Below are 57,671 nucleotides of genomic sequence, written 5' to 3'. Positions count from 1 at the left end.
TTCCTACACTACCAAGCCAATGGGCCAATGTAAGATTGTACAGCCAGTCCAGGGCTTGCAGTTTATGAATGAGTTTAGGGCCATCGGGAAGGGTAACTCCGGTAACGATCCCCGTTTTACCCACCAGATACCGACCCATTTCTGAAACCCAGGTAGTTGGCACCTGCGTATCGGCATCGGTAAAAAAAAGATATTGACCTCTAGCTTGATTCGCTAGTTGCGCCAGCGCATTCGTCTTGCCCTGTAAACCGGAATCAGATTCAGTGATCGGTATAAGCTGAAAGGAAGGGTGCTTTCGGACGAAATCAGCCACGACGGCATCGGTTCGATCGGTCGACTGGTCATTCCCAATAAGTACTTCAACAACACTGTCCGGTGTGTCCAGTTCAGCAATTGCCTTCAGACAGTTTAAAATGGAGAATTCTTCATTGCGAGCAGCAATCAGAATACTCACCGATGGACGTACAGGGCTGAGCTGGTTAGTATCCAGCATAAATAGGTTGCGGAACGGCCCGGAATGTATAGCCGCGTTCGGAAAAATGAGCTAATACCTGAGGCAGCACATACCGCATCGTTGGCCAGGCTTTCAGGCTGTCGTGAAACACAACAATCGAACCGGGTTTTGTGTACTGAATGGTTTTCCGCAAACATACATCAGCGGGCAACTTCCGATCAAAATCGCCCGTCAGGACATCCCACATGACGATCGAATAATCCTCCATTACCTCTGCCGCCTGGCTCTTTTTAATACGGCCATAAGGTGGACGAAACAGGGACGTTTCAACACCCAGTTCAATCTGGCATTTTTGGATATTTTCCAGATAGGTTACATCATCCGTACGCCAGCCATTGAGGTGATTAAACGTATGATTGCCAACCATATGGCCTGCTTCCAGAACTTTGTAGAGCATATCCCGATGCTTGCGCACATTATCCCCAATACAGAAAAAGGTAGCTTGTGCCGAAAATTTATCGAGTTGCTCCAGAACAAACTCGGTCACGTCTGGTATTGGACCGTCGTCGAACGTCAGGTATATAGTCGGTTCTGTTTCATCCTCAATCCGCCACCAGCATTCAGGATAAACCGTTCGGAACAGAAAATTTGATCTATGCAGAAAAAGCATAAGAAAATAAGTAGCAAACTGATTACAAGTCAGTTATAGCGAGTAACTAACCGATTATTGAACTAGTTCATAAATACTCCGCCCCGTTGATCCAAAATCTGATGCAATTATATACCATTACGTTAAGATTTTTGTTTTGTTGCATTGTAGAATGAGATTCTACCAATCGCGTTTTACATTCTTTTTACCCAAATCGCCAGCAAAGTTTATTGCCAACCGCTTGTTAATTAGCGTCTTTCCGTATCAACGCCTGATATTCCTGATGTAGTAGTGTTTTTCGATCTCCAAATTGTTTGATCAACAAATCGATGGCGCGCTGACAGCGATTGTATTCTGGTTTATCAGGCTCCCACAGGTAATCATCAAACAACATTAGCCCTCCGATCTTGAGCAACTCCCAGCTATACATGCCATCGGCAAGGACGTTGATCGCATCGTGCGCTCCGTCGATGTAAATAATATCGAAACTGGCAGGCTGTAATGTAGTAAGGGCGATTTCCGAACGTTCCTGAATAAGGGTTACCTGTTGGGCTTTTCCAGTAAGTTGAATATTGTGCATGAACCGGGGTCGGGGTGGATTGACCGGCCACGGCATCGGATCAACACAAACGAGCTGGGCACTGGGGTGGGTTAAAACATGTTGCAGAAACCATACGGCTGAACGACCTTCAAAACTGCCGATTTCCAAAATTCGCAGGTTTGGCTGATCGCGATACGGGGCAAACCAGGTTTCCCAACGACTGTAGTTATGGCTGGTCCAGTCGGAGGTGAAACTAAAATCCGTTGCTTGCCTAAGTTTCCGTTCAAATTGTTTCTCCCGAATAGTACGTAGATAGGTCAGGGATAAGTCACTTGCCCTGCTCAGGCGATGAAAAAAGGCAACCAGAGTACGATGCATGACACCTAATTAATGACTAGCTAAATGGCAACCTGCCATAAATCAGCGCTAAAGGTACAATACATGACCTTACTTGTTAATAGCCCCCGGCTTTGCATCAGTTAAGTTTACGCCCTTTCCAGACATATCCTTTCGACTGGGCAACCAGCCCGAAAAACAAGACATAGAACGGATAGACTAACTGCGTCAGTGGAATTGCGCTTACGGACGTTCTTTTTTGCAGAAAAACAAGCACTTGCCGTAAAAATAAGAACTCGGGTATGGCTTTTAATCCGATAATGATCAGCGCAGTATCACCCGCCCAGTATTCGCCCAACCAACCCAGTACTGCACTAACTGGAGCGGCATTGCTGAGGAAAATAAACACCGCCAGCACCGACGGCCAATAGGTCTGATAAGCCCGCCATTTGCTCGCCCACCGTTTGCGCTGGTTATAAAATGCCCGAATCGAACCGTGTGGCTTAGTCCGAACTATCGCTTCAGCGTTTTTCAAGAATTGAACACCATCGGGATACCGGGACGCAATCTTATGCATCAGAAACTCGTCGTCGCCCGACGCCAGATGATCAACACCTGAAAAACCACCCACTTCTGTAAATACGTCTTTTCTATAACACAGATTTGCTCCGTTGCACATTGTGGGTCTATGAAGTGCCATCGTACAGGCACCCGATCCAATCAAACTGGCAAATTCAACGGTCTGCAACGCATCAAACAGGGAAGAATCTGACGTAAACGTAACGGGACCGGATATGAGCCGGGCGTTGGTTTGGCGGTAAAAAGTGGCGATGGATGTCAGCCAATTTTCACCCACCCGGCAGTCACCATCGGTTGTTACGATCAGTTCGCCTTTGGCTTGTGCGATGCTTTGGGATATGGCCCGCTTTTTGGGCGAAGCCGTACGCTCATCCTTCAGGCAGAGGGGACGTAAAACATAAGAAGCTCTTTGTGCATACGCTTCAACAATCGCCCATGTATTGTCGGTCGATGCATCGTCGGCTACAATCACTTCAAATTGCTTATAGGTTTGTCGACTCAAATCATCTAACAACTGAGTTATGTTTTCAGCTTCGTTACGAACAGGCACCATAACGGAAATAAACGGCCCATCGACGGTATGATCTACGGTTGTTCGATCAGGCATTCGTAGCCAGACAACCCAGAGTGTCAGCGTAAATAAGGCGTATAAGCCACTAATAATCAATAAAAAAACAATCATTCGTTGATAGCGTTAGCCGATAATCAATAGTCGCTGGAATGGTCCGGTTTTGACTATTATCGACTAATTATCAGTTTCCAGACCCAAATTAAACCAACGAGAACCGGTATTAGAATATTGGCGAGCCAAAGGAGCAGTGTTGCGGTGAGTAGTACGGAAGCCGGAACACCAAACGGAGCAAACACCCATAGCGCAGCGGCCTCCCGAACACCCAAATCACTCAACAGGTTGAAAGCGGGAGTAAGCGTTTTTACCAGAAAAACGAGCCCTATCCCCGACGCTGATATGCCCAATGGCAATTGTATACCTACTGCCTGCATAGCCAGCCAGAATTGTACTGAAAACAGTAAATACCGCAAAGCCGCTACCGCAAGGGCCAGGTTAATCTCGCGATCGGAATAAAGACCAGCCACATTCCAATAATCGGCCCATCGCTTTAGTGCTGGTTGGGTAGACAGCCACAAAACCAACCTCTGTCGTACCAATCCGAATACTACCCCTCCTATTGACAAACTCATTAGGATACCAAGTAGCCACTGTCCAGCGTGTGTATTCCGGTCAGCCACGGCATTCAGATGATAGGCCCAGGCAACAGTACCGGCAACCAGTGCCACATAGAACTGCATACCACCCGATACGAGTGACGCCCCAATGGCCACACTCCGCCGGGTGGAATGTAATGTCAATATGCGCCCGGCGGTATCACCCAGTTGAGCAGGCAAGGCAAAACCGAGTGACACTCCTGCCAATACTCCCTGAAAAGCCGCCCAGAATGACGTCCGTTCGATTCGCTGAAGCAGGATATGCCACTTCAGGGCCTCCAGCCCCCAGTTGATGGGCATCAACAACACCAAAGCCGCCAGCCATCGTTCTGGATGAGCAACCGTTTTGACCTGCACCCAAACGGCTTGCCAATTGAAAGGTTGCTGTCGTACTACATAGCCGATGTACGCAAGGAGGCCCACTAAAACCGTAATTTTAGCGAAAAAGATGATTTTTTTATCGGGTTTCAGCGACAAAACAGTGGAGAACACGTTACTTTGCAAGAGAGCCTACGCCCAACTATGATTAATACCGTCAATTCCGCTGTCCAGTCAAAAAAAAGTACGTTGGATAGCCCTCCGGCCGAAAAAATAATCCTGGGTGTGGACCCTGGCACGCAGGTGGCCGGGTATGGCATTATTTCGGTGGCGGGTGGAACCATGACGATGATTCAGTATGGCGTGGTTCAACTGAGCAAATATAGTACCTACCAACTGAAGCTCCAGAAACTCTACGAAACCATTCTGCGGCTGATCGATGAATACCATCCCGACGAGATGGCCATTGAAGATCCGTTTTTTGGCAAGAACGTACAGGCGATGCTCAAACTGGGTCGGGCGCAGGGCGTTGTGATGGCGGCCGCTCTCTCCCGCAATATCCCGATTGTTGAGTACGCTCCCCGACGTATCAAGCAGTCCGTGACCGGCAATGGAAATGCCTCAAAAGATCAGGTTGCCCATATGGTGGGACATCTGTTAAATCAACATCTGGACCCACAGTTCTTCGATGCGACCGACGCATTAGCCATTGCGGTTTGCCATCATTTCCACGCCAATGCACTGCCCGTGGTATCGAACAAGAAAACCAAAAAGGGTGCCTGGGGAGCCTTCGTCAGTGAGAATGCCGATCGGATCAAGTAGGTAGATAGACTTTTCACCGACACATTTGGCGCATTCGTCCCAAATTCTATTCGGCTTCCGTGCTGTTTGCCCATTCCAATGTACTTTTCGTGCATGAATACGCGGATTTCGATCGTCATACTACATATTCTTGGCTGCCTTATTTTTCTGGCCCTCCCCTATCTGTTTGCGGAAGATGGGTTTGCAAAACTGGCCGATCTCCCCTACGATTCGCACGAACGGCGGAACCTACTTTCCTATCTGCTCACCATCGTCTTTTTTTACACGAACTATTATCTTCTGATTCCCCGGTTTTTCTTTCGAAAACAGTATGTTTTGTACGGGCTGACGGCATTAGGTTACTTTTTACTTATTGAAAGTGTGCTGGTGGTTGTGAACCGACAAGGATTTAACCCAGACCCATCTAGTCAGTATAGTTCACCCCGTAATTATCCACTCCCTCATCCAATGAATAGTCAGCCCCCTTTATCCAATGACAATCGGCATTACCCACCACCAGGCCCTCCATTTCCTACACAAACCCCCAGACGCCCAGGCCCTTCGGAGCTAACTCAAACTTTTTTCTTGACCCTGGCTGGGTTTCTGATGGCGATTGTGATCCGGGTCAATAATCGCTGGCAGAAAACCGAACGAGAAAAGATTCAGACTGAACTCTCTTATCTGAAAGCGCAGATCAATCCGCATTTTCTGTTCAACACCCTTAATAGCATTTATTCGCTGGCCATCATTGAATCACCGGCAACCGCCGACGCCATCGTAAAACTTTCTTCTTTCCTGCGTTATGTGATTCAGGAATCAAAGAAAGAGCTGGTTTCGCTGCAAAATGAACTGGCCTATATTGATCAGTATATCGCCTTACAGAAATTACGACTGGGTGATACAGCCCTTATTGACTACACTGTGGAAGGGAAAGCCAATGGGATACAGATCGTTCCTCTTTTACTGATTTCGTTTATCGAAAATGCGTTTAAATATGGTGTTAGCCCTGAAGAACCGTCGACTATAACTATTACGATTTCTATACATGAGGGCGAACTAACCTGCCATGTTTTCAATAAAAAAGTCCGGGTTTACCAGCCTACGGCCGTGGCCAGTGGCATTGGTCTGTCGAATACAAAAGCCCGGCTACAGTTGCTTTATCCGGGTCGTCATCAACTGGTCATCAACGATACCCCTACTACCTTTACCGTCGATTTATCAATTTCGCTAGCATGATTCGCGCCATAGCCTTAGACGATGAACCGCCTGCATTGCGGGTGCTTACTCATTTCTGCCAGCAGGTCGATTTCATTGATTTGCAGAAGACGTTTACACGTACCGACGAAGCCTTGCGTCATCTGAGGCAGTTTCCGACAGACCTGCTGTTTCTGGACATTAACATGCCGTCGATGTCAGGCATCGATTTTTATAAAGAAATTAGTGCCCCTTCGGATTCCTCGCAGCCCCTTATGGTCATTTTCACGACGGCCTACGCCGAGTACGCTGTTGAAGGGTTTACGCTGAATGCCGTTGATTATCTGCTTAAACCGTTTACGTTTGAGCGGTTTGTACAAGCCGCCAACAAAGCGGCCGATTTTTACCGTTGGCAACAGCGTGATGATAAAGCCACCGACGCCTATTTATATGTTCGGGCCGATTATACGCTCCACAAACTAGCGCTGACCGATATTCTGTTTATCGAAGGACTGGACGATTACCTAAAAATTCATCTCGACCCCAACAGCCCAAACGGCCCTCACCCACTTGTGGCCCGGATGACTATGAAGGCAGTGCTGGATCGTCTGTCCGGCTCCAATTTCATTCGTGTACATCGCTCTTATATTGTGCCGTTGACCCGAATTGAGGCCGTTCGGAATAAAACTATCTTCATTGCCGGTCATGACATACCGATCGGAGCCAGTTACGAAGCCGATTTCCAGAACCGATTCGGCAAGTGATACCCTCCTAACCGACTACGATTCATTGTAGCGAGTGCCTGTAGCTATCTATTGAAACTGTTTAAACTTTTCAAATTTCATTAAAACTGGGTAGTTTTTTTGTCATGCTGACCGGGACGCGTAGTCGAAGAAAGCATCTTCGATAGCAGCATTATTTTATTGTAGCTACCAAAGATGCTTCCTTCGACTACGCGTCCCGGTCAGCATGACAAAACTCGCACCTTTGATTTTCTATGGAAGTTAAAAACAGGTTTATTGTAAAGCGGATTCACCGGCAAGTTTTAGCATTCACCGACACAATTTGTTTGTTTACCTACAAGTAGGCTCTCCGTGCAACGAAATACGGTTGTTCAGCGATAATAGATTAGAAAGCAACTGACATCTAATCTTAGTTCGAAAAACAACAAAATTATGTTTGGTTTAGACACATCTGAGATCATCCTGACCCTGTGTACGATTCTACTCTTTTTCGGTTCCAAAAAACTTCCTGAGCTAGCACGTGGCTTAGGGAAAGGCATCCGGGAATTCAAAGACGCGACCCGCGACGTTGCTGACTCCATCAATCAGGCATCCATTGATTAAGGTCCGATCAGTCAGAACACCCTTACCACTAGTACCCCTTCTTATTTCTCACTCAGACGCTTAGTTTAACCAATGGAACGTAAAGAATTTTTGAAAAGAGGTTTTGGAAGCCTGTTCGGCATGGCCGCTATTACCCCCCTGGTTGGTGGGTGCTCTAAAACCGAAGTTGACCCAACCACCAGCTCAATAACGGGCACCAGCACCTCAACGGGCTCGACCAATGGCAGTTCGGCCAGCAACTGTTCGGTAACGCCATCTGAAACAGAAGGCCCATTTCCCACCAAAAGCCCAGCCAATTTTGTTCGTAAAGACATTCGCGACGACCGTACAGGTGTAGCGTTTACCGTGAACATTACCATCAAAAACGCCAGTAGTAGCTGTGCCGCTCTAGCGGGAGCCCTGGTCGACATCTGGCACTGCGACAAAGATGGCTACTACTCCGAATACGGCGGTACAGGTATGCAAAGTGTGAATTTTACCACAGTCAATTTTCTTCGTGGTCGTCAAACTACGGATGCCAATGGGCTGGTGTCGTTCACTTCAATTTTTCCTGGCTGGTACTCGGGTCGGGCACCGCATATTCACGTACATATTTACAATTCGTCCGGTAAGTCCTTGTTAGTGACCCAAATCGCCTTCCCTTACGACATTGCCAATCTGGTCTATACCACCGGGCAGTCATACGGCTATACCAAAGGTGCTCAGGATACTAAAAATGAAAACGACAACGTGTTTAGCGACGGTTTCACAACCGAATTAGCCACCGTATCCGGCAGCCTTTCGGGTGGGTATACATTAACGCATACCATCGTTGTAAACGCGTAGTACAGTATTCGTTTTCGGTATACGGTGGGCTGCTGGCGCTTCGGTTGCTCTTGTGCCAACTCACCGTATACCGTAAATCATAAACCGAATAAGGGTCATGGCAAAGGGCATTATCCGTTTGTGTTATCGAAAAATCATTGATGCCTCGTCGCAAAAACCCTGGGACAAATTTGTGTTTGACGATACGTATCAGGAGTTTTTCATGCAGGCACAATACGTTAATCAGGAAGGTAAGTACAGTACGTTTCAGGAATTGCTCGACAATGTACCAAACGCCGACCGCTTGCATCATCTGACGAGTGCTGCTGCTGTGGGGTACATTCGGCAGTTGAATCAACTCATCCCCGACGTAGCGAATCAAGCCGGAAAACTCTGTCTGCCATTTTCGCAATTCAGGTTTGAAATCATTCAGTCGCACGTTCAGAACAAGGATGCTCATCGGGTTGCTATCTACTTTTATAGTGAGCCATTGACCTGGATTGATACCGTCGATAATCTACTGCTCATCGCCTACGGTGATCAGCAGGAAGCTCTACAGGATGGGAAAGAGATCGAAACCGATATGATCAGGCTGCAGCCGTATCTGAGTATTTCATCGTTTCAACCTGTAAGGCCCAGCCCAATTCAATAGTCGTAACCTGCATTGTACGCTATTTTGCTTCTCAGTATGGATACACAAACCCAAGCCCAAATCTATCTATCCGACCAGCGGGGCTGTTCGCAACTGGACTTTTTCAGGAGTTACCACAGCTTCAACTTTGGCACTTATGCGGAGGAGAGCCGACAACCGTTTGGCGCTTTACAGGTTCTGAACGATGATGTGTTAAAGGCCGGGCATAGCGTATGTATGCAGGTAGCCCAACATACTGAGGTCGTTATTTTACCCCTAGTTGGCGGGCTCGAATACCGGAGCGATGTTGGTCGTGGTTTTCTGGAAGCGGGGCAGGTACTCATTCTGTCACTGGTACCAGGTATGGAATACGAAATCAGTAATCCATACAAAGTCGAAACCATTAATTACTTAGCTCTTTGGCTTACCAACTCGTCGGACGGCTTTTGTTCGGGTAGTCAGCAATTTTCGTTCGATTTCCGAACCAAAAACGCCCTGCTTCCCCTTTTTGACGTTACGGCAGATACGTACAAACGATCAGCTTTTCGTGGTTTTATTGGCCGATACGGAGGTCGACAGGAAGGGATTTACCCGGTTCAGTCATCTACAAATGGAGAGCAGGCAACGGGGGTGTATGTATTTGTGTTAAGTGGCGCTTTTGAAGTTCAGAACCGGCTCCTGCACGAACGCGACGGACTAGCTCTCCTGGACATTCAACACGGAGAAGTTGATTTTGAAGCCTTATCGAACGACGCGATGCTCCTGTTGCTGGAAGTTCCGCTGATCTGACTGGCAATACTACAACTGATAGGACACATAGCATCGAATCATCCCGGAGAAGCGGAATACCGACATGGTACAGGTCGAAGCTGTGGCAACTCCATCATTGATCGCCGGTTTCCAGTTCATTTTGTCGGGTGTCCACTCAGGCATATTCCGAATTACCTGCTGTACATAACTCCCAACCGCCTGTACCTGCTGTTCTGCATAGGGCGATGTACTCACAGCTACCGACACCCGAATCACCTGCCCTATTTCATTGATCGATAGTGTAGCCGTTACACGACGTATTCGATCTCCATCGACCACCGATTCCAGCTTTTGGGTCAAATAAGTTTGTAGATCTTTGGGGTTGCCTAAAAATTTGGCCGGTTGATAAAAGGGGTCACAGCGTTGTTCAGTTCCCTCGGCGGTATAACATTGACTTTTCGATAAGCGCCCGTAGCGATAATACTCACGCCGTTTGACGGACCCATCCTCATAAAACGCCATAAATGGGCCGTGTAGTGCTCCGTCTTTATACTCACAGCTTACATACACCTTTCCCGAAGGATACATAATTTTGGTTGTCCCATGATGAATGATTCGGCTCAGGCTGTCCAGTTGAAATCCGTTAGACAACGTTTTAGGCAATAAATTGTATGTATCCAGACGGAACAACTCCCCGTTTTTTCGGAAAACCTTTACGGTAAAATACTGATTATGCTTCCCGAAATACACAATTTCTTCATCGTAATCAGCATGCGAACGCCGAATGCCGGACGCAGACGTACTTCGAACCGAGTCGGCCTGTGCCTGAACCTGCGCTGGCAGAATGGTCAGCGCTACGAACATCACTAAATAAAAGGTATTCATCCCCCATGTCATTTACTTCAGCTATAACCTTCAAGTATTCTTTTGGCCGAATTTAATGATTGCTGATAACCGATGGATGCGAATGTTCGTTAATTTTCCATGTCTGCTCACTAAAGTCTATTGCCTCATGCCGGTATTTCAACACACCATTCACCTCCCCGCTTTCTCACGAGGTTTTCATCTGATAACACGAATCATTGAACGGGAATTTACGGCCATGACCCAGATACGAATGGGCATTCTGCACGTGTTTATTCAGCATACGTCGGCCAGCCTGACCATCAACGAAAATGCCGACCCTACCGTACGTGGCGACTTCGAGCGATTCTTCAATAAAGCAGTTCCTGAAAATGAGCCTTATTACCAACACGATTATGAAGGCTCCGATGATATGCCCGCCCATCTGAAAACGGCTATGCTAGGCCATTCCGTCACGATTCCAATTACCAATGGGCGACTAAATCTGGGAACCTGGCAGGGAGTTTATTTGGGTGAACATCGCAATAATGGCGGCCGCCGGACGCTGGTATTGACCGCCTGGGGTGAGTGAATTCTTAGGCTTCCTCTCGTTTAATTGCTTCAATAATTTCGGCAATCCGCTCAGGTGTATAACCCGTTAGCGTGGCTAAAAAATTAACGTCTACTTTTTCTCTCGACGCATTCCGAACCATATCTATCACCGCTTCTTCACGCCCTTGTTGTAAGCCTTGTTGTAAACCCTGCTCTAAGCCTTGCTGCAACCCCTGTTGCAAACCTTTTTGCATACCCTGCTGTAAGCCTTGTTGAAGACCCTGTTTCATTCCTTTTTCAATCCCCGTTTCGATCCAATAATCCAGTACTGTCATTGCCTTGTTTGCTATAGGAGTATTGAGAAATAACTGTTCAATTAATGTGTGTTTGCTAATATCTGTAACACCCGCCAGATAAACGAGGGTTGTTCTCAAAATTCTCTCCCTCTTCGGTTTCAATATAATCCTCCAGCCAGTAAAATAACTGAGCCCCGCTATTCAGTAAATACGACTCATCCTGACGGTGTTTCAATAATAACAGTACCGTTTCCAGAAACCGGCTTTTAAATTGAGCAATCTGATTGTCCGATAATACAGACAAATCAAGCAGATGATACTGAAAATCCGGTATGTATTGTGGAAGTGGCTGGTTAAGCCTTGGGAAATAATCAACCATCGACTGGTACGTCCAGCGACTGACCCCATGATAAATAACTATCGGTATGCGCACCATGGGCAGACGTTTTTGTTTCCGATCATCCTCCCAGCCGTTCAGTAGGTAGCGCAACAACTGCCAGTGGGGGTATTTTTCCCGATAACTTTTGTGCTCCAACAACAAAGCAACCTGCAGATTTGTGTTTTCCCGATAGGGACAGGAAAATAACAGATCAGCAAAATGCTCCTGTAATGTTTCGTCTACGTACGATCCATTGATCAGTTCAAGAGCCGATAAATCTAATTGTGCCACCAACTCCGAAGGCAAAATCTGCTGAAGTAAGGCCGCTGTTATGTCTTTTCTGGAAAAACTTTCCTTGAAGAACTTATCGTGTATATTATCGATTGGCATAGATTAGGTTACAGACAGAACCGGCGGCAAGATACACGATTCTGTCAACCTTTTCAGCGTAAAAGTTGCCATACTTCGGCTACGCTGGTAACGGGTAACTGACAGGCTCGGTTATAACAAACATATATAGCCGTCTTGCCACCTATAGAACCTCGTTGCTCCAGCAAAGGCAGATTACTTTGATCGGTTGTACCGCAGACAACCTTATTGGGATAAAACTCGGCATCCAGCGCTTCGCGATAGGCTTCAGCTTCGGGGCCAACAACCGCAATTTCGGCCGTTGGTCGGGCCCGCATGGCGAATTGGGATGCCCAGTTGGTGAGGTAGTCGGCGTTTTGCTGAACCAATGGCTGCACCCTGCCCAGCATCTGATCGGCTTGTTCGGCATAGTCAGGTCGCTCTAAAAGCAGACTCAGCGTATAGAGGTTTTCAACCATCATCGAATTTGACGATGGGATGACATTATCAAACAATTCCTTACGCCGGGCAATGAGTTCTTCGCCATTTTTATCGGTAAAGAAAAACATCGGATCTGGCCCTGTTTCAGCCGAACCTGTATCCGAAAAGTTCGTCAATACATACTGCATCAGTTGATCAGCTTCCGTCAGCCAGCTTTCGGTAAATGTAGCCTGATAGAGAGCCAGCAACCCATCAATAACGGCCGCGTAATCTTCCAGAAAACCGGCCTGTCGGGCACGGCCCTGCTTGTAGGTATGCCACAAACGGCCATTTCGGGTATCCCGCATTTTTTTGAGCAGGAAAAACGCCAATCGAAGTGCCATGGTCAGAAACTCGGGTTCGGCAAATACGCGGTAGGCCGTCGCCAGGCCTTTCAGCATCAGCCCGTTCCAGGATGCCAGAATTTTATCGTCCAGACCGGGCCGTATTCGTTCTTCACGTACCCGCCATAAGCGTGTGTGGGTAGCTGCCAGCCGCAACTCCAGATCCGGTAACGACCAACCCATTCGTTCGGCAAACGATTCGTCGGTCTCGGTACGGTGCAGAATGTTACGCCCGTGCTCCCAGTTTCCGGCATCAGTCAGGTTATACAGTTCTGCAAACCAGTCGTAGTCATCGCCCAATAGCTCTCTGAGTTCTGGCGTGGTAAACGTATAAAACTTGCCTTCCACCCCTTCACTATCCGCATCCAGTGCCGAATAAAATCCACCTTCGGGACTAAGCAGTTCACGTTGAGCAAAACTGATGGTCTGATAAACAACGTGTCTGTATAATGGACTTTTGGTCAGGCTGTAGGCTTCGGCATATAAGGCCAGAAGTTGCCCATTGTCGTACAGCATTTTCTCGAAGTGTGGTGCAAACCAATCGCCATCCGTCGAATACCGGGCGAATCCGCCACCGAGCTGATCGTAAATGCCACCCAACGCCATCCGGTCGAGCGTTAGTCGAACCTGATGTAGGGCCGCATCATTACCGGTACTGTCGTAATAGCGCAACAGAAATCGCCAGACACTGGGCATCGGGAACTTAGGTGCCCGACGCATACCACCTTTCTCATCATCGGTCTTGACCGCTACTTTTCGGTACAAAACCTCAAGCAAGTCGGCCGAAAAAAGCGGGTCGGCCTGCGTCAGCCCATATCGCTCAGCATCCGTCAAATTCAGTTCTGTCGCAAAGCCTTCGGCCGATTTCGCCAGATCGTCCCGATGGCCCTGAAACGCCTGCCGAATACTGTCGAGCAGGTTCATCCAGTTTCGGGTAGGCAGATACGTAACGCCGTAGAATGGTTTGGCACTGGGCATCAGAAAGACATTGAGTGGCCATCCGCCCTGCACGCCCATTGCCTGCACCGCATCCATATAAATTGCATCCACATCCGGGCGCTCTTCCCGATCGACTTTTATGCAAACGAAATGCTCATTCATGACCTGCGCTACCGAATCCTTCTCAAACGATTCATGCTCCATAACATGGCACCAATGGCAGGCCGAATAGCCGATACTGACCAGAATAGGTTTGTCTTCGTTGATCGCTTTCGTAAGTGCCTCTTCGCCCCATGGATACCAGTCGACCGGGTTGTTGGCGTGTTGAAGCAAGTATGGGCTGGTTTCGTATTGCAGTTGATTAGGCATATTCTTTATAGTCGTTGGCTTCAGGGTCATTAGTAGTCATTTGCTGCGCGTCATTTAATGGTCAATCCTTGTATTTACTTAACTTAATGACCACTTAATGACGCGCAGCAAATGACCATTAAATGACGCGAAGCCATGACAATTAATGACCATGAATGACAATCTTTTTGGTCTGGCTAGTGCTGGCGTTCTGAATCCGAAGGAAATATAGTCCATCGGGCAAATTGGCTACGTTAAGCGTTTGCTGAGTGCTGTTAACCGCCTGTTTAACGACCGTTTGGCCCGTAGTGTTTATCAATACCAGTTCTGTTGACCCAGTGGGCAATCGCTCAAAGGAGACGGTTAAATTAGTCGATGCCGGATTAGGCGACACGGAAAATGGTGGTAAGGCAGGCTCAATGCCGGTAACGGCTCCCATATCAAATCGACATAAATAGACTTCTCGCCCAGTGAGCTCTATCGGTTGCCGCCACGACTTATAACTCACGGCAAGACTCGTTTTGGCGCCATCAGCCGCATACGGATTATGAGCGGCTATCAGAATCTGGTTCCCTTTGACCACTCCTCGCCAAACGGGTAACTGCTTATCCATCAAATCGCGGGCGGGTGTCTCGATTACCAACTCGTAGGCCCCCTGAAACATGTCGGCAAAACGCGACAGTCGATAAAGGCCATGAATAAAATGTTCATAAGCGGCATAGGTATCTGTACGGGTTGACGCAAACGTCGGGTTCTCCCAAAGCCATAATCCAGAGGCACCAGAAAAAAACGGGAATATGGCGGTCGCTTCGGCCATAAATGGCTGAATAAACTGAAACGCACTGTTGGAACTATCATGATACCGCATCCATATCCAGGGCACTATCGGCTTCGTACTCCAGGCCCGGTTTACTTCTACCTGAAACAGGAGGTACGACAGGTAATCCTGCGCAAACGGATTGGGATAATCATAATAGTAATACGACGAAGGTGCCAGCGCATCCAATTGGTCATAATAGGGCCCGCCAATCCTGCTAAGGGTCGAATCCTGGACGATGTAATTGGTCAGGCTCAGGTTCGTTTTCCAGTCGGCCCAGCTAAATGTAGGCACGTTCACGTACGTATTCAGAACAGGCGTATCGGCATAACTGGTCACGCTAATACCCGTCAGGTCGGCGTGTTGGCGAATATATCGGATGCTCTCAGCGTATAAATTCCGCATGGCCTTTTTGTAGGCTGCTACAAAATCGGCATCAGACAGGGCGCGGTAACTAGCGGGCACGCGCGTATCGGTTTTAAGCCGCAAAATGCGTGTGTCTGTTTCCAGAAATCGCTCAATGTCCAGAGCCAGCCGATTGACCGGAAGCACGTATAAACCAGCCGCATTTTTCTGTCCACCCGACAGACCCGACAGGTAAGCATCCCACTTAGCCCGATAGGCCGTCAGGTCGTTTCCCCATGGACTTTCGATGGTTTCCCAGGGTTGATTGAGCCCAGTAGCCACCCCATAATAGACGGTAGCCCGTTGTCCTGGCTTTACCAATGATCCATATTCGGAATCCTTCACATCCACCAGATGACTAAAGCCATGACGTAGAGGACTCGCCTGCGAATCGGTAAATCGTGGACCACCATAGATGATCGAAAATGGAAGGTTGAAGTCAGGAAATTTACTCCATTCGATCTGATTAGGCTGACTGACGGGCGTGAACGTCAGCCGGTCGGCACACTGTTGCTGCGCCAATACCCGGAGTTGCCCCGCCAACAAAATCACGATCAGAAAAAAACCAAATGGAAGCCGCATTGCTTGAAGTTTGGGCAAAACTACAGAATTTTAAGGGCGCAACGTGTTCCGGTTCATAAACGATACGCCAGCAATTCCCGTTATTAGTCAGAAACGATCCGACAAATCAACTTTATCGAATGAAGCATACGATCCGACTTCTTTTTGTGTTCACAGTTCTTTTGGGCGCACAATCTGGTTGCAAAAAAGACGATGGCACAACACCTGTTGTAACGACAGCTTCGCAGACTGATCTGTTGATTGCCAACAACTGGCGAACCGTACGGGTAACCGATACCAATGGCCAGGAAATCAACAAAAGCCGTCTGAATCTAGCCACGCAGATTTTGTATGACCTAAACATGCAGTTTCGGAATAATGGTACCGTACGTGCCCTCGACCCCAAGCAATCGAATCTGGTCATCAACAACGGCACCTGGAAACTGGCTACCGATAATCAGTCGATCGACGTGGTCGTGACGGGCTTCAGTGGTAATTTCCCCATCATCCAGCTTACCAAAACCAAACTCATTCTCCGCCAACGCGCTCCCGTCGATGGGAAAGACGCCGACATAAATCTGGAGTTTGACCCGTCTATTTAAATGAGCGAAAGAGTGAATGAGTGAAAGAGCGATTCTTTCTGAGAAGAGCCGCTCTTTCACTCATTCACTCTTTCGCTCTTTCATACTGATGAAATTCGAAACCGAACCTGGCTTTTATATTGCGGCTGATGCCTATGGCGACCCGGCCGATGAACCAGTCTTGCTGCTTCATGGGGGTGGCCAAACGCGTCATTCCTGGGGTGATACGGCTCAGTGGCTGGCCGATGCGGGTTTCTATGCCATCGCTCTCGACGCTCGCGGTCATGGCGACAGCGACTGGTCGACGGAAGGGCACTATAGCATTGAGTATCTGGCAGCTGACCTGCGAGCTGTAGTTGCTCAGCTCGGCCGCAAACCAGCCATCGTTGGCGCTTCGATGGGTGGCATGACCGCACTGATTGCCGAAGGTGAACGTCCGCCCGGAAGCGAATCCATTTGTAAAGCGATCGTCCTGGTTGATATTGCGCCCCGTACCGAGCAAAAGGGAATTGAGCGAATCTTTGCCTTCATGAGTGGTAATCTAAATGGCTTTGCCAGTCTGGACGAAGCGGCCGATGCGGTTGCCGCCTACCTGCCTCATCGCCCTCGCCCTGCCGATCATACTCGTCTGGAGAAAAATCTGCGTTTGCGAAAAAGCCCGACCGGCGAATGGCGCTACTACTGGCACTGGGACCCGAACATGCTGGCTCTCTGGCGGCAAAATACAAGCCCCGACCGAAAAACTCAGAACGAAGAACGACTCTACCGGGCTGCCCATGACCTTACCGTTCCCACGCTCATTGTTCGGGGTGGCATGAGCGATGTGGTGAGCGAAAAAATAATGGCTGAGTTTCTCGACTCAGTACCCCACGTACAGAGTGTAAGCGTAGCCGAAGCGGGTCACATGGTTGCCGGAGACTCAAATCATGCCTTTACGAAGGCAGTGGTAAATTTTTTAAAGAGCGAAAGAGTGAATGAGTGAAAGAGCGAATTACCTTCGATAAAGTTTCGCTCTTTCACTCATTCACTCTTTCGCTCTTTATGCCTAAAAACATCCCCCGTATCCTCACAGCCTGGACGTTTTACGACTGGGCCAATTCGGTGCATTCGCTGGTGATCGTATCCAGTATTTTCCCGGTCTATTTCTCGGCAACAGCCCTCAACGAAACAGGTGGACCGGTGATTAATTTTCTGGGAATTTCGATCAAAAACTCCGTCCTCTTTTCCTATACTATTTCAGCTGCCTTTCTTTTTACGGCTCTGCTTTCCCCTATCTGTACCGCCGTTGCTGACTACAGTGGACGAAAAAAAGCGTTCATGAAAGTGTTCTGTTATACTGGGGCCGTAAGTTGTAGCCTTTTGTATTTCTTTGTTCAGGAAACGACCACATTCGCAGTTATCTGCTTCTGGCTCAGCCTGATTGGCTGGAGTGGCAGTATCGTCTTCTATAACTCGTATTTGCCCGATATTGCTACCGAAGACCAGTACGACCGGGTTAGCGCCCGTGGTTTTTCAATGGGTTATCTCGGCAGTGTACTCCTGATGATCGTTAACCTGCTGGTGATTTTGAAGCGTGAGTGGTTTGGCAATATTTCCGAAGCGATGGCTTCCCGGATTGCCTTTCTGACGGTTGGCGTGTGGTGGATCAGTTTCGCCCAGATCCCGTTCAGTCGACTCCCCGATGGCACGAAAAAGGCCAGAAAAACCGGCAATTATTTGCTCAATGGTTTTAAGGAATTACGGCATGTATGGACCGAACTACAGGGCCTACCGTTAGCAAAACGCTTCCTTGTTTCATTTTTTGTCTATAACATGGCCGTTCAGACGGTGATGTACGTAGCCACGATTTTCGGAAGCGACGAGCTAAAATTACCCGGCCAAAGTCTGATCATTACGATTCTGCTTATTCAGTTGGTGGCTATTCCGGGGGCTTACGGCTTTTCACGTCTTTCGGAACGAATCGGCAACACCTACTCCCTTATGACGGCTGTTGTGATCTGGATTGGCATTTGTGCTGCGGCTTATTTCGTCCAGACCGAATCGCAGTTTTTTATACTGGCGGGTGTAGTTGGTCTGGTGATGGGCGGTATTCAATCGCTGTCGCGGTCGACCTATTCCAAACTCATTCCAGCGACTACCGACACTGCTTCGTACTTCAGTTTTTATGACGTGACCGAAAAAACATCCATTGTGTTTGGTACGCTGGTCTATGGGTTGATAGAACAGATTACGGGTAGCATGCGGAACAGTGTTTTGGCCCTACTGGTGTTGTTTGTGGTTGGATTTATGCTTTTGTGGCGCATTCCTTCTCAAAAAATTTATCAAGCTCGTTTGGAAACAGAAGAAGTTTCGTAAGTTTGCAGACCCAAATGGGAATGAAAAATGTGCAATGCACAATGACTAATGCGGTTAGCCGATCAGCCCTCATTTTTCATTATACAATAACCATTTTCCAGTATCACAGGAGGTTAGCTCAGTTGGTTCAGAGCGCTGCTTTGACAGAGCAGAGGTCAGCGGTTCGAGCCCGCTACTTCCTACTAAATCGTAAAAACCTCAAATCAGCGTGATTTGAGGTTTTTTGTTTGTAACGTATATAAAGTGTATCTAAGCCCCACCTGTACGAATAGAGTTTGGACTAACATAAACGCAGTGGCTGTTGCAAAAGTAGATCAGTATATAATAAAACCGATCAGGTACTGGTAGGGCGATTACTATTCTGCTTTGCTCAACTGGTGTAAAGCGCATATACTTCTTCAGATTGTAGGCCATCGCTGCCACATACATCACTTTAGCTGCGGTTTCTCGACTTCTTGTATTGATTTGACGAAGCCCAAAATAATCAATTAGACTACCCAAAACCGGCTCAACCGTCGCTGATCGAAGCCGCATCATACGTTTGCCAAATCGGCTCGATAACCGATTCGTCATGCGCTCATAATAGGCTTTATAGTAGGTGTGATGGAGTCGCTTTTCCTTAGCTTTTTTACCCTTGCACTGCTCATGAATGAGACAGTTCTTACAATCGGATGCCTTGGCCATGTAGCGCTTCTTGGGGTTATTCTGCTTATCAATGACCAGTCGATCAAAAGCTAATCGTTTGCCTAGACTACACGTATAACTATCACTCTTGGCATCGTAGGCAAAGCCTGACCGCTCCTCCTTGTACTTGCCATGAGGGGGTATATAGCCGGTCAATCCTCGATCTTCTAAGTACTCATAATTTTCCCCTGAACTATAGCCAGCGTCGGCCACTACATTACTCATGGCTACACCAAAACGCTTCAAGCGTTTCTGAGTCGTGTCAACAATGGGTAGCAGATTACGACTGTCGCGTCGGTCGGCCGAACCTGCATCAATGTGGGTAATCACATGCTGGGCAGCATCGACGCTCACGCTGGCCATATATGATAGTTGGCGGGGCTTACCGGTTTTGAAGGCAATGCGGGCATCGAGATCAGTCGGACTATAATGAGTGAGATTACTCAGAAGTTGCCCAGATTTGTTAGGAGCTGCTTTAAGGATGTTGCCATGCAAGCGGTGGATATGGTATAAACGATCCGGCGAAGCCGTTAGGCGAGGAGCACTCGGTCGACCTAACTTAGAATGAGCCTCAGAAGACCAGATAGTAGCTTTAGGCTTCAGTCGACTCATGGATGCATTGGCTTTGACGTATGCTGAATCGATCACTTGGGTATGGCCACTCACGAGCCCTTTATGAATGCACAAGCCAACGATGTGGCTAAAGCAGATTTCAAAAACAGAGATTGGGATGCGTTGGCGGGTACGCGAAAGCGTGCTATGCCAGGGCAAGGGCTGCTCTAATGCATAGCCTAAAAATGCGCGGATGCCCAGATGCAGATTAGCCAGTTCCAGCAGCTTACGATCGGAAGTGATGTTCTCAAAATGGCTCACCAATAGCAACTTAACAAACACCACGGGGTCAACCGATGGCCTTCCCATAGAAGAGTAAAAAGGCTCAAATAGCGGCCTGATAAAACTGAAGTCAACTTTTTCTAACAGTTGCTGATAGAGGTGATGGGCTGGCACGAGTTTGACCAGCGAGGTGTTCGATGGATGGTAGCCTAGCATAGATGACTAACCAATCTATCCGTCAATGAGTTACATTTGCCTTTGAGCTATCAAGAACCCATGAGCATCAAAGTAAAACTCTACACGCTTTCTGTTTTTATTTTTCATTTGGCTGTCTCGTGCCAACCTCAGATGAAGTTTGACCGACAAGGATGGCGAGAACGAAAAGACATTTGGTATATCAATCGAGAGCAGATGGTCAGTGATTTGCTCTCGAATTATCAGTTGAAGGGGATGCCCGTTAGCGATGCCATTGATTTGTTAGGTGCTCCAGACAGTCAGGATATTCAGGCTCTTAATTATAAAATCAGTGAAGAATATGGCTCAGACATTGACCCCCAGCAAGGCAAGAATCTTATTTTGCTTTACACAAAAGATTCCACGGTGACTAGGATCAAGCTCGAAAATTGGGGTAATAAATAGTTGTCTTACTTTTGCAACAGCCACCGCACTTATACAACAGTTTTCAATGGGTTTTGACGATTTTCATTGGCATGACTCCGCTCTTAAGTCAATCCACATCGACCGCAGTAATCCGGGCTATAATGACTCAATCGTACTTGAAATAGAGTGGTGTGATACAGGAGTGGGTAGGCTAATCTTTCAGGACGTCTATAAAGCAAAGTTTGATTTGAACTTTGGTATCATGGCTCAAGAATCGATCCAAGTTGCTTACAGTACTAGAGATGATGAAGAATTACATTTGCTGACTAGCACATTTCAAGTCCATGGCCTAACCTGCTATGTGATCAATACTAATTCAACTTCTGGTCAGCTTAAAATCTACGCTAAGAACTTTACAACAGGCACGAAGTAATAATTAAGACATAATACTCTGGTTGTATCAAAGAAAGTTTTGCACAAATAATTTACTTAACTGTTTTTTAGAAATAATCCCTTTACATAATTCATAGTTATACAAAGGCTATGGAAATAATATCATTTTATACTCTATATGTAAATTGTATTTTGATAAGGAATCTTACTTTTAGAAATCATGACTTGGCATATTATAAAACTCAGTCTACTTAACGGACTTTTAGCTTTGCTCATAATCAGTTGTCAAGAAAAAGCTAAAGAATACTTTAACCAAGGTTATATCCATACCTTCTATCATCCTGATTCTGCTAAAAATTATCTCGTTCTTGACTCAACAAAACACTTCTTACCAGCTCCAGATGATTCTAAAGGAGTATTTGTATTGGTTGATAGTAACCGCGTTGCTTATACTCAAAAAGGTTTATTAAGTGCGGCCTATAAAAAGTATTCACTATCAATCGGTTATTATGATTTTATGTATAATGCCTTGAATCAGAGAAGAGTTTTCTCTTCAAACGCAATCATAGGCTGTAAATTTCATCTTGATAGCCTTATTGTCAATGCATATCAGAAAAAAGGCACTAGAGATCTTTTGAAGACTTATTTTGAAAAAGTAGAAGAAGTAGTGTATCGTTTAAAAATGCCTTTAGAAAGTGAGCAAAAATTTACGATTCTATATTTTATGTTTTTAAACAATTATGAGATTGTCTTTGATGATTATGAAGGATCTTTCTATATAAAACCCTTTAAACAAATAAAAAGTACGGTCTGATCTCGATTATAATTAAACCATCACTTCTACTAAAAGTACAAATGGATACAAATCACAAAATAATATTATTCCCATAGCCGTTTTATAACTACGAATTATGTTAATGGAAGAAAAGTAGAAACGAGGTTAATGATAAGAAATACTGACACTATGTTTTGTTTTAAAAATTGTCTTACTTAGAGCCTATAACTTTGTCTCGAATCTTTGCTTTACGATTCAATACTTCTGAGTCTTCGGGGGTATTGATAGTTTATCGAGTTTAGCTGATGAATAGCAAAATCGAAGAGAGTGGTGGATAAGCGGTGGATCCGATTGAACCCGCGTTTTTAAGGCCATCTCCAGAGCAGCTACCGGTTCTTTGGCTTCTAACGTTTTGTGGAAGGACCGCTCTGGCGGCCCGGCAACCAAAATTTTACGTGTATACGCATCCATAATCACCGACAAATAAGCAAAGCCAACACCGACCCGAATATAAATCAAGTCACTCACCGCACCGGCGACCCGGCCCGAATTGGCCAAATCGATCAGGTTTGAGTTCTTTCACTTGGTTAGGGGACTTCTCTAAGTCATGATTAGATTTGGTCGTTTTGTCTTTTGATCGTTTCTTGGCTTTGTTGCATAGCTCCTTGAAGGTGCGTTTTGACCTGATCCCAGTCTTATGAGAGGATAGGCCAGCATTCCATTTAGACCAAACCGCTTACCTATTTTCGACAATTTTGCCCCTCGATTGTGCTGAACTCAGGCTTTTTCAGGCAGGTCAGAAGCCATGCAACAAAGCCAGAAAGCCCTGTAAAAGATAATGAAAGACATAAAGCAATCATCGTACTACCAATTGGGCCAGTCGGGCAATAGGGTCAGCCAAATAACTGATATATTTAGTGTCTTTAAATGAAGCTTTCTTAAACCGTAGTTTATCCTGAAAATATCGAGTGAATGATATTTGGTTTGCCGTACGTTGAAGGGGGAATTCGACTGTTTCTCCCAAAGCAAGGCTTGCCATAATTTCCGGAAAATTGATACCGGCTCTTATATATGAAGCAACCATCGATGCCCAAAAACGTCCGTTAATCTCTAGGATTAAAATGGATTGATCTTTGTTATTTCTTCGAATGTCTACACAGGCTACTCCGTTCCAATGGAGCAGTTTCATCATGCGAGCGACCGTTCTGATAACCTGATTATCATCGTGAAAGACGATTATATCATTATCGGAAAAATTTGAACCATATTTCACCGGTGACTCCTGAATAGTGTGACACAAAACTTCACCATTTTTACAAATTACGTTACAGCTAATATCACTACCGATGACAAATGGTTGAATAATATATTCTTTGTCAACTTCCTTATCATTATCATAGAATATTTTTAAATCTTCCCATTTTTCAAACTTTTTAATGCCTCGACCAAAATTACTTCTGGTCGGTTTCACTATCAACGGAAATCCTATTTTTGACGATTCCATCTGTAATTCCTCTGCCGTGGTTACAGCAGCGAATTTTGGACAAGGTAAATCATGAACAGTTAAAAACTCTGCTAAACGTTTTTTATTGATACCAATGTCAAAATATTGAATCTCTGTGCTCCACATGCAAGTAGAATATTTACTTAGTAATTCCATATTTTCTCTTATCCATCTGCCTTCCAGCTCGTCATAAGGCATAATTAAATCAATCTTGTGCGTCTTTATAATATCGATAATCTGATCATCTAAATGATCATAACTAGTATAGTAATAGGTTTTTCTAATGAACTTAGAAAATTTAGCAGCGTTCTTTCTATTCGAGGTGAGTAAATAAAAGTTATGATGAAACGATTTAAGACAATAGACCATTCCTAAACATAAATTAACGTCATAACCAATTAATAAAATAGATTTATTGGATTGCATCGTGAAAAAGTTAAAAAAGACTAAATTGTACTAACATAATTATTATTTGCACACAAATAAAACGGATTTACCAATCACCAAAGGGACAAGTTTACATACTAGATATCCCTGTCTCGCCAGTGGTTACTTAGTTATATCCAGTGAAGGTTTTGCTGCATAGCTCTTTGAAGGTGTGTTTTGTCCTGATCAAAGCCCGATAAAAGGTAATTTAAACAGCCTATTGAGGCTAAATCGCTTACTTGTTTTCGGTACCTTACCCTTCGACGGTGCTAAGTTCAATCTTTTTTCGGTAGATCAGGAGCCATGCAACAAAGCCTAGCTAATCTACCAAAATTTTGGTTTCAAGGGCGAAATTTCAGAAAAGCTTGATATGCTGAACACGAAAAAATCGGCTACGATCATAACTGGTTCTTGAGCTTATCAATTCGGCATTTAGACCGCTTAAAAAATTATCGTCCTTTGAGCAGAAAAAGATTTAACCAAGCTATACATCAGTTAGTTACATGGTTAAATAAGGAGCTAATTAACGAGCGCCTGTCGAATTAAACGACTTTACGATGTTCCACTCTATTATTGTCCCGGGTAATGTGTTCGTTTCCCATTTCCAAAACACCGGAAAGGGCTTTACCACAGTTGCAGACGGAGTCTTAACGGGTAATGAGGCCGATTGGATTGACGCAACGCTTAGGCTATCCCCAGAAGCGTACACTTGCTATACGAATCCTGCTACCACGACTGCAATACTTGATAGCTTAAGTATACAGGTGTGGGACGAAGCAATGATTTCAGTATTTGAATGAGTCTGTCCCGAATCGATGAAATGCTTTTACCGATAAGTAGACCTATCTATTAACGGATTAGTCTATGACGCTTACTCTTCTTCTTTGGGCTCATCATAATACTCGCTACTCATTTCGGCTACCATCGCATCGACCGAAACCCGAACCTTGTTGACCAATCGGCTTCTTCGTCGAGGTTGACTTGCCTGTGTTGCATACCAATCTGGATGTTCTTCCTGTAATCCGGCCAATACAAAGCCAATGGCCATATCATACATCATGATTGGGCATCCCGCATGTCAGCACCAATATGAATTACGAGACTGCTCGCCGAACGGTAGCACGGCTGATTCCATAGTTGATAATCAGACGCTTGTATCAGCCGTGCCACCGTTTAAAATGCACTCTCTGAACTACTGATTTGATTTTATAGCTTCCTACGCAAGAAGCATTATCCAGTTTTAGCACTGGAATGCCTCTTTTGAATTTGATCGGTGTTACTAAAATACACTATCTTTCAACATGCAACACCTGGAATTTGAACCTCCCGAAGAACTACGGGATACCATAAAGTGCTTCTGGTATAACAATAGAGACTTCGGCGATAATCAAACAAGTTTTGAGGTAGTACCGGATGGCTACGCTGAAATCATTTTTTATTTCGGAAGCGGCTGCAGTATTTCTCAACATGGAAGCTTACAGCTCCTACCATCACCATTTATGGTAGGATTGCTTAATCAGCCTGCTGTTTTTTACGCAAAAGGCCGTTTAGAAATCATGGCTGTCCGCTGCTTTCCCTGGACGGTTTTCGATTTACTCCGATTACCGGCAGGTAACGATGGCGTACGCATTTTTAAGCATCCCATTGCTCTACTTCAACCCACATTGGCGGAGTGTATTCAGGCGGGTAAACGAGAAGAAGCACTGGTTCAGGTAACGCAGTATTTCCTGAATGCCAGGACGAAAATTTCCACTGACTGTATGCTGTTAAAAGCGGGAGCGGCTATGAGAGCGGCAAACGGTAAGCTGCCCGTAAGTCAGGTAGCCGAAGCGGCTCATGCGACAGTTCGTACATTGGAACGGAAGTTCAAACAATCGTCTGGCTATGCGGTCAAAGATGTTTCCGGTCTGATGCGTTTTGAGCAGGTACGCAACCAATTGTGGCTTGATCCAAATGCTAACCTGGCCGGTTTAGCGCATGAACTGGGCTACACCGATCAATCTCATCTAAGCCGTGAATTCAAGCGGTATAGCGGCATCACCCCCGGAGCATTCGCGCGAGAAGCTAAGAAGGGAAAACAGGCTATGGCAGCTTTTGTCGAGACTACTCGCTGAACTGTGGCACGGCTGATTCCATAGTTGACAATCAGGCTCCTGTATCAGCCGTGCCACAGTTCAGCGAGTAGTCTCATTTTGTCGCGTTTGTACAAGCCTGAGCGAAAGGCATTCCAGAATTTTGTGCTTCAATCACTCTCTATCGAAGAGACATTTGACAGCATGAAACACGCACAAAATCAATCTAGTCACGATGTTATCATTTCCGGTGCAGGGCCAGTTGGTCTTTTCCTTGCCTGCGAACTGGCTCTTGCCAACTGTTCGGTTCTGATACTGGAAAAAGCGGAGAACCCGCACTCATCGTTAAAGCGCCTTCCTTTTGGCATCCGTGGCCTCTCGGCGCCTACCATTGAAGCGCTTTATCGCCGTGGGCTATTACAAGAGCTCGAATTACATAAACGCCTTAAAAACCCTCACCAGCATGCCGGACAAGGAGCCCGTCGGCAGGTAGGGCATTTCGCCGGTATTCCATTTCATGACGGTGATATTGATACTTTTCAATGGCCGTATCGACTGCCAGGCTCGCCCGAAACCAGTTTAATCTCAGAAATGGAGGAACTTGAACTGGTTCTGGCCCGACGGGCAGCAGCCCTGGGTGTCGAAATTAAACGCGGCCTTGCTATTACGGGTTTCCATCAAACCGAAGATGAAGTAACGGTTCGGTCAGAAGACCAATCATTTCGGAGCAAATGGCTGATCGGTTGCGATGGAAGCCGTAGCATTGTCCGCAAAACAGGCGGCTTTGACTTCGCCGGTACGGAGCCGGAATTTACCGGTTACTCGACCCAGGTCGACATGGCCGACCCGGAGAAACTAAAACCGGGTCGAAACACGACAGCGACAGGCATGTATCTGCAATCGCAACCGGGTTATGTAATGATCCAGGAGTTTGATGGTGGAGCCTTTCATGATTCAGGAAAGCCAGTCACGCTTGAACATGTCCAGGAGGTGCTCCGTCGGGTTTCGGGCACCGATGTTACAATCACTGCTCTTCATGCAGCAACGACCTGGACTGACCGGGCACGGCAGGCAACAACCTACCGCAACGGACGGGTATTGTTAGCTGGCGATGCCGCCCACATTCACTCGCCGTTGGGAGGGCAGGGACTTAACCTTGGTCTTAATGATGCCATGAACCTCGGCTGGAAACTCGCGGCAACCATCCATAACAAAGCCCCTGAAGGCTTACTGGACAGTTATTATCTCGAACGGCACCCGATTGGAGCCCAGGTTCTGGATTGGTCACGCGCTCAGGTTGCTATCATGAAACCAACTCCTGATGCCCGCGCCCTCAACGTCATTTTCCGAGACCTTTTGACCACGCGCGATGGTGCCACTTACATGGCAGGACGGGTATGGGGTGTCAACACACAATATCATCTTGGTGGCAATCACCCGCTGGTCGGCCGCAGCGTTCCCAACTTTGAATTTGAAGACGGCACTAAGATTGGCGACCTTATGCGCGATGGTCTGGGCATTCTGCTTGATTTTGAGGGAAATGATTCCCTTAAAATGCTGGCGAGTGAGTACAGTACCCAACTGAAGTATAGGTCGGGCCGGGTTAAAGAGCAATTGGGCCTGAGTGCGCTACTAATACGCCCTGATGGGATTGTTGCCTGGGCTGCTGACAATGAACCAGATCTCCAAGAACTCCGAAAGTCAATCAGTCGCTGGTTTGTTTACGATTCAGGCGTCATCGATTGGAATTCCTGATCTACTTATTTCGCCACGCCAAGGGCGATAGTCCAAATTCTTTCTTGAAAGAAGCTGAAAAATTATTCGTATGCTGATACCCCACCTGTTCGGCAATGGAATCGATCGACTCTCTGGTCTCTTTCAACATCTGACACGCAATCTGAAAACGGACGTCTTTAAGATAGGCAATGACGGGTTGGCCTACCAGGCGTTTAAACTCGGTTTTTAAATCGTACTCATTGATACCAAATTGCTTTGTCAGAAAGGCAAGCGTAATGGGCTGGCTGTAATGTAAATCAATATAGTTTTTAATGCGAAAAATAAGGGCTGTATGGTTTCCTTTGGACTTACTGGCGACTGAAACAACCTGGTTACCAGCCAAAAATGACTCTATAGCCATCAAAACAGGCTGAGTGTCGCCATGAAAAGGCAGGTGATCGTCGCCTTCCAGTTCAATATGTCGTGCATCGGGAATGTGGTTAAACAGATAGGCGCTATGGTCAGCAGAAATCAGTTTATCCCCCTTTCGGTTCATGACCAGTGTGGGCGTTTTTACCTGCGCAAGCTCCTGCCGAACGTCGATTTCGATATTCATCCGGTACAAATTAACGGCCGTACCCGGACTCGCACTACGCCTTAGGTACCTCGCCCACATCAACTGAGCATCAGGATTTTTGGCTAGACTGGGGGCCATCTGCTGAATACCCAGTGGTTCTCCCCAGTATTTTTCAAACACCTCCATCATCCGGGCATGTTGTTGGCGCGTCAGCCCCCACGGATAGGTCGAATCAGCAATCCAGCGGGCATACCCCCCAAACAACACGAGTTTTTCAACCCGTTCGGGATAGGTGGCAGCAAACAAAATCGCCATGGGAACCCCCTCCGAAATTCCGATTATGTTAACCGTTGTGCAATGGCAAGCTTTTAGAATGGCGTTCAGGTCCTCGATTCGTTCGGAAAGGCCAGGCAACTGTTGATCATTGACCCGATCTGAAAGCCCAGTCCCTCGCTTGTCGAATAAAATCAGCCGACAAAATGAAGACAGTTGATGCAGCCAGGCCGCCATTTCCGGAACCTGCCAGGCTTCTTCTATATTGGACACCCACCCCAGAATCAATAGTAAATCCACAGGACCGTTACCAGCAACCTGATAGGCGATGTGAACTCCTTTCGAATCTACATATTTTGTGATAGGTGCCTGCATTACGAAAAACTCCTGAACGCATAGTTTTTTATCCGATTCACATAGTTGCTCATCATCTCCGACGGCCTAGCTTTAACCTATTAGTTTTTAACGATTTACAAGTATGTCGAACGCACAAAAGTCAATCCTTTATTTTGGTTTCTACCTGTATGCAGTAGGAACAACGCTCTTGTTAACGCCCGATCTTTTTTTGAAAATCACCCAATTAGGTGAGACGTCTGATGTCTGGATTCGGGTGGTTGGGTTGTTAGCCATTTGCCTTGGCTACTATTATCACCAGACCGCCCACCACGGGCTTTCCTTGTTTTACAAATTTACCATTCCGACTCGGATACTGGTTTTTCTTACCTTTTCAGTGTTTGTACTTTTACAGTTTACCTCCCCAATACTGGTCGTAATTGGCAGCGTTGATTTATTGGGCGCTCTATGGACCTGGCAAGCGCTAAAATCGGAAAATACACTAGTAAAACCACTATGATTTACCGTCAATAGTTTTGGCTGATACTTGTCAGATAACCGTATTCGGAACACCCTGACACTAATATAACCTTCATTTACACAAGACAGGATTCATCCAGAACGGGCACTTTACCTGTATATGGTTAGGTATGCGTTTCCAATTGCTTTTAGCAGTATAGATCATCTAATCGATACGTTCTTAAATCCTGACTAATACATGAAAACGACACGCCGTAATTTTTTACGAAACTCAGCCGCAGCTACAGGTGCGGGTCTGATAAGCCTTCCATCGGTTGAAGCTATTGCCAGCCAGCGCCACCGGGTTGCTCCCAGCGATAAACTACGGATTGGCGTAATCGGCTGTAATGGCATGGGCTGGTCGGATCTACGTTCCCATCTTCTTCAGAGTGATGTGGAATGTGTAGCCATTGCCGATGTAGATCAGAGTGTGTTGGATAAACGGGCAGCCGATGTCGAAACAATGCAGCATAAACGTCCGCAATTGTTCAAAGACTATCGGAAAATGCTGGAGAACAAAGACATCGATGCCGTGATTATCGGTACGCCCGACCACTGGCACTGCATGGCCATGATCGACTCGGTATCGGCTGGTAAACATGTGTATTGCGAAAAACCACTGGCCAATAGCATTGAAGAGTGTAACCTGATGCTGTCAGCGGCTCGTAAATCCAACAAACTAGTACAGGTCGGTCAATGGCAACGGAGTGGTTCGCACTATGCCAAAGCGATCGAGTACATTCGCTCAGGAAAGTTGGGCAACATCCGATTGGTGAAAGTATGGGCGTATCAGGGCTGGATGAATCCGGTGCCCGTACGACCCGATAGCGCCCCTCCGGCCGGTGTCGATTACGATATGTGGTTGGGGCCGGCACCCAAACGTCCGTTCAATCCGAACCGGTTTCACTTTAATTTCCGCTGGTTCTGGGATTATGCCGGTGGCCTGATGACCGACTGGGGTGTTCACGAAATCGACATTGCGTTGTATGCCATGAATGCCAAAGCGCCCAAATCGGTTATGGCTTCCGGCGGCAAACTCGCCTACCCCGACGATGCGTCCGAAACACCCGATACCTTACAGGCGGTGTACGAGTACGAGGGGTTCAACATGCTCTGGGAACATGCTACCGGCATCGATGGCGGAAACTACGGCCGAACGGAAGGTATTGCCTTTATAGGTAACAATGCCACACTGGTACTCAACCGCGACGGCTGGGAACTACTCCCTGAGACCGAAACAAAAAACGGTATCAAAGTCTATAAAGTGGAAGATATTCCCAACCAGGTCCGCAATGGCGATTACCTCAACGAACACACCAAAAACTTCGTGCAGGCCATCAAAGCCAACAATCCGGGTATGTTGAAATGCGGCATCGAAACGGGTAGTATTGCGGCTATTAACGCGCACATGGGCAACATCGCCTACAAAACGGGCCGTAAAGTATATTGGGACACCAGCACTAAAGGCTTCAAAAACGATACGCAGGCCAATGCTCTCCTGAACGCGCATTACCACAACGGCTGGAAATTACCAGTCGTGTAACGCGGCTATAGTTAAGAAACGAAGCTGTTTAGTAGCGTTTTTTGTCATCCCGAGGAACGAGGGATCTTCGATGATTGGCTATTCAATTGGCCCACCCGAAGATCCCTCGTTCCTCGGGATGACAAAACATACCTATTAGAAATCAATTTTAAAGTTTAAAACAGGTTTCATAGCTATGCAGACAGGATGCGTCTGCCCGGCCACGTTACCTAATAATATCGGCCAATTTTTTCAACAATCTTTTTCTTCATTTCGGCGGGGTCGATACTACCCTGATGCCGATAGACCACTTTTCCACCCGGTTCAATGAGCAGTGTGTAGGGTAAAGCACCTTGCCATTGGGGATCAAGCGTTTCGATGAGCTTGTATTTGTCAGTAGAGTTGAAGAGGTAATTTTTGCTGGATGCCTGTAGCCGTTTCAGCGTCGCCAGGGCTTTATCTTTTTTGTCGGGCACATCGGCGCTGAGGGTGATGAACTCAAACTCCCGGTTGCGGTACATCCGGTTCATGTTCACAAACTCGGGCATTTCCGTGATACAGGGACCGCACCAGGTTGCCCACACATTGATGAGCCGTACTTTGTCGGTTTTGTTTGCCAGCAGCAGTTTCAGGCTATCCTCACTGATCAGGCTTAGCTCAACGGGTTCTTTTGCCCAAACAGTTGGTGCTTTTTTGGCCCAGTCGCTCTTTTCCATCCATTTTATCGAACAGCCGAACGTTTTGGTTTTGGCTACAGCCACCGGCTTACCCGCCAAAATAGCGTCCAGTGCCGCCCGAATATCCTCCGCATTGGCCGAACCGGGCTTTTCAGAGCCATCTAAGCGACCGGTGTACTGAAGTTTCCGCTGCGCATCAAATACATACGCATGGGGTGTAGCCACAGGGCCGTACAGCCGTGATATTTTTTCGGTCTCGCCATCGAACAGGTATGGAAAATTATATTTTTTGTCCTTGCTCCGAAGTTTCATCTCGTCAAAACTATCGCCCATGTCGGTATAGCCCATTTCGTCCAGTGATACAGCCGCCGGATAGTTGGGCGAAATAGCTACCACCGATACACCTTTCCCTTTGTAATCCGTCGTCAGGGCTATGATCCGGTCTTCATACGCCTGAGCTGTCGGGCAATGATTGCACGTAAAAACGATAACCAGCACTTTCGCACTGGCGAAGCTTTTCAATGTGTACGTTTTCCCGTCAACACCTGGCAGGCTAAAGTCAGGTGCTGAGGCTCCTATTTCAAGTGTCGGCGGGCCATCTCCATCGGCAAAACCAGGACTAGCAACAGCCAGTAATAGCCCGGCAAAGAGAAGTATTCGTAGCGGAAATGAGTGAATTAATGATTTCATAAGGTTTCAGGATAAGAGGGTTGGCTTCCTTCATTCATTACTTGTCAAATACCTGTTTTATCTTCGCACACACATCATCAAAGGATTCACTACAGTAAAACTCACCACTGGTTGTCAGAATCTTACAGCCTGCCCCAGCCACCGTATCAACTTTAATAATGTGTTCGACATTTACCATGTAGTTTGTGCCCTCCGTGGCATCGGGCGTTTTTTGCAAAAAGATAAACGGGTTCATCCGCAGAGCTGGTTAATGAGTGAACGAGAATCTGTTTGATCTTCATAAGACCCGTTTTTTTAGGAATTACTTACGCACCATCTTTCTCCATAACTTTTTAATCAATAAGTTTCCAGATAGTGCCTATCTTTCGTTGAGAGAAGCCCGATTCGACATTCCGCCTGTATGCCTCTAACCTATAAAAAACGACTTGGTCTGTTCCGCAACCCGGCAGTTCAGCAGGAGTTACAAATGCTCGATCCGGTCCGCGATCATCAGCGTATCGTTCATTTGCTGACGGCCTATGAATTTCCGTTCGATATGACCCGTGCGCTCGAACTAGCCTTGTTTCATACCTACGCCAGTCCCAGGGTATCGGGCTTGCTGGCCCGAACGGGTGAGTTTGAACATCACGGCCAAAAACGTTACGATGATACCAGTTTATTGATCGCCGAATTTCTGCAATCGGGCTACGACAGCGAGAAAGGGCAGCGGGCCATTGCGCACATGAATAAAATTCACGGCCATTACCGAATCGACAACACTGAGTATCTATTTGTGCTGGCCACGTTTATCTTCTACCCTATTGACTGGATCAACAACTACGGCTGGCGGAAGTTAACCCCATCGGAAGAGCTGGCCCTATTTCACTTTTTCCGTGAAGTGGGCCGACGGATGAACTTAACCGGCCTGCCCAGTAACCTGACTGATTTACAGAAATTTACGGAAGAGTACGAAGCCCGACATTTTCGGTATACAGAAAGCAATCAAAAAATTGCCGATGCCACAGTTAAGATTGTACAGGGCTGGTTTCCAGGCTTCTTGCACGGACTGGTGCAACCCACATTTGCCGCCCTGATCTCAGACAATCTGCGGTTAGCCTTCGGCTACAAACGCCCACCCGGTTGGTTCACGGGATTGGTGAAAGGGGCTTTAGGCCTTCGGAAATGGCCACTGCGCTGGGTCACGTTTAAGCCCTATCCTACCCTGATTTCGAATACTTCGTTTCGGTATTATCCCGCTGGTCCACCAGACATTGAGGCCGTAGGACCGACCCATCTGATTGACAAGCCTAATGTACCATCGTAGATTTTTAGTCCAAAGCGCAATCATTCGATGAATCGTCAAACATTTCTGTCAGTATTGGGCTTAGCGTCTGTACAATTGTCTTTGGCTCAACCTGACGACCGGCTAGTCATGCAACCTGAAATGTTCTTATTTACCGACGACGGCAAAATTCCCAACAGCAAATTCCCACTGCTGGTCTACCGACATGCATTCACTGAACGCGGTAATGCGGGAGCCGAGTGGCTCGAAAAACGGTTCGCCAGCAACAACTGGACTAATTCGTGGCGAAACGGGGTGTATTCGTTCCATCACTTTCATAGTACCTCGCATGAGGTTTTGGGCGTTTATTTGGGCAGTGCCCTCTTGCATTTGGGTGGCGAACAAGGGCAAAAAGTTCAAGTTGAGGCAGGCGATATTCTGGTGATTCCGGCGGGTGTTGGGCATAAGAATCTGGAAAGCTCTCAACTGGGTATCGTCGGTGCTTACCCGGATGGGCGAAGCTGGGATATTAATAAAGGACTACCTGGCGAACGTCCGCAAGTCGATAAAAATATTGCGGCTGTTCCTATACCAACAACCGACCCGCTGCTAGGCAAAGACGCTGGTTTGACAAAAATCTGGAACGGATAGAACGGTGATTTTTATGATGGTTATGATTATCACAGATTTTCAAAGCCTTCTGTCGTGAAATACGTTTAAGATCATAACCAATCATACTCATCATAAAAATCTGCGTTCTATTAGTAAAAAATAATTGAAAAATTTTCAAACAACCTTTCAACCTCTACAGTTATATAGTTGTCTTTCGCTTACGATAGGAAATTAATTTTAGTATCCCATCAACAGCGAAACCCAAAAGCCAGGTGACTTAGGTCGTCTGGCTTTCTTTTTTGCCTTACCACACGTAGGTCCCGACTGCCCCGCCCGATAAACTCGAACTAAACTGACCATCCCCCGATTCAACCGTAAATGACTGGCTCGATGAACTGTCGTTGAGCACAATCAGCACGGTACGTCCATCTGGGGTTTTGAAGGCTACATTGGGCAGTGACTTTACCTCATCCGATGCGATTCGAACAGAGCCGGGCCGGACAAATTTTGCCGCTACGGCTACATTGTAATACGCCGGATTTCGCGTCACTTTATTACCGTCGATGGTCAACGCTCCCAGGCATTCCGTACACCCACCCGGTGTATGCGGATTCTGTTTCGGATCGGCCGCGAGGTTCCACTGCAAAACCGTCCGGCACCAGTTGCGGGTGCCCCCAATGATCAGTTCACGTACATGCCAGACCAGATCGCCTTTCAAATTACCCGGTGCTCCAATCCATTGTTCAGTGAAATAAAGATTCTTATCGGGATGGGCCTTATGCACCTCCGACAAGGCGCTGATTGGGCCGGCATACAAGTGAAAGGCTGACCCATCGATGTATTTTCGGGCGTCGGCATCATTCAGTACCGTTATTGGGTAATCGGGTCGGTCGGCGTTGTGATCGTACAGAATGATTTTTGTTTTGATTTTAGCTGCCTTAAAAGCTGGTCCCAGGCTTTTCTTGATGAAAATAGCCTGCTCGGCTGGAAGCATCAACAAACTCGGATTATTGCCCGGATGTAAGGGCTCATTCTGGATCGTTATGGCATCAATTCGAATCCCTTCTTTTGCCATTCCCTGAATGTATTTGACAAAATAGCGGGCATAGGTATCATAATAATCGGTTTTCAGGCTGCCTCCTTTCGAGTTGCCATTGGTTTTCATCCAGGTAGGTGGCGACCAGGGAGAACCGAGAATCTTTATAGTGGGATTAATGACCAGAATTTGTTTGAGTATCGGAATTAAGTGTTCCCGATCAGGAGCCAGACTAAACTTGGCCAGCGTTGGGTCGGTCTGTCCATCAGGCAGGTCATCGTACGAAAACACATGATCGTCAAGGTCAGACGCACCAATACTGACCCGCAAATAACTCGTTCCAATCCCCTTCCCGGCCGTTGAAAATAAGTCATTTAACAACGCTGCTCGAGCACTGGCCTCCATCCGATGGATCAGCATAGCACTCCCTCCGGTAAGTGTGTACCCGAAGCCATCGATAGTCTGGAACGTCTGAGCAGGATCAACATGAATTGTCGATCCTGTTTTTTTAGCCTTCCCATGGCTTAGAGATGGCTGTTTTACAAAAAGAACCGACTTACCGGGATCGGTCAGCCAGAATTCGACCGAACCTGCTTTACTGGGTTGACGTGATACGCTTTGCCCGTAACTACTGCCCAATGAGAGCAGGAAACTCATTAAAAAGAAAACCGGGGCTTTTAGCTGAAAATACATGAAACTAGGCGCAGCCGGGTCTCGTCCAATCGTCCGGTTACAGTCGGTAAGTAAACGAATTTTGACCAAAACTTACCCATTGGAGTCTCAAAAGAGCACTAAAACGGTCCAAGCTGCTTATGTCCATCCCTCAGTGATGTACTTATTTCTGACTAACCAAACTTCCCCTTCGCCGACGCTTCCGACGGTTCAGCACGACATTTCGAAGCTCGTAGTGGATACCCTGTACTTTAGCGATTTCGCTATAATCATGGAGCATATTGAAAATATCGTGGTCAATAAACGGTGCATTGGTTCCGTCGATAACCACCTCATCGCCCGATTGTAAGGTGCCCAGGGCTTCTTTCAACTGCGGTTTACTGAGGAAGTATAAATCTTTCTCAAACTCGATGGTCACTTTTCGCCCGTCGCGATCCACCCGAAAGCTGGTGTGTACATTCGTATACAGAACAAACAGAATACCTACCACCGAACCCAGCGCGATACCAATGAGCAGATCCGTGAAAATAATGCCTACTACGGTCACGATAAAGGGCACAAACTGACTCCATCCGTCACGGTATACTTTCTGAAAAATGGCCGGTTTTGCCAATTTATAACCGACCATAATCAGCACAGCCGCCAGGCACGACAGCGGAATCAGGTTGAGCAAGGCACCGCCCAGAAATACGGCTACCAACAAAAACAAGCCGTGCAGAATCGCCGACATTCGGGTTTTGGCCCCTCCGTATATATTGGCAGACGTACGAACAACTACCGACGTGACCGGCAACCCGCCAATCAAGCCCGACAGCATGTTCCCAACGCCCTGCGCCAGTAGTTCCTGATCGGGCGAGGAAATGCGTTTGGCAGCATCGAGCCGGTCCGATGCTTCGAGGTTTAGTAGCGTTTCCAGACTGGCTACGAGCGCAATAGTGGCCGCAATCCCGTAAACCTGCGGATTCGTTAAAATGGAGAAGTCGGGGAAATCGAAAATGGAGAACAGACTCTGACCGGATTTGATCGTCGGTATTTGCACCATATGCTGATGGGCTGTATCGCCCAGATACCAGGCTGGAATAGCAATCCGAAAAAATTCATTCAGGGCCACTCCTCCACAGACCACTAATAACGGCGATGGAAAATTTTTCAGCATCGTCCGGCTGCTTTTCCCCACCAGTTTATCCCAGACGATCAGAAACGTTAACGAAATCAGGCTAATGACTACTGCGCCGGGACTCGCGGTAACGATAGCCCGATAAATTTCCGAAATCGTGTTTTCACCATCGGCCAATTGCTGAAATTCAAACTCACCTTCGTAATCGTTATCCCGGCCCAGCGCATGTGGAATCTGTTTGAGGATAATGACGATCCCGATGGCTACGAGCATACCTTTAATGACACTGTCGGGAAAAAAACTACTAAATCGACCCGCTTTGATCAGGCCGAGCACAAATTGAATAGCCCCAGCCAACACGACAGCTACCAAAAAAGCCTCGTAAGAGCCTATTTTTGCAATGGCATCGGCAACAATGACCGCCAGCCCTGCTGCTGGGCCGCTTACGCTAACTTCAGACCCCGATAAAAATCCAATGACGATCCCACCAACCATGCCCGCTACCAAACCTGAAAATAAGGGAGCCCCCGAAGCCAGTGCAATCCCTAAACATAAGGGCAAAGCGACCAGAAATACTGATAGACCCGAAGGCAGATCGTGACGTAAATAAGCTGACTTATACTGAGTCAATGTTTGAAAGGGGCTTATGCGTTGCATAAAAGGTTGGAATAATCAGTGTATCTGTAGCGATGCTTAAGCATAGCAGTCAGACAAAATTAAAAATAAATTAAAGCAAGATTAAAAAACGATTAAAAACATTCCTTGATCCACCTAACTGAAACCGAGCAAGCCTTCATTCAGGCCAACCGTACAGCCGATGTACGGTCGTTACTTTTACGATCCCATTCGGCCGATATGGACATCAAAAAATTGGCAGCCCAGATTAGCTCCCGGCAGAAAGCCCGTGATAAACTGCCTACCTGGTACGCCAATGACGCCTTGATTTTCCCCCAATCTTTATCGGTTGAGCAGGCTTCGTCGGAACGAACAGCCCACTACAAGGCCTCGCTGGTGCAGGGAAAACGACTGGTTGACCTGACGGGCGGTATGGGCGTTGACACCTGGGCCTTTGCCCGGCGCGTCGATCAGGTGCTTTACGTTGAACAACAACCCGAACTGGCCGAACTGGCTGCCTATAACTTACCGTTGCTGGGCTCAACCAACGTGACGGTTCAGTCAGGAAACGGCCTGGCTCTGCTCGGCAAACCCGATTTCCTGGACGGCATCGCCGACTGGCTGTACCTGGACCCCCATCGACGCAATGAGCAAGGCGGCAAAGTGGTTCGACTGGAAGATTGCGAACCCGATTTATCGAATCCAGACACGCTGTCGAACCTGTTGCGTCATGCCAACCAAATTTTAGTGAAGGCATCTCCGTTACTTGACATCCATCTGACCGTCCGACAGTTGGCCGGTTTGGTCAACGCGGTCTATATCGTCGCTGTACAGGGTGAAGTGAAGGAAGTTCTTTTTGTATTGAGCAACTCATTTATACCAGGAGAGACTAGTCTAGTTAATGCAATCAATTTAACCAGTCATGACACAATCGCATTCACATTTCAGGAACAGGAAGAACGAGAAGCTCAGGTACTGCTTGGCGATCCACAAACGTATCTGTATGAACCCAATGCTGCCGTATTAAAAGCGGGAGCTTTTCGGCTGGTAGGCCAACGATTTGGCCTGCTGAAATTAGCTCCGCATAGTCATTTATACACCAGTGATACACTCGTGCGGGATTTTCCCGGTCGAGTTTTTAAGCTTCAATCGATTATCAAACCAGACAGTAAAGCCCTGAAACAAGCCGTACCCGATGGAAAAGCCAACCTGACTGTTCGAAACTTCCCCCAGACCGTAGCTGAGTTGCGGAAAAAATTATCTTTACGCGAGGGTGGTTCAACCTATATCCTGGCAACAACCCTGCAAAACGGCGATAAACGCCTGTTAATAACCCAAAAAGTCGATCAAACTCATTCGTAACGATTAACCACTCCCCGGACTGTTCCGGCCAAACCACCAGAATCATGAATCTCCTTTTACGCTTTACTTTCCTGGCTTTTCTACTAATTGGCACAGGTTCAACCTACGCGCAAACCGTTTACGCTGGCGAAACCACAGTCGACAAAGCCACAATCTCTGGCCTTTATTTAACCCTTCAGGGCGATGGTAAACAGCTTGAAAAAGACTGGGAAACCGCGCTCCAGAAATATGGACGACTAAGCTCATCACGTGGGACTTACCGGGTACCCAATGCCGACATTTCTGCCATTTCGTCGGAGCCGATCAATTTGATCAGTACGGTCAAATCATCCCGAACGTCGGCTACGATCTTTGTCGCTTTCGACCGGGGAAATGGCAATTTTGTCAAGGCAGGTGATTCAGGCTATTCGGCAGCCGAAAGTCTGCTGAAGGATTTTGCAGGCAATAGTTTATATGGTCAGGAAGTGCGAACGGCCGAAGGTAGTTTCGACGAGGCCCAAAAGAATCACCAGCGCATGGTTCGCAAAGGCGAACAGTTGCAGCGATCGATTGAACAAAATGCCAAAGAAAAAGAACGGCTCCAAAAACGACTGGAAGACAATGCAAAAGAGCTGGAACAACTCCAGAAAGACATTGAAACCAACAAAGTAGATCAGCAAACGGCCCTAACCGAACTGGAAAATCGCAAGAAAAACGTGGAGGCCGTAAAAGCGAAGAAAACCAACTGAATAATGCATAATGTAAAATGAATAATGATCAGTGAATAATGTAAAATGGGGAATTTCTCAATAGATTATTCATTTTACATTATGCATTATTCATTATTCACTATTCATTGATTACAGAAGGTTTAGTCGGCTCATGAGTTCGGGTTTGTTGGCGCGACTGATGGGAATCACTTTAGAGGCTACGACCAGGTTCGTTTCCTCAATATCAACAATTTTGTCGAGGTTGATAATGTAGGATCGGTGTACGCGAAGGAACTGAGCCCCCAGCTTTTCTTCCAACGATTTCATGGTTGTGTAGACGACAAAGGCCTGCTGACCAGTCAAGATTTTGACGTAATCGCCCGTATTTTCAACGTATAGGATCGAATCATACGGAACCCGTACATACCGCCCCTCATTCTTGATGTAAATTGCCTTGTTGTTGACGGTCCGAACCTGTTCGTTTTTCTTTACAGCGTTCAAAACTTTTTCAACCGCCACTTTAAAACGAGTTTGCGTAATGGGCTTTTTCAGGTAATCGGTTACCTGATACTGAAAAGCGTCGAAGGCATACTCCGTTTTGATAGTTGTCAGGATCACCTGCGGCAAAACTGGAAGCCGATCCAGCATTTCAAACCCTGATAAACCAGGCATTTCCACATCCAGCCAGATCAAATCAACCGGTTGTTCAGCCAGTATTTTCAGTGCTTGAGTTGCATCTTCACAAACGGCTACTACCTCCAGCAACTCATGCTGCTCGCAAAGCCGCTGAAGCGACAGGCGAGCCATCAATTCATCATCGACAATTATACATTTCAGTGTCATAGGTTAGGCGTGGTGAGGTAGCGTTTCCACTCGGCCTGAACAAGAGGCATCTTCCCTAGTAGCGTAGTGTAAAAGGCTTGCCATACATCGTACACACGATCAGTCTCAGTATGTTCAATCGCCATAGTCTCTACCTGAATCAGAGCAGTTTCCAGATGAGTCAGCCCGATCATTTTTAAGGGCGGTCGTAGTTTATGAGCCAACTGATAAACTTCCTCCCAGCTCTGGGTCTGAATCTGCTGTTCTAATACGTTGAATTCCGGCAACACGGATTCCATGAACGTTTCGAACATAGCAGCGGCATAGTCACGATCCTCACCGTATAATTCTGTAAGAAAATTAATGTCCAGCCATTGATAGGATTCGGAGTAGCTAACTGGCTTGATGAGCGTAGCCTCCAGGACCCTGGTAGCAGTTTGTTGAGCAGTCATCGACTGTGTAGATGTGTCCGGATTCGGGCTCAACGACTCTCTATCTACGTCAATCATTTCCTGAGTATCGGATTGGGAACTGGCTAGTCTTTACGGTTTTTATAAGTATGCAAGTTAGGAATTTTCTAAATCATAAGTTTTAATTATTACCAAAAAAGTAAAATAAATATTACCAATCTACCATTCAGATAAATCCTACTTTCTGGCAGGACTTTTTAGAGCGTTTAAGAGTCCAAACAGCTATCTCGCAGCCTGGACCAGCCAATTCTTTCCTGCGCCCGAAAAGGGGCAAATATAAAATAAACCAATAGTTACTTAAAAACCGGGGATTTCTGCAATTCATCGAATATATGTAACTACACGGTTTTTATCCATCAATTTTAAATCACCAAACTACTAACACCAACTTCTACCCAAATCAACAATGAAGACTATTTTAACCGACGAAGCCCTTATTAAACAGTATTTACCCGATCAACCCAACCAATGCTTCGAAACACTCTATAATCGATATGTTAATAAAGTCTACCGACACTGTTTGTCGATGACGAAAGACGAGGAAAGTGCTCACGACTTTACCCACGACATATTTATCAAGATGTTCAATAAGTTGGACACCTTCCACGAGCGATCGAGTTTTTCTACCTGGCTATATTCAATTGCATATAACTATTGCTCGGACCAGTTACGCATAGGCAAACGTCTTAATTTTTCACCACTCGATGATGAATTAGATCCACCGGCTGTCGATTCGTATGAAGCTCAGGCTAAAGAGCAATCTATACAACTACTCAATCAAGTAATGACCCAGCTGCCCGACAAGGAGCAGAAACTACTGCGGCTCAAATATGAGCAGGGATTGCGTGTCGACGAAATTGCTGAATTGTATGGTATCAGCATCAGTTCGGTCAAAATGCGGCTTAAACGCAGCCGGGAGAAAGTACATCAACTATGTGCTTATTACCACTCCTTATAGGTTCAGGTTGTTAAGCAACGAACTAATACCTTTTATATCCAGCACGTAATCGACTTGTACATTCAGCATGGCCTGTTGTGGCATCATAGCAGCCTGGGCGGTTTCTGGTAACTGGGTCGCCAGCAATCCGCCCCTTTTTTTTATAGCTTTCAAGCCTGCTGTACCATCCGAATTAGCGCCCGATAGCAAAATTCCTACCAGTGAAGCGCCATATACCTCAGCCGCTGACTCAAACGTGACATCGATCGACGGGCGACTGTAGTTCACTTTTTCGGAGTCATCCAGCGCAAACGAACGATCTTTTTCAATAAGCACGTGATAATCAGCGGGTACCAGATAAATAATGCCTGGCTGGATTGGTTCCTTATCCTCCACCTCGCGAACGGGTATTCTCGTTTTCAGCGACAGCAGATGAACCAATGTAGAATCGGCAGTACTTCGGCGATGTAGTACAATTATCAGCACATACGATAACGGAGCCGCCAATGTAGGCAACACCTGTAGCAGCACATCAATACTACCCGTTGAGCCTCCAATGACAACAGCTCTTTTGGTCGTGTCTATGCTATCTTCCGCCATATTTTTTCGCCAGTCAACTGTCTGTATTTAGGCTCCAGGGTTGAGAACCGAAGGGTTTCCTTTGCCCCTAACGCCAGATAACCGAGCAATCCCAGGCTCTCGTCGAATAGTGAAAGTACCCGTTGCTGAAGGGCTTTATCAAAGTAAATCAGGACATTACGACAAAGGATCAGATCGAACTCATTGAATGACCGGTCCGAAACCAGGTTATGCGTTGAAAAAACCATCCGCTCGGCCAGTTCATCATGAAATTTTGCATAGCCATACTGCGCGGTGTAATAACTAGAAAAGTCAGCATTACCGCCCGATAGCAAATAGTTTTCGGAGTATTGTTTCATCTGCGACAAGGAAACGATACCCTTCCGGGCCGAAGTCAGCACATCAGGATTCAGGTCGGTAGCATACAGCAGGGACTTGTGCAGCAAACTAGCTTCTTTGAGCAAAATTGCCATTGAAAAAACCTCCTCTCCCGTTGAGCATCCCGCATGCCAGATACGAATAAATGGCTTGGCCGCTAAGGTTGGCAGTATGTCCGTTCGAAGCGCTTTATAAAATGGTGGGTCGCGGAACATTTCGGTTACGTTGACGGTCAGCTCTTCTACAAATCGCTTTATATAATGAACATCGGTCCGTATTCGATACCGCAGTTCAGCAAAACTCGGGAATTTATCCAGCGACCACACCCGATTGATCCGTCGTTTCAGCGACGCCCTTGCGTAATGGGTAAAATCATACCCATAGATCTCGAACAGATCGTTCAGCAACAGGTCAATTTGCTCATCCTCAATCATAACCATACTCTGATTCTATTTTCCTTGAGTACTGATAGAATCTAGTTTAATAACCGCAGTAGCCGATCAACATCGATGGGCTTGGCAATATAATCGGTAGCCCCCGCCCTGAGGCATTTTTCCCGGTCGCCTACCATAGCCTGAGCTGTTACGGCTATGATGGGGGTATCTTTCCGATGGTCGATGGCTTTAATACGCGGAATGGCTTCGTAACCGTCCATATCGGGCATCATCATGTCGATCAAAACAGCATCGATTGGCTCATCCGTTTGCAGCATAGCCAACGCATCCAGGGCATTTGAGCAAGAAAGGCAATCGAATGATTTGGCCCGAAGTGTAGCCGTCAGCGCAAAAATATTCCGGGAATCATCGTCAATAATCAGCACTCGTTTTTTGGGCATGGTTTTGAAAGTTTACGGCATACGGTATTCGGTTTACTTTTATGACCGCTCATAGAGCCACACGCGTAGGAGTGACAACAGTTGATCAATATCGACAGGCTTGGTAATATAGTCTGAAGCTCCTGCCTGTATGCATTTTTCGCGATCCCCGATCATGGCTTTTGCCGTTACGGCTATAACGGGCAGGTTTCGCCACTGGTAATGCTCCCGAATTTTCCGGGCGGTTTCGTAGCCGTCCATGTGGGGCATCATCATATCCAGCAGGACTACATCGATAGCCGGATTTTCCTCCATCTTCTGTAAGGCCTCCTTTCCATCCAGCGCAGCTACTACTGTCATGTTGTACTGCTCAAGTGCTTTCGATAGAGAGAAGATATTCCGAACATCGTCGTCAACTACCAGTACCGTTTTTTCGTTTAGCACCTGCCCTAATGCGCCCAGTTTTTTTGTTTTGCCCTTGGCCCCATTACTCTGTTTGGCTTCTTCAACAAGGTGCAGGAACAGCGACACCTCATCGAGCATCCGCTGGTACGAATGGGCCGTTTTGACCACAATTGAATCGGCATATTTCTTAATTTTCAACTCTTCGGCCATCGACAGGCTTTTCCCGGTGAAAATGATGATTGGCAGTTTTTCAAGGCCGGGAGTTTTCCTGGCTTCTTCGAGCGTTTCATAGGCCTTATGATCAGGAACGCCCATATCCAGAATGACGCAGTCGATCTCATTCCGTTTTAATGCATCAATTCCATCACTTACCGTGCTTTTGAGTTCGGAGTTGATATTAAACGTTTCCAGAAAATAGGCTAGGGCTTTAGCATGTTTGGGGTTGTCTTCAATGATCAGTACTTTTTTAGAATTCCGGCTAAGTACATAATCGATCTTCTTGAACACTTCCTGCATCTGCTCAAAGGCCATTGGCTTATCGACAAAATCGATAGCCCCCTTCATCAGGCTTTCATTCTTGAGTCGATGCGACGACATGATATGCACAGGAATGGGCCGGGTTTTCGGATCAGCCTTAAGGGCATCCATCACCTGCCAGCCACTCATGACAGGCAGTTCAATGTCGAGCAGGATGCCAACCGGCTTATATGTACCGGCCAGCTTGAGCCCTTCATCGCCCCGAACCGCTACGATACCCTTATAGCCTTTCTTTCGGGCATATTCCAGCAACGACTTGGCAAAATTAGCGTCGTCCTCTACGATCAGAATGGTTTTATCTTTGTCACTAATATCATTTCGATCGTCGGGAATTGCTTCCGGGATAACTGTACTGATGTATTTGGTTTCGGGAGTGGGAGCAGCCACTGGAACCAACGGAGCGGGTTCGGCAGGCACCTGAACTTTTTCGGGTACAGGCACTTCGTCATCTTGATGAAGCGGCAAATTGACGGTGAACTCGCTGCCTTCATTAACCTGGCTGTTCAATGTAATTTCGCCACCCAGCAGTTTAGCCAGCTCGCGGCTGATTGATAGCCCCAGACCTGTTCCCCCATATTTGCGCTTTGTGGAGCCATCGGCCTGCTGGAACGCTTCGAAAATAAGCGGCTGTTTTTCGGGCGGGATACCAATACCGGTATCTTTCACAATAAACAGTAGCCGACTCGGATTCGTCGGCTGTCGGTCGATGGTCAGACGCACGCTTCCCGAAGCCGTAAATTTGAGCGCATTTGACAGCAGATTTTTCAGGATCTGCCCCAGCCGCATACGGTCGGTTGAGATCATGGTCGGTACATCCGCTGCTACATCAATCGAGAAATCAAGCCCTTTTTCTTTGGCCAGTAGCGCAAACAACGATTGAAGTTCTTCAGCAACCTCATCAATGGGAACATCCTGATAATCCAGTTTCATCTGCCCGGCTTCAATCTTCGACAGATCAAGTATCTCGTCGATCAGCCCCAGCAGCCCGTTGCCTGACGATTGAATAACTTTGGCGTATTCGATTTGCTCGGCGGTAAGCGTTTCTTCATAATTTTCGGCCAGCAATCGACTCAGTAGCAGGATCGAATTGAGCGGTGTCCGTAATTCGTGCGACATATTAGCCAGGAATTCGGACTTGTAGCGGGTGGTTAGCTCCAGTTCGTCGGCCTTCCGTTGAATCTCGTCGTTCTTCTCTTCCAGCAGTAATCCCCGCTCTTCCAGTTCGGTGTTCGTTTGTTGCAACTCCTCTTGCTGAACCCGAAGTTCTTCTTCCGAAGCCTGTAGCTTCTGGGCCTGAGTGGCCAGTTCGGAATTCAGATTTTCGAGTTCAGAATGTTGAGCCTGCAATTCCTCAGCCTGAGCCTGAGTCTCTTCCAGGAAGTTTTGAAGTTTTATATAATCGAGTGCAGCATTAACCCCAACCGTCACCGTTTCCTTGTTCATCTCCAGAAATTCGATATCCAACGGGCTGGGCTCCCGGAAAAAGCCCAATTCAATGGCTCCAACGCAGGTATTGCCTGAAAGTAATGGCACAATGACCAACGAAGTGGGGCGGCTTTCTCCCACCGACGAGCTTACCCGGCTGTAGTCGGCTGGCACATCCCGAACAATAATCGTTTTCCTACACTCGATCGCCTGCCCGATCAGCCCCTCTCCTGACACAACTGTTCTTGGTGCCCCCTGAGCAGCATAGGCACCTGACAAGGTATACAACTTATCACTATCGGTCAGATAAACCGTACCAATAGGCACATTCAGGTACTCGGCAATGATATTGATGAGGTTACCTGCCAGTTTGGAAAGGTCTTTCTGGCCACGAATCGCATCGCTTACTTTCACCATGCCCGTTTGTAGCCAGGTTCGGTCCTGCAAGTCCGTAAACGTTCGTTCCAGAGCAACCGCCATTTGATTCAGCGCCGTACCGATACGCCCAAGGTCATCGTCTTTAGTGTCTTTGCTCCGTGCCGTATAATCGCCTTCGGCTATATCATGGGTGATATCTTCTAAAACGGCTATTCGCTGATTCGTTTCGATGTATTTTTCTTCGGCCTGTTTCTGATGAGCAATCCGATCATCGAGATCCTGTTTAATTCGGACATAGGTAAAGCTGGTTATCAGCATCGAAATGATGGCGGCAATCACCAGCAGGAAAGGCGTATACGTAATGTAAATGTCCTGTTGCTCAACACGACTTTTCAGTAAGCTCTGTTCCTGAGATTTAATAGTGTTGATGGCGGCCCTCAGTTTGTCCATAATCAGCTTTCCGCGTACCATTTCCCGGTGGCGATTAATGGTATCGGTAGCAAAGGCCCGATGTTGCCTGACCAGGTTGATCACCCGCTGCATCTGGGCAAATTTTGCCTCGTACAGGCTTTTTACCTCTTCCAGACTTTTCTGTTGTACAGCATTATCGACTGTTAGCTCCCGTAGCCGATTGTGGCTGCTTACCACTTTTTCAAAACTCCCAGTATAGGGTTGCAAAAAAAGTGGATCGAGTGTAATGACATACCCCCGCTGCCCGGTTTCGGCATCTTTCATGAAGGAAATGATGTTCTCCGATTCGATCAATACCTCGTTGGTGTGGTTTACTAATTTTGAATTTTCGATCAGTTGCTGAATACTATAAAATGACGCAATCAGACTAATCAGTAGCAAAAGGGTCGAGAACGAAAAGACAATCTGCAACTGTCGAACGACCGAATTGGAAGTTGAGTAACGCGGCATAAGAGAGGAAGAATATTAAATGAAGAATGTGTAATGTAAAATTGATAATGATGTGGAAGTAGACATAGGTACCGAAGACGACTATGATAATTTTATTTATACCTACACTACTGATTTACATTATGCATTACCCATTATTCATTATCCATTATGTTGTTTTATTGGTAGAATCAGGATAAAACTAGCGCCCTCATCGATCCGACTATGCGCTGAAATCAGCCCATGGTGTTTATCAATATTCTTTTTAGCAATAGCCAGTCCGATACCAGTTCCTTCATACGATGTCCGGTTATGCAATCGCTGAAAAATAATGAAGATTCGGTTTAGGAATTTCTCATCAAAGCCAATACCATTATCCGTAAACGTAATCCGATAATAGTCTCCTTCTGACGAGGGAGCCGCGTCAATTGCTTTAGTTGCCACCCGTTCTGCCTGGATATGAATGACCGGCGGCTCATCGGGCTTTGTAAACTTGAGCGCATTACTTAGTAAGTTCTGGAATACTTGTCGTAACCGCATGGGGATAGCATCCAGTACAGGTAATGAATCTATCGTAAGTATAGCCCCTTTCTTACTGATCTGGTCATCGAAATCCAGCAGGAGTTCTTGCACCAGCACGTTCAGATCGGTAGCTTGGAACGGCTCTGGTTCCGAAAGTTGTGAGTACGTTAGGAGGTCCTTAATTAGTTCGGCCATGCGGGCCGAGGAGCGAATCGAGCGGTCGAGGTAGAGAACCGCTTCGGGGTTATCTTTCAGATAACGCTCCCGAATGGTGTCGTTCAGCAATTGTATTTTTCGCAATGGCTCTTTCAAATCATGCGAAACCACCCAGGTAAACTGCTGTAATTCATGATTGGTTTGTTCCAGCTCGGTATTCTTAAGCAGGAGTTCGCTGGTTCGTAAATTGACCTGTTGCTCAAGTAGCTCTGCCACCTGTTTTTGCGGATGGATGTCGGTAAAGGTTCCAATCCAGCGAACGCGGCTACCGTCGCGCTCAATTGGAATAATACGAAGCAGGTGATACCGGTAATCGTCAGAGCCTAATTCCTGCAACCGAACTTCGCGGGCAAACTCATCTCCTCGCTCTAAGGCCAGGTGCCAATCCGCACATACGCCTTCATCGTCGGGGTGCATGGCCGGAAACGTGCTGGAGTCCGTTGCATACCGAAACCAGTGTTCGTTGACATATTCAATTTTGCCATCAGGTTTTATCGTAAAAGCCATCTGGGGCAGGGAAGACAGCACTGCCTGCAATTCCTGCATTCGTTTAGCCAGTTCCTCCTGTGCCTGCCGCCGTACATTTACTTCTTTCCGCAGCGATTCCTGGGCAACCCGTAGTTCGTGCTGTTGCTGATAAAGCTTATCCAGCGTCTTGACTTTCAGCACAAAAATATCTGGATCAACGGGTTTGGTAATGTAGTCGATACCACCCGATGTATAGCCTTTGGTGATAAATCGCTTTTCGGTATTTACTGCCGACAGGAAAATAATGGATGAATCTCGGGCTTTGCTAAACCCAGAAATCGCATTGGCTACTTCAAAGCCATCCATTCCGGGCATCTGTACATCCAGAATGATAACTGAATAATCGGTTTTTAGAATTTTCTTTAGAGCTTCCTCTCCCGATTCAGCCGTATCTACCGAAAAACGATGCAGTTCCAGAATTTTTTTCAGGGGAATAATATTCTCTGGCCTGTCATCAACGATAAGAATCATGAAAGTATACTAGTTAAAACGCTGAGGCTAAGCGATATTTAAATCAACCGATCTATCCCGACCTTGTTAAATGCGAATCAGCCGGAAGAAATGATAGTTTTGTAAATCGTCCGTGAAGATAGGGTAATGAGGTCTGTGCTTCCAAATCCATTTCTCTTATCTTATTCTACAGAACGTTTGTCTGTAAACGCTCCGGCTATTTAGTAATCAGCCACTTAGTAATCGGTTAATTATAGCGCTTCTCAAGAAATACCGACATCAACTTTGATCGGTCATTAAAATTGGTTTCCTCCAACTGTAGTGCTGTCGAAAATTGACTTCAACAATCGACGCGCTGTAACTGCTTCGTAGGCGAAGCCACCCACAAACATCACATAGATTGCGACTATCAAGAGTGAAGGGATTGTAAGTGCCTTATTCACATGGCCCGTAAGCAGTAACCCATAGGCGATTGACACCAGTATAGGGAGTGCACAACATACCAACCCAATTCCAATAAAGAGGATGATTGGACTCAGCTGCATCACGATCCGAATCTGTAAACCAGTTTTTGTCGGCAAAAATCGACCATAGATCGTGGGTAAAAACGAGTTTTTGTAGTGAATAATCCGCTCGATACAGAACCCATTTTTCGAGGTGCTTCCCGTAAACGCCTGTGGGCGGTTGTCCCACAAGAGACTAAGCCCCTGTCGGATAGGAGCTACTTCGCCCGAAAGTCGCGTATAGGCTTCTTCCTGGCTCAACGGCGAGTGGAGGGTGAATTTCCAGTAGGGAAAAAGGGGGATCATATTGACGAACGTTTCGTTTACTATTCGGATAAATACTGATCAGTCGGTAGGGCTAGCTTACTATTTGTACCTGTTGGACTGTTGGAAGTCACGGATAAAATAACCTATTTGCTTTGTCGTTAAATCGTTCTTTTTCTTGCCTTTACCTGCTCAAATTTGCTTCCGAACGAAGTTTTCTGACCATTCAATCCACCTGATATGCGCTACTTTTCTATCCCCAAAAATCAACTATTGAGCATTCTGCTCTTCGTACTCTCTCTACCTGCTCTGGCCCAGGTAGGTATTGGTACTACTACGCCTGATCCATCGGCCCAACTCGATGTGGTCTCAACCTCCAAAGGGGTGTTAGTACCCCGAGTGACCAGCACCACCCTCGTAACGGCCACTGCTGAAGGCTTACTCGTTTACCAAACCAGTGCTCCTACTGGGTTTTATGTTTACAAATCGGGGAGCTGGGTGCGATTGGCTACAGTTACCGACGTGGCTGCTACTGTTATTCCCTACGCGTCGGGGACACAGATTACGTTGAGTACCCTTTCCGATGGATCAAGTGCAGGCAGTTCGGCAATCAGCTTTGGCAATTCATTGCTTCTGACTACCACGACCCCATCAACGATTACTGGATCTGAAGCTGCCAGTATGGCTTTTTCAATGCCCCGTGATGGTACAATTACGGCGCTTGCTGCTGCATTGAGTATACAATCTGTTCTTTTTAGCGCAAATCCGATCACAGTCATGGCTTACCTATATCGTTCGGATACGACCAGCGATGTGTTTAACCAGATTGCTTCTGTTGCCTTAACCACATTACCAGTTGGAACCGTGTCGATTGGCACCGTCATTAAGGGCTTTACTTCCCTAAATATACCCATAACGGCTCAAACTCGTTTACTCTTACTTTTTAGCAGTAGCACTCAAAGCGGTGCCACAACGCTGAAAGGATTTGCCAATGCCGGACTGTCGATCAAATAACTGTTTATCAGTTCCACGCAGTATGCCCTATCAGTCAGCGGTACTCATATAGTTTGCACAAGCAACTTATAGCCGAACAATAAAAACAGCAACATTTATACATAAATCATATGATTAACAATTAATTTAACAATGCCCTTTCGGCGAACGGAAGAGCCAGGGAATTAGTCAGTGATTCCTTGAAACATAGACATATTACCGTAAATACCGGCCGCACTGTAGCCGGTATTTTTTGTAGGCTTAGGTGCATTGTGATAATAGGCCCACAGATTCAGAAAGAAATTTGCTCAGTTGGGAAGAAATGGTTTTTTCTCAGAGTTGATTGGCAGCGTTCTTGCTCATTTTAAGCTGCAAGCTTTATCAGGCTTACCTAACCCACTGGGGCCAAGTGGTAGGCTATCGTATTGTCTACTTTACATCCTGCAATCGGACAGGTCACACCAAACAGTGTGGCCTGTTTCGCTTTCATGTATTCAAGATAGACATCTCAGCATACTTTTTTTGGGAGTACAATTTGAAGATAACGAAGACTATTTGTTACCATATATATCTTTAAATCAACAACATATACCGTTCACTCAATTTGTTAGACTAAAGAAGACTAAATCTGTCGATAGTCGGTTAGATGAACAATCTAACTCAATAGCATATGAACAAATTAATTGTTATTCGTGGGACTTCAGCAACCGGAAATGTGACAAGGATTTATTTGAATGTGGATGAACAGGAAGCTCTCGAACAATTCTTACAACAGTTCACCTACGTTTCCAGTGATATTATCGAATTTGACCACGAACTACAGGTTGATACGCCTGAGCACTACTTACAATTTAAAGCTGTCACCTACGATCCAGGTCAACAGCCGAAGCGCCTTTCGGCATGGCCAACCACGTTTAAATTACCGTGGCACTGAGGCCTTTACAGCCCCAGGCCAATTATAACACTTGTACAGACGCCCTTCTGATATCCGGAACTTTTACATTTACCAAGTACTCAAGGTCCCCCGCTATTCCTGAATTTACATAATGTCTACAGGACTTCCGTCGAAAGCTATGCCACGCTTTTCTAATGTGCCTGAATAAAGCACAGTGTGTTATCAAGCTGGCATAGCTTTTGGTGAAATTCCTGGTCTAGTTAATCTTAGTAGCATATTTAACCTGCATTGACCGGATAAACTTCAGGCCATTTTCAGCAATATCCCAGGGACTACTGAATTCCCGCCAAACATTAATTGAATTGGCAAAATCGATATCGTTACGGGTAAACGCTTCGATCGTCATCCAGCCCTGATAATTAATTTCCGCTAATGTCCGGAAGGTGTCGTCCCAGGGGATGTGCCCATCACCAGGAGTACCCCGATCATTTTCACTAATATGTACGTGCGCTAAAAATGGAGCAATGGTCTGTATTGCCTCCGGGAAACGCTTTTCTTCCATATTGGCATGGTGCGTATCGAACATGGCCCGTACGTTTGGGTGATCGGTCCGGCGCACCAATTCCGCCAGTTGATCCATCGTATTGCAGAGGTAACATTCAAAGCGATTCAGCGCTTCGGGCGTCAGGATGATACCGGCCTGTTTGGCATAATCTCCCACAGCATGAAGCACTTCGGCACTCCGGTCATATTCCTCCGGCTGGGGCTCACGACGCGTAAAGGTTGCGAATGCGGAATGGAATGGCCCACATATCACCGTAGCTCCCATAGCGTGTGCCCGATCGACAACCCCTTTCAGGTGATCAATGGCTTGCTTACGGATGCTTGCCGATTCACTGGCAGGGTTTGTATCTGGGCCAACCACGGTTACGCAGGTACTTTGTAAGCCCGTCTGTTTCAGATGGTCTCCAAATTTCTGATAAACACTCTCCGGCTGTGTATCGATGAAGCATTCGATTCCATCGTAACCGATCGTTTTCAACCGGTCGGCAATGGGGTTCATTTTTTCAGAAATAGCGGCTGTCCAGACTAACAGGTTAAAGCCAACCGGCGACAGGGAGTTGGGCGTAGCAGCGGAAGGCTGATTCGTAGGCGACATAGGATAAGGGGTAATGGATAAGGGTGTTTATTTCTCCATCGGATGCTCTTTCAGCAACTGGGTGGGCGAATAAAAATCCTTTTTCTGTTGAGTAGTTGATCTAACTTTTTTCACCTGGTCAGGATAAATTGCCGATGCCTTATTGCCAAACGAATTTCGGACGTATGTTAACACGGCGGCTACCTCCTGATCGCTGAGCAAACCACCGAAAGGTGTCATGGGCACTTGTCCGGGGTAGGTTTTACCACTTACCTCTATGGGCCCCATCAGCCCTTTCAGGGCAATTTTGATCAGGCGATCTTCACTGCCTGTTACCCAGTTGGTACCTGTAAGCGGTGGAAAACCGGATGCTACCAACCCTTTACCATCGGGCTGATGACAGGTAATGCAGTAGCCTTCTTTGGCGAAAATCTGCCGTCCCTGTGTATAAAGGTCCAGGTCTTTACCTTTCAGGCTGGAGGTTACGGTTATCTCTTTCTGCTTTTTAACATTCTCCCCTTTGAGGTGGGCAACCGCTGTTTCATAGGCATGGATGGTCCAGTCGTCCAGCGGCTTTTTAGCGGCTTCGGCCAGAATGGGCAACCCTTTATCCTTGCCAATCCAGGAAGCGGCTACAATAGCGGCCAGGCGAACCCGGCTATTCTCATCCTTAGCCGCCTGCATCAACAAAGATGCCTGATCGGCTACCTGGTGGCCAGTATAGCGTACTACTTGAACAGCAGCGGCACGAGCATGGTAATCCCTGGCTTTCAACAGTTGGCGGAGCAAATCCTGATCTACTTTGTCCATACCCCAGCTCACCCACAGGCCTTCCAGCATATGGTGTTCGTAGCGCGGGTCGGCCTTATCCAGTTTAGCCACCCAGGTTTTCAGTTTCGATAGCACTTCCGAGGCATTGCGGCCTCTGAGCTCCCGTCGGGTCCGGTAGCGGGTGCGATACTCAGGAAGCTTGAGGTTATCTAACAGTTCGTCTATACTAGCTCCATCAATGTTGGCCGGTTTCACCAGTGGGCGCGACGGATACGTAATGCGGTACACCCGGCCGTGCGAATGATCGCGCAGGGGGTCGCGGGCGTTGTGCTGCATATGACCAATCAGGATATTGTGCCAGTCGATCAGGTACAGCGACCCATCGGGGGCAAATTCCATATCGACGGGCCGGAAGTTCCGGTCTTCACTTACGACCAGGTCCATCCGGTGTTTGCTTTTATAGCCCGTTCCGTCGTCAACTAATGTGTGTTCTTTTGTCCCCAGAAAACCGATGGTATTATTGATCAGAAAATCACCCTGAATATCGTCCGGAAAATGGCGGCTCGATACAAACTCCAGGCCCGATGTTGGACGAACCCGATGGGCTTCCTCGATCAACTGCTTCGATTTATCGGTGGCTTCGCCGTAGCGGGGCAATACTGTTCCCGGCATCATCCACCGCACATCGGGACTGGACGTTTCGGCAAAGAATGGTTGCCCCCAATCATCGAACGCAATGCCCCAGGGGTTCGGTATCGATAGCTGAGCGGTGCGCTCCAGCTTATGGAGTTGGGGGGCATAGCGGTAGAATCCGCCGTTGGTAGCCCGAACGGGTCCATAAGACGTTTCGACATTGGTATGCAGGAACACCCCTTCGCCCGAATAAATAGCGCCCGACGGATCGACGGTAAAGGCATGACTATTGTGGTGCGTATCGTGATCGTCGTAGCCACTCAGCAGGATTTCAACCTTATCGGCCTTATCGTCGCCATTGGTGTCGGTAAACAATTTCAGGTTGGTCCCCTGCGACACATAGACGCCTTCTTTCGCTATTTCAAAGCCAAGCGGTAGATGCAGTTTGTCGGCAAAAACTGTTTGTTTATCAGCCTTACCATCACCATTGGTATCTTCCAGAATCAGGATTTTATCGTTGGGTTTGGCATCGCCCGGTTTATAGTGCGGATAGCTGGGCATACAGGCCACCCATAGTCGCCCTTTATTGTCGAACGACATTTGCATAGGTTTCGCCAGATCAGAAAATTCCTGTTCCGAAGCAAATAGTTCGATCTTATACCCAGAAGGGACTTTGAGCTTACTTAAGGCATCCTGTCCATATAGATACGTCAGGCTGCCGTTCTTTTCGGGGTTAAAATTGGTTTTTACGGTAGGCAATATACGGGTCCGCTGATCGGCTGCGGCAACGTCCATTCGTTTCCCTTCGGAAGCTGCCCGCCAGACAGCCGTATCCCGAATGGCTGTCAATTGCCGAATCTTTTCAATTTCCGCTGGGTAGTTGTCGGGCCCAAACGGATTGTACCGGCGACCATACGCATGCACCCCATTCGGAATTTTATAGTCGTTATGCCACATCCAATTTTTTTCGACAACGGCCTCCCGTACCAGTTGCCGGTTTGCTTCGGCTTTGGCGGCTGTCTTGCCAAAAAGCTGATCGGCCAGTAAAACACTCAATTTTTTATAGCCTGCCTCATTCAGTTGCGAACCGTCGATGGTCAGGGGTTCCTGACTGGCATCATACCAGCCTAACGAGGGGGTAAAGGCATCGACAAAGAGCACTTTATTTTGCTGCGCGACCTCTTTCATGGCTTCGGTATAAAGCCGAAGATTTGTGTTCTCTTTCTTGCCGTTCGGCAGGTCGTAGGTAGCCGACAAATCTTCAAAAGCAATGGGCGAAACGATGGCTAATTGGGGAGTGGTTGTACCATTATACTTCTGGTTCAGCGTCCATTTGATAAAGGCATCCAGCTCGGCTTTATAATTGGCCAGCCCTTCTTTTCCATGAAACGATTCGTTGTAGCCAAAAAATGCGACAATCACATCGGTCTTCAGTCGGGTAAGCCATTGATCGGGCGTTTCAAAATGCCCTTCGCTTTCAGAATTGTTCGCCAGTTCGGTCTGAAACTTTTCGGCGCCCGGAAAGGCCCAGGGGGAGAACCGACTGGCGTGTGGACGAAATCCGGGGGTATCGCCACCATCGCACATATTGCGAATGAAGAGTCTGTTTTCTGGATAACGAACCTGTAGTTCGGTCTCGAACAGACCATAATTCATCATCCTCGACCCCAGATTATTCCCGATCAGGCTAATATGAGCGTTCTTTTTCAGAACGATAGGGGATTCGTCAGCCGCGTAGTGATTCCGCTGAAAAGCGCTCGTAGCCAGGACGACTACACTCACTACGGCAAGGAATGTATATAGACTGGTTTTTTGGGCTAGCAATGATCTCATTACATCAAGGTTTTTGAGGATGGCCATAGGGTACGTTTATGTCTAGTTTACCTTTCCAGCGTTTAGGAATCGGCAAGCCTAGTTCCCAGTGAATGGCGTTAATGACCAGTCGCTGGAAGGCTTCGACCTGAAAATCTTCGGGATGCCCCAGCGTGGTCATAAATGCTTTGCCGCCCCATTCATTTTTCCAGGTCCAGGCCACGGGGTTATCGATCGCTTCTTTATCGGGATTGACGGATTTCCCCATCAGTAGCCAGGTAGCGCCTTTGGCCGGGTAATCGGGCCGTACCCGATACAACCAGGACGCGGCATGAAAACTGGGGGCCACGCCAGTCAGGATTGGGTTTTTGGCGGCTTCGGTGATGATGGTCACATCGGTGGTACTCTTGTGGCCGTAATGCGTATGGGCTGCCTTGCCGCCCCAACCGGGAGGTGCCCCGAAGGCAAACTCACCAAAGGAATTCCACCGGATGCGCGGATCGCCAGCCGGATAATTGAACGCGTGGGTTGTGGTGCGGAATCCCATCACCGGCTTTCCCGATTTCAGGTAGGCGTCGATGTAATCGAGTTGTTCCTGAGGAAGTTGTCGCCAGCGAAGGAAAAACACCGCCAGATCGGCTTCGCGCAGGACTTCCAGACCCGGAATGTCTTTTTCACCATTATAGTCGGGATAAGCTTTCAGGACTTTGGTGCGCATCCCATAATTTTTCTCCAGTTCGGCGGCAATGAACGGTAAGGTTAATTCACCACTGTATTCATGATCGCCGGTAACGAATACCACCAGCGGTTTCTGAGGGGCCTTTGTATCGGCGACTGCTGACAAAGCACTCAGGCTGGCTAATCCAGTAAGTGTGTGCAGGAATGCTCTACGGTTTGTTTTCACGGCTGTCATTTTAAATAGGGATAGAACCGCATCGGCGGACCGACAGATTTGTTACTTCAGGAACTGGGACAAATTAGCTTTCGTCACTAATTGAAATGGAATAAGTGTCTCTTTTTCGAATGGTTGTCCTTTAGCGATTTTCTCGGCAGTTTCAACAGCTTTTGCACCCTGTTGCTGCGCATTCTGAAAAACAGTAGCATCCAACGTACCTTTTTGGACAGCCTGAAGCGCGTCGGGTATAGCGTCGATACTAACCACCACAACTTTATCTTTCAGACCCGCATCGGTCAGGGCTTTTACGGCGCCTAGCCCCATTTCATCATTCTGGGCGAAAACGGCATTGATCTGAGAGCCATACGACTGAATCCAGTTTTCCATTAGCGACATCGCCTTAGCTCGGTCCCACTCCGCAGTCTGGTGGGCAATCAATTTGATGTTGGGGTATTGCTTCAGGATTTCACGAGCCCCCTGTTCCCGTTTGATTTGTGCCGCCTGACCCATGTAGCCATGCATCATAACGATTGTTCCTTTGCCGCCCAGCTTGTCGGCAATAAATTTCATCG

55 protein-coding genes and 1 tRNA gene (2 of these 56 running past the window's edge) are annotated in these 57,671 nt (G+C 47.1%); 25 read left to right on the top strand and 31 right to left on the bottom strand.

All coding sequences use genetic code 11. From position 1 onward, the window contains the following. The 5 genes from ACYVFD_RS24955 to ACYVFD_RS24935 form a co-directional block, all read right to left on the bottom strand. Positions 1–493, bottom strand: partial view of a glycosyltransferase gene (locus ACYVFD_RS24955; protein WP_461093229.1) — the beginning only. It extends 521 nt beyond the left edge of the window; 493 of the gene's 1,014 nt are visible here — the first part of the coding sequence; its start codon is at positions 491–493; its stop codon lies off the left edge, out of view. Further along, entirely contained in the window at positions 480–1,124 is a 645-nt protein-coding gene (locus tag ACYVFD_RS24950; protein ID WP_461093228.1) for a polysaccharide deacetylase family protein, read from the bottom strand. Before ACYVFD_RS24950 ends, ACYVFD_RS24955 begins: the two co-directional genes overlap by 14 nt. A gap of 223 nt (positions 1,125–1,347) precedes the next feature. After that, on the bottom strand, positions 1,348–2,022 hold the full coding sequence (locus ACYVFD_RS24945) for a class I SAM-dependent methyltransferase (protein ID WP_461093227.1): 675 nt from the start codon (positions 2,020–2,022) through the stop codon (positions 1,348–1,350). Between the two features lie 97 nt (positions 2,023–2,119). Then, positions 2,120–3,241: a glycosyltransferase gene (locus ACYVFD_RS24940; RefSeq protein ID WP_461093226.1), complete on the bottom strand. Its 1,122-nt coding sequence runs from the start codon at positions 3,239–3,241 to the stop codon at positions 2,120–2,122. A 56-nt stretch (positions 3,242–3,297) separates the two neighbouring features. Continuing rightward, positions 3,298–4,260, bottom strand: a complete 963-nt coding sequence (locus ACYVFD_RS24935; RefSeq protein ID WP_461093388.1) for a lysylphosphatidylglycerol synthase domain-containing protein — start codon at positions 4,258–4,260, stop codon at positions 3,298–3,300. A gap of 45 nt (positions 4,261–4,305) precedes the next feature. Here ACYVFD_RS24935 and ruvC point away from each other — a divergent pair, with 45 nt between their 5' ends. The 7 genes from ruvC (at position 4,306) to ACYVFD_RS24900 (ending at position 9,666) form a co-directional block, all read left to right on the top strand. Then, positions 4,306–4,923, top strand: a complete 618-nt coding sequence (gene ruvC / locus ACYVFD_RS24930; protein ID WP_461093225.1) for a crossover junction endodeoxyribonuclease RuvC — start codon at positions 4,306–4,308, stop codon at positions 4,921–4,923. Positions 4,924–5,016: 93 nt separating this feature from the next. Continuing rightward, positions 5,017–6,138: a sensor histidine kinase gene (locus ACYVFD_RS24925; RefSeq protein ID WP_461093224.1), complete on the top strand. Its 1,122-nt coding sequence runs from the start codon at positions 5,017–5,019 to the stop codon at positions 6,136–6,138. Continuing rightward, entirely contained in the window at positions 6,135–6,860 is a 726-nt protein-coding gene (locus ACYVFD_RS24920) for a LytR/AlgR family response regulator transcription factor (protein WP_461093222.1), read from the top strand. The genes ACYVFD_RS24925 and ACYVFD_RS24920 overlap by 4 nt, the downstream gene beginning before the upstream one ends. A 411-nt stretch (positions 6,861–7,271) precedes the next feature. Further along, positions 7,272–7,442 carry a Sec-independent protein translocase subunit TatA/TatB gene (locus ACYVFD_RS24915; RefSeq protein WP_461093221.1) on the top strand — a complete coding sequence of 57 codons (171 nt, stop codon included), beginning with the start codon at positions 7,272–7,274 and terminating at the stop codon, positions 7,440–7,442. 72 nt (positions 7,443–7,514) lie between these two features. Further along, the gene (locus ACYVFD_RS24910) at positions 7,515–8,267 is read left to right on the top strand and encodes a dioxygenase family protein (protein ID WP_461093220.1); all 753 of its coding nucleotides are present in this window, start codon (positions 7,515–7,517) and stop codon (positions 8,265–8,267) included. Between the two features lie 97 nt (positions 8,268–8,364). After that, entirely contained in the window at positions 8,365–8,898 is a 534-nt protein-coding gene (locus tag ACYVFD_RS24905; RefSeq protein WP_461093219.1) for a hypothetical protein, read from the top strand. Positions 8,899–8,934: 36 nt separating this feature from the next. Then, entirely contained in the window at positions 8,935–9,666 is a 732-nt protein-coding gene (locus ACYVFD_RS24900) for a pirin family protein (protein WP_461093218.1), read from the top strand. Between the two features lie 9 nt (positions 9,667–9,675). Here the strand turns inward: ACYVFD_RS24900 and ACYVFD_RS24895 are convergent, their stop codons facing one another. Continuing rightward, positions 9,676–10,512: a toxin-antitoxin system YwqK family antitoxin gene (locus ACYVFD_RS24895; RefSeq protein ID WP_461093217.1), complete on the bottom strand. Its 837-nt coding sequence runs from the start codon at positions 10,510–10,512 to the stop codon at positions 9,676–9,678. A gap of 127 nt (positions 10,513–10,639) precedes the next feature. Here ACYVFD_RS24895 and ACYVFD_RS24890 point away from each other — a divergent pair, with 127 nt between their 5' ends. Next, positions 10,640–11,062, top strand: a complete 423-nt coding sequence (locus ACYVFD_RS24890; RefSeq protein WP_461093216.1) for a secondary thiamine-phosphate synthase enzyme YjbQ — start codon at positions 10,640–10,642, stop codon at positions 11,060–11,062. Positions 11,063–11,066: 4 nt separating this feature from the next. On the opposite strand, the gene ACYVFD_RS24885 is transcribed toward ACYVFD_RS24890, so the two are convergent. From ACYVFD_RS24885 to ACYVFD_RS24870, 4 genes are all read right to left on the bottom strand, one after another. Then, on the bottom strand, positions 11,067–11,456 hold the full coding sequence (locus ACYVFD_RS24885) for a hypothetical protein (protein ID WP_461093215.1): 390 nt from the start codon (positions 11,454–11,456) through the stop codon (positions 11,067–11,069). Further along, a complete protein-coding gene (locus tag ACYVFD_RS24880) occupies positions 11,413–12,087 on the bottom strand; it encodes an Rpn family recombination-promoting nuclease/putative transposase (RefSeq protein ID WP_461093214.1) in 675 nt (224 codons plus the stop codon). The genes ACYVFD_RS24885 and ACYVFD_RS24880 overlap by 44 nt, the downstream gene beginning before the upstream one ends. Positions 12,088–12,140: 53 nt before the next feature. After that, positions 12,141–14,177, bottom strand: a complete 2,037-nt coding sequence (locus ACYVFD_RS24875) for a thioredoxin domain-containing protein (RefSeq protein WP_461093213.1) — start codon at positions 14,175–14,177, stop codon at positions 12,141–12,143. Positions 14,178–14,319: 142 nt separating this feature from the next. Further along, positions 14,320–15,960, bottom strand: coding sequence for a T9SS type A sorting domain-containing protein (locus ACYVFD_RS24870; protein ID WP_461093387.1), 1,641 nt, complete (start codon positions 15,958–15,960; stop codon positions 14,320–14,322). A 119-nt stretch (positions 15,961–16,079) separates the two neighbouring features. Here ACYVFD_RS24870 and ACYVFD_RS24865 point away from each other — a divergent pair, with 119 nt between their 5' ends. The 4 genes from ACYVFD_RS24865 (at position 16,080) to ACYVFD_RS24850 (ending at position 19,057) form a co-directional block, all read left to right on the top strand. Continuing rightward, entirely contained in the window at positions 16,080–16,541 is a 462-nt protein-coding gene (locus ACYVFD_RS24865) for a hypothetical protein (protein ID WP_461093212.1), read from the top strand. An 88-nt stretch (positions 16,542–16,629) separates the two neighbouring features. Continuing rightward, the gene (locus ACYVFD_RS24860) at positions 16,630–17,502 is read left to right on the top strand and encodes an alpha/beta fold hydrolase (protein ID WP_461093211.1); all 873 of its coding nucleotides are present in this window, start codon (positions 16,630–16,632) and stop codon (positions 17,500–17,502) included. Between the two features lie 59 nt (positions 17,503–17,561). Next, entirely contained in the window at positions 17,562–18,875 is a 1,314-nt protein-coding gene (locus ACYVFD_RS24855) for an MFS transporter (protein WP_461093210.1), read from the top strand. Positions 18,876–18,982: 107 nt separating this feature from the next. After that, positions 18,983–19,057 (top strand) — tRNA-Val (locus ACYVFD_RS24850). Between the two features lie 67 nt (positions 19,058–19,124). On the opposite strand, the gene ACYVFD_RS24845 is transcribed toward ACYVFD_RS24850, so the two are convergent. Next, positions 19,125–20,609 carry an IS1182 family transposase gene (locus ACYVFD_RS24845; protein WP_461093209.1) on the bottom strand — a complete coding sequence of 495 codons (1,485 nt, stop codon included), beginning with the start codon at positions 20,607–20,609 and terminating at the stop codon, positions 19,125–19,127. A gap of 60 nt (positions 20,610–20,669) precedes the next feature. Here ACYVFD_RS24845 and ACYVFD_RS24840 point away from each other — a divergent pair, with 60 nt between their 5' ends. After that, positions 20,670–21,032: a hypothetical protein gene (locus ACYVFD_RS24840; RefSeq protein ID WP_461093208.1), complete on the top strand. Its 363-nt coding sequence runs from the start codon at positions 20,670–20,672 to the stop codon at positions 21,030–21,032. Between the two features lie 574 nt (positions 21,033–21,606). Beyond that, positions 21,607–22,200: a hypothetical protein gene (locus ACYVFD_RS24835; protein WP_461093207.1), complete on the top strand. Its 594-nt coding sequence runs from the start codon at positions 21,607–21,609 to the stop codon at positions 22,198–22,200. Positions 22,201–22,416: 216 nt separating this feature from the next. On the opposite strand, the gene ACYVFD_RS24830 is transcribed toward ACYVFD_RS24835, so the two are convergent. The 3 genes from ACYVFD_RS24830 to ACYVFD_RS24820 all read right to left on the bottom strand — a co-directional run bounded on the left by ACYVFD_RS24830 (position 22,417) and on the right by ACYVFD_RS24820 (position 25,151). Beyond that, a complete protein-coding gene (locus tag ACYVFD_RS24830) occupies positions 22,417–22,719 on the bottom strand; it encodes a hypothetical protein (RefSeq protein WP_461093206.1) in 303 nt (100 codons plus the stop codon). A gap of 298 nt (positions 22,720–23,017) precedes the next feature. Further along, positions 23,018–24,091 (bottom strand): ATP-grasp domain-containing protein, encoded by a 1,074-nt coding sequence (locus ACYVFD_RS24825; RefSeq protein WP_461093205.1) that lies wholly within the window; start codon positions 24,089–24,091, stop codon positions 23,018–23,020. Positions 24,092–24,962: 871 nt separating this feature from the next. Next, positions 24,963–25,151: a hypothetical protein gene (locus ACYVFD_RS24820; protein WP_461093204.1), complete on the bottom strand. Its 189-nt coding sequence runs from the start codon at positions 25,149–25,151 to the stop codon at positions 24,963–24,965. Positions 25,152–25,392: 241 nt separating this feature from the next. On the opposite strand from ACYVFD_RS24820, the gene ACYVFD_RS24815 reads away from it, so the two are divergent. Together ACYVFD_RS24815 and ACYVFD_RS24810 are read left to right on the top strand one after the other, a co-directional pair. Beyond that, the gene (locus ACYVFD_RS24815) at positions 25,393–26,205 is read left to right on the top strand and encodes a helix-turn-helix domain-containing protein (RefSeq protein WP_461093203.1); all 813 of its coding nucleotides are present in this window, start codon (positions 25,393–25,395) and stop codon (positions 26,203–26,205) included. A gap of 162 nt (positions 26,206–26,367) precedes the next feature. Then, positions 26,368–27,918 (top strand): FAD-dependent monooxygenase, encoded by a 1,551-nt coding sequence (locus ACYVFD_RS24810; RefSeq protein WP_461093202.1) that lies wholly within the window; start codon positions 26,368–26,370, stop codon positions 27,916–27,918. A 1-nt stretch (position 27,919) separates the two neighbouring features. Here ACYVFD_RS24810 and ACYVFD_RS24805 read toward each other — a convergent pair whose 3' ends face one another. After that, positions 27,920–29,104, bottom strand: coding sequence for an alpha/beta fold hydrolase (locus tag ACYVFD_RS24805; RefSeq protein ID WP_461093201.1), 1,185 nt, complete (start codon positions 29,102–29,104; stop codon positions 27,920–27,922). A gap of 103 nt (positions 29,105–29,207) precedes the next feature. On the opposite strand from ACYVFD_RS24805, the gene ACYVFD_RS24800 reads away from it, so the two are divergent. Then, on the top strand, positions 29,208–29,582 hold the full coding sequence (locus tag ACYVFD_RS24800) for a hypothetical protein (protein ID WP_461093200.1): 375 nt from the start codon (positions 29,208–29,210) through the stop codon (positions 29,580–29,582). Between the two features lie 198 nt (positions 29,583–29,780). Further along, a complete protein-coding gene (locus tag ACYVFD_RS24795) occupies positions 29,781–31,124 on the top strand; it encodes a Gfo/Idh/MocA family protein (protein WP_461093199.1) in 1,344 nt (447 codons plus the stop codon). Between the two features lie 209 nt (positions 31,125–31,333). On the opposite strand, the gene ACYVFD_RS24790 is transcribed toward ACYVFD_RS24795, so the two are convergent. Together ACYVFD_RS24790 and ACYVFD_RS24785 are read right to left on the bottom strand one after the other, a co-directional pair. After that, positions 31,334–32,470 carry a redoxin domain-containing protein gene (locus ACYVFD_RS24790; protein WP_461093198.1) on the bottom strand — a complete coding sequence of 379 codons (1,137 nt, stop codon included), beginning with the start codon at positions 32,468–32,470 and terminating at the stop codon, positions 31,334–31,336. A 37-nt stretch (positions 32,471–32,507) separates the two neighbouring features. Continuing rightward, the gene (locus tag ACYVFD_RS24785; protein WP_461093197.1) at positions 32,508–32,705 is read right to left on the bottom strand and encodes a hypothetical protein; all 198 of its coding nucleotides are present in this window, start codon (positions 32,703–32,705) and stop codon (positions 32,508–32,510) included. A 165-nt stretch (positions 32,706–32,870) separates the two neighbouring features. Between ACYVFD_RS24785 and ACYVFD_RS24780 the strand changes: the two genes are divergently transcribed. After that, a complete protein-coding gene (locus ACYVFD_RS24780; RefSeq protein ID WP_461093196.1) occupies positions 32,871–33,773 on the top strand; it encodes an oxygenase MpaB family protein in 903 nt (300 codons plus the stop codon). Positions 33,774–33,800: 27 nt separating this feature from the next. Next, a complete protein-coding gene (locus ACYVFD_RS24775) occupies positions 33,801–34,382 on the top strand; it encodes a cupin (RefSeq protein WP_461093195.1) in 582 nt (193 codons plus the stop codon). 265 nt (positions 34,383–34,647) lie between these two features. Here the strand turns inward: ACYVFD_RS24775 and ACYVFD_RS24770 are convergent, their stop codons facing one another. Next, complete coding sequence (locus ACYVFD_RS24770; protein ID WP_461093194.1) at positions 34,648–36,036, bottom strand: glycoside hydrolase family 30 protein; 1,389 nt, start codon at positions 36,034–36,036, stop codon at positions 34,648–34,650. Positions 36,037–36,214: 178 nt separating this feature from the next. Next, a complete protein-coding gene (locus ACYVFD_RS24765; RefSeq protein ID WP_461093193.1) occupies positions 36,215–37,825 on the bottom strand; it encodes a SulP family inorganic anion transporter in 1,611 nt (536 codons plus the stop codon). 105 nt (positions 37,826–37,930) lie between these two features. Between ACYVFD_RS24765 and ACYVFD_RS24760 the strand changes: the two genes are divergently transcribed. Together ACYVFD_RS24760 and ACYVFD_RS24755 are read left to right on the top strand one after the other, a co-directional pair. Beyond that, positions 37,931–39,145 carry a THUMP-like domain-containing protein gene (locus ACYVFD_RS24760; protein ID WP_461093192.1) on the top strand — a complete coding sequence of 405 codons (1,215 nt, stop codon included), beginning with the start codon at positions 37,931–37,933 and terminating at the stop codon, positions 39,143–39,145. A 44-nt stretch (positions 39,146–39,189) separates the two neighbouring features. Then, on the top strand, positions 39,190–39,873 hold the full coding sequence (locus ACYVFD_RS24755) for a hypothetical protein (protein ID WP_461093191.1): 684 nt from the start codon (positions 39,190–39,192) through the stop codon (positions 39,871–39,873). Positions 39,874–39,984: 111 nt separating this feature from the next. On the opposite strand, the gene ACYVFD_RS24750 is transcribed toward ACYVFD_RS24755, so the two are convergent. Both ACYVFD_RS24750 and ACYVFD_RS24745 read right to left on the bottom strand, forming a co-directional pair. Continuing rightward, complete coding sequence (locus ACYVFD_RS24750) at positions 39,985–40,677, bottom strand: LytR/AlgR family response regulator transcription factor (protein ID WP_461093190.1); 693 nt, start codon at positions 40,675–40,677, stop codon at positions 39,985–39,987. Beyond that, positions 40,674–41,108, bottom strand: a complete 435-nt coding sequence (locus ACYVFD_RS24745; RefSeq protein ID WP_461093189.1) for an Hpt domain-containing protein — start codon at positions 41,106–41,108, stop codon at positions 40,674–40,676. The genes ACYVFD_RS24750 and ACYVFD_RS24745 overlap by 4 nt, the downstream gene beginning before the upstream one ends. A 424-nt stretch (positions 41,109–41,532) precedes the next feature. Here ACYVFD_RS24745 and ACYVFD_RS24740 point away from each other — a divergent pair, with 424 nt between their 5' ends. Further along, positions 41,533–42,084 carry an RNA polymerase sigma factor gene (locus tag ACYVFD_RS24740; RefSeq protein WP_461093188.1) on the top strand — a complete coding sequence of 184 codons (552 nt, stop codon included), beginning with the start codon at positions 41,533–41,535 and terminating at the stop codon, positions 42,082–42,084. Here the strand turns inward: ACYVFD_RS24740 and ACYVFD_RS24735 are convergent. From ACYVFD_RS24735 to ACYVFD_RS24710, 6 genes are all read right to left on the bottom strand, one after another. Then, the gene (locus ACYVFD_RS24735; RefSeq protein WP_461093187.1) at positions 42,079–42,663 is read right to left on the bottom strand and encodes a chemotaxis protein CheB; all 585 of its coding nucleotides are present in this window, start codon (positions 42,661–42,663) and stop codon (positions 42,079–42,081) included. The genes ACYVFD_RS24740 and ACYVFD_RS24735 overlap by 6 nt on opposite strands. Then, entirely contained in the window at positions 42,645–43,454 is an 810-nt protein-coding gene (locus ACYVFD_RS24730) for a CheR family methyltransferase (protein ID WP_461093386.1), read from the bottom strand. The genes ACYVFD_RS24735 and ACYVFD_RS24730 overlap by 19 nt, the downstream gene beginning before the upstream one ends. A 41-nt stretch (positions 43,455–43,495) precedes the next feature. Beyond that, the gene (locus ACYVFD_RS24725; RefSeq protein WP_461093186.1) at positions 43,496–43,855 is read right to left on the bottom strand and encodes a response regulator; all 360 of its coding nucleotides are present in this window, start codon (positions 43,853–43,855) and stop codon (positions 43,496–43,498) included. A gap of 39 nt (positions 43,856–43,894) precedes the next feature. Continuing rightward, a complete protein-coding gene (locus ACYVFD_RS24720) occupies positions 43,895–47,500 on the bottom strand; it encodes a response regulator (RefSeq protein WP_461093185.1) in 3,606 nt (1,201 codons plus the stop codon). 141 nt (positions 47,501–47,641) lie between these two features. Beyond that, on the bottom strand, positions 47,642–49,216 hold the full coding sequence (locus ACYVFD_RS24715; protein WP_461093184.1) for a hybrid sensor histidine kinase/response regulator: 1,575 nt from the start codon (positions 49,214–49,216) through the stop codon (positions 47,642–47,644). A 275-nt stretch (positions 49,217–49,491) separates the two neighbouring features. Next, positions 49,492–50,004 (bottom strand): hypothetical protein, encoded by a 513-nt coding sequence (locus tag ACYVFD_RS24710; RefSeq protein WP_461093183.1) that lies wholly within the window; start codon positions 50,002–50,004, stop codon positions 49,492–49,494. Positions 50,005–50,202: 198 nt separating this feature from the next. Here ACYVFD_RS24710 and ACYVFD_RS24705 point away from each other — a divergent pair, with 198 nt between their 5' ends. Both ACYVFD_RS24705 and ACYVFD_RS24700 read left to right on the top strand, forming a co-directional pair. After that, positions 50,203–50,976, top strand: a complete 774-nt coding sequence (locus ACYVFD_RS24705; protein ID WP_461093182.1) for an exosporium glycoprotein BclB-related protein — start codon at positions 50,203–50,205, stop codon at positions 50,974–50,976. Between the two features lie 649 nt (positions 50,977–51,625). Next, a complete protein-coding gene (locus tag ACYVFD_RS24700) occupies positions 51,626–51,889 on the top strand; it encodes a hypothetical protein (RefSeq protein ID WP_461093181.1) in 264 nt (87 codons plus the stop codon). Between the two features lie 217 nt (positions 51,890–52,106). On the opposite strand, the gene ACYVFD_RS24695 is transcribed toward ACYVFD_RS24700, so the two are convergent. The 4 genes in view from ACYVFD_RS24695 to ACYVFD_RS24680 are tightly spaced (at most 42 nt apart) and all read right to left on the bottom strand, a layout consistent with a single transcriptional unit that may run on beyond the window. After that, positions 52,107–53,009: a sugar phosphate isomerase/epimerase family protein gene (locus tag ACYVFD_RS24695; protein WP_461093180.1), complete on the bottom strand. Its 903-nt coding sequence runs from the start codon at positions 53,007–53,009 to the stop codon at positions 52,107–52,109. A gap of 27 nt (positions 53,010–53,036) precedes the next feature. Further along, on the bottom strand, positions 53,037–56,225 hold the full coding sequence (locus tag ACYVFD_RS24690) for a PVC-type heme-binding CxxCH protein (protein ID WP_461093179.1): 3,189 nt from the start codon (positions 56,223–56,225) through the stop codon (positions 53,037–53,039). 4 nt (positions 56,226–56,229) lie between these two features. Continuing rightward, positions 56,230–57,117 (bottom strand): ThuA domain-containing protein, encoded by an 888-nt coding sequence (locus ACYVFD_RS24685; RefSeq protein ID WP_461093178.1) that lies wholly within the window; start codon positions 57,115–57,117, stop codon positions 56,230–56,232. Positions 57,118–57,159: 42 nt separating this feature from the next. Further along, positions 57,160–57,671, bottom strand: partial view of a sugar ABC transporter substrate-binding protein gene (locus ACYVFD_RS24680; protein ID WP_461093177.1) — the 3' portion only. Its footprint extends 436 nt past the window's final position; 512 of the gene's 948 nt are visible here — the last part of the coding sequence; its start codon lies beyond the right edge, outside the window; it ends in the stop codon at positions 57,160–57,162.

This window comes from Spirosoma gilvum (genome assembly GCF_054776815.1).
The sequence above is the reverse complement of the archived record's forward strand: the minus strand, read 5'-3'. Positions and strand labels throughout refer to the sequence as shown.

What these genes read in the sequence shown, in the direction of transcription:
- ACYVFD_RS24940 (WP_461093226.1), bottom strand. Translation starts at nt 3,241, where the DNA reads ATGATTGTTTTTTTATTGATTATTAGTGGCTTATACGCCTTATTTACG.
- ACYVFD_RS24815 (WP_461093203.1), top strand. Translation starts at nt 25,393, where the DNA reads ATGCAACACCTGGAATTTGAACCTCCCGAAGAACTACGGGATACCATA.
- ACYVFD_RS24795 (WP_461093199.1), top strand. Translation starts at nt 29,781, where the DNA reads ATGAAAACGACACGCCGTAATTTTTTACGAAACTCAGCCGCAGCTACA.
- ACYVFD_RS24785 (WP_461093197.1), bottom strand. Translation starts at nt 32,705, where the DNA reads ATGAACCCGTTTATCTTTTTGCAAAAAACGCCCGATGCCACGGAGGGC.
- ACYVFD_RS24825 (WP_461093205.1), bottom strand. Translation starts at nt 24,091, where the DNA reads ATGCAATCCAATAAATCTATTTTATTAATTGGTTATGACGTTAATTTA.
- ACYVFD_RS24945 (WP_461093227.1), bottom strand. Translation starts at nt 2,022, where the DNA reads ATGCATCGTACTCTGGTTGCCTTTTTTCATCGCCTGAGCAGGGCAAGT.
- ACYVFD_RS24735 (WP_461093187.1), bottom strand. Translation starts at nt 42,663, where the DNA reads ATGGCGGAAGATAGCATAGACACGACCAAAAGAGCTGTTGTCATTGGA.
- ACYVFD_RS24920 (WP_461093222.1), top strand. Translation starts at nt 6,135, where the DNA reads ATGATTCGCGCCATAGCCTTAGACGATGAACCGCCTGCATTGCGGGTG.
- ACYVFD_RS24855 (WP_461093210.1), top strand. Translation starts at nt 17,562, where the DNA reads ATGCCTAAAAACATCCCCCGTATCCTCACAGCCTGGACGTTTTACGAC.
- ACYVFD_RS24890 (WP_461093216.1), top strand. Translation starts at nt 10,640, where the DNA reads ATGCCGGTATTTCAACACACCATTCACCTCCCCGCTTTCTCACGAGGT.
- ACYVFD_RS24880 (WP_461093214.1), bottom strand. Translation starts at nt 12,087, where the DNA reads ATGCCAATCGATAATATACACGATAAGTTCTTCAAGGAAAGTTTTTCC.
- ruvC (WP_461093225.1), top strand. Translation starts at nt 4,306, where the DNA reads ATGATTAATACCGTCAATTCCGCTGTCCAGTCAAAAAAAAGTACGTTG.
- ACYVFD_RS24705 (WP_461093182.1), top strand. Translation starts at nt 50,203, where the DNA reads ATGCGCTACTTTTCTATCCCCAAAAATCAACTATTGAGCATTCTGCTC.
- ACYVFD_RS24910 (WP_461093220.1), top strand. Translation starts at nt 7,515, where the DNA reads ATGGAACGTAAAGAATTTTTGAAAAGAGGTTTTGGAAGCCTGTTCGGC.
- ACYVFD_RS24750 (WP_461093190.1), bottom strand. Translation starts at nt 40,677, where the DNA reads ATGACACTGAAATGTATAATTGTCGATGATGAATTGATGGCTCGCCTG.
- ACYVFD_RS24790 (WP_461093198.1), bottom strand. Translation starts at nt 32,470, where the DNA reads ATGAAATCATTAATTCACTCATTTCCGCTACGAATACTTCTCTTTGCC.
- ACYVFD_RS24685 (WP_461093178.1), bottom strand. Translation starts at nt 57,117, where the DNA reads ATGACAGCCGTGAAAACAAACCGTAGAGCATTCCTGCACACACTTACT.
- ACYVFD_RS24860 (WP_461093211.1), top strand. Translation starts at nt 16,630, where the DNA reads ATGAAATTCGAAACCGAACCTGGCTTTTATATTGCGGCTGATGCCTAT.
- ACYVFD_RS24905 (WP_461093219.1), top strand. Translation starts at nt 8,365, where the DNA reads ATGGCAAAGGGCATTATCCGTTTGTGTTATCGAAAAATCATTGATGCC.
- ACYVFD_RS24755 (WP_461093191.1), top strand. Translation starts at nt 39,190, where the DNA reads ATGAATCTCCTTTTACGCTTTACTTTCCTGGCTTTTCTACTAATTGGC.
- ACYVFD_RS24710 (WP_461093183.1), bottom strand. Translation starts at nt 50,004, where the DNA reads ATGATCCCCCTTTTTCCCTACTGGAAATTCACCCTCCACTCGCCGTTG.
- ACYVFD_RS24950 (WP_461093228.1), bottom strand. Translation starts at nt 1,124, where the DNA reads ATGCTTTTTCTGCATAGATCAAATTTTCTGTTCCGAACGGTTTATCCT.
- ACYVFD_RS24730 (WP_461093386.1), bottom strand. Translation starts at nt 43,454, where the DNA reads ATGATTGAGGATGAGCAAATTGACCTGTTGCTGAACGATCTGTTCGAG.
- ACYVFD_RS24840 (WP_461093208.1), top strand. Translation starts at nt 20,670, where the DNA reads ATGAGCATCAAAGTAAAACTCTACACGCTTTCTGTTTTTATTTTTCAT.
- ACYVFD_RS24895 (WP_461093217.1), bottom strand. Translation starts at nt 10,512, where the DNA reads ATGAATACCTTTTATTTAGTGATGTTCGTAGCGCTGACCATTCTGCCA.
- ACYVFD_RS24925 (WP_461093224.1), top strand. Translation starts at nt 5,017, where the DNA reads ATGAATACGCGGATTTCGATCGTCATACTACATATTCTTGGCTGCCTT.
- ACYVFD_RS24845 (WP_461093209.1), bottom strand. Translation starts at nt 20,609, where the DNA reads ATGCTAGGCTACCATCCATCGAACACCTCGCTGGTCAAACTCGTGCCA.
- ACYVFD_RS24720 (WP_461093185.1), bottom strand. Translation starts at nt 47,500, where the DNA reads ATGCCGCGTTACTCAACTTCCAATTCGGTCGTTCGACAGTTGCAGATT.
- ACYVFD_RS24865 (WP_461093212.1), top strand. Translation starts at nt 16,080, where the DNA reads ATGAAGCATACGATCCGACTTCTTTTTGTGTTCACAGTTCTTTTGGGC.
- ACYVFD_RS24875 (WP_461093213.1), bottom strand. Translation starts at nt 14,177, where the DNA reads ATGCCTAATCAACTGCAATACGAAACCAGCCCATACTTGCTTCAACAC.
- ACYVFD_RS24765 (WP_461093193.1), bottom strand. Translation starts at nt 37,825, where the DNA reads ATGCAACGCATAAGCCCCTTTCAAACATTGACTCAGTATAAGTCAGCT.
- ACYVFD_RS24775 (WP_461093195.1), top strand. Translation starts at nt 33,801, where the DNA reads ATGAATCGTCAAACATTTCTGTCAGTATTGGGCTTAGCGTCTGTACAA.
- ACYVFD_RS24715 (WP_461093184.1), bottom strand. Translation starts at nt 49,216, where the DNA reads ATGATTCTTATCGTTGATGACAGGCCAGAGAATATTATTCCCCTGAAA.
- ACYVFD_RS24820 (WP_461093204.1), bottom strand. Translation starts at nt 25,151, where the DNA reads ATGATGTATGATATGGCCATTGGCTTTGTATTGGCCGGATTACAGGAA.
- ACYVFD_RS24915 (WP_461093221.1), top strand. Translation starts at nt 7,272, where the DNA reads ATGTTTGGTTTAGACACATCTGAGATCATCCTGACCCTGTGTACGATT.
- ACYVFD_RS24695 (WP_461093180.1), bottom strand. Translation starts at nt 53,009, where the DNA reads ATGTCGCCTACGAATCAGCCTTCCGCTGCTACGCCCAACTCCCTGTCG.
- ACYVFD_RS24805 (WP_461093201.1), bottom strand. Translation starts at nt 29,104, where the DNA reads ATGCAGGCACCTATCACAAAATATGTAGATTCGAAAGGAGTTCACATC.
- ACYVFD_RS24810 (WP_461093202.1), top strand. Translation starts at nt 26,368, where the DNA reads ATGAAACACGCACAAAATCAATCTAGTCACGATGTTATCATTTCCGGT.
- ACYVFD_RS24835 (WP_461093207.1), top strand. Translation starts at nt 21,607, where the DNA reads ATGACTTGGCATATTATAAAACTCAGTCTACTTAACGGACTTTTAGCT.
- ACYVFD_RS24870 (WP_461093387.1), bottom strand. Translation starts at nt 15,960, where the DNA reads ATGCGGCTTCCATTTGGTTTTTTTCTGATCGTGATTTTGTTGGCGGGG.
- ACYVFD_RS24900 (WP_461093218.1), top strand. Translation starts at nt 8,935, where the DNA reads ATGGATACACAAACCCAAGCCCAAATCTATCTATCCGACCAGCGGGGC.
- ACYVFD_RS24745 (WP_461093189.1), bottom strand. Translation starts at nt 41,108, where the DNA reads ATGACTGCTCAACAAACTGCTACCAGGGTCCTGGAGGCTACGCTCATC.
- ACYVFD_RS24690 (WP_461093179.1), bottom strand. Translation starts at nt 56,225, where the DNA reads ATGAGATCATTGCTAGCCCAAAAAACCAGTCTATATACATTCCTTGCC.
- ACYVFD_RS24780 (WP_461093196.1), top strand. Translation starts at nt 32,871, where the DNA reads ATGCCTCTAACCTATAAAAAACGACTTGGTCTGTTCCGCAACCCGGCA.
- ACYVFD_RS24800 (WP_461093200.1), top strand. Translation starts at nt 29,208, where the DNA reads ATGTCGAACGCACAAAAGTCAATCCTTTATTTTGGTTTCTACCTGTAT.
- ACYVFD_RS24740 (WP_461093188.1), top strand. Translation starts at nt 41,533, where the DNA reads ATGAAGACTATTTTAACCGACGAAGCCCTTATTAAACAGTATTTACCC.
- ACYVFD_RS24770 (WP_461093194.1), bottom strand. Translation starts at nt 36,036, where the DNA reads ATGAGTTTCCTGCTCTCATTGGGCAGTAGTTACGGGCAAAGCGTATCA.
- ACYVFD_RS24700 (WP_461093181.1), top strand. Translation starts at nt 51,626, where the DNA reads ATGAACAAATTAATTGTTATTCGTGGGACTTCAGCAACCGGAAATGTG.
- ACYVFD_RS24725 (WP_461093186.1), bottom strand. Translation starts at nt 43,855, where the DNA reads ATGCCCAAAAAACGAGTGCTGATTATTGACGATGATTCCCGGAATATT.